This window comes from Bilophila sp., from assembly GCF_057864385.1.
In genome coordinates this window covers 1-46286 of the sequence record NZ_DBMAFI010000027.1, presented here as the reverse complement: position 1 = coordinate 46286, position 46286 = coordinate 1, and the positions used below count along the sequence as shown (strand labels likewise).

36 protein-coding genes and 1 tRNA gene are annotated in these 46286 nt (G+C 58.0%); 20 read left to right on the top strand and 17 right to left on the bottom strand.

The window, feature by feature from the left end; all coding sequences use genetic code 11:
* The first annotated feature begins 289 nt into the window (after positions 1 to 289).
* The 4 genes from ACZM8Y_RS10305 to argC are packed head-to-tail and all read left to right on the top strand — an operon-like array spanning position 290 to position 4128.
* Positions 290 to 1474, top strand: coding sequence for a class I SAM-dependent rRNA methyltransferase (locus tag ACZM8Y_RS10305; protein WP_337430455.1), 1185 nt, complete (start codon positions 290 to 292; stop codon positions 1472 to 1474).
* Positions 1475 to 1512: 38 nt separating this feature from the next.
* Complete coding sequence (locus tag ACZM8Y_RS10300; RefSeq protein ID WP_479858991.1) at positions 1513 to 2700, top strand: pyridoxal-phosphate-dependent aminotransferase family protein; 1188 nt, start codon at positions 1513 to 1515, stop codon at positions 2698 to 2700.
* A gap of 49 nt (positions 2701 to 2749) precedes the next feature.
* Complete coding sequence (locus tag ACZM8Y_RS10295; RefSeq protein WP_374044391.1) at positions 2750 to 3064, top strand: DUF1844 domain-containing protein; 315 nt, start codon at positions 2750 to 2752, stop codon at positions 3062 to 3064.
* Between the two features lie 5 nt (positions 3065 to 3069).
* Positions 3070 to 4128 carry an N-acetyl-gamma-glutamyl-phosphate reductase gene (gene argC, locus ACZM8Y_RS10290; RefSeq protein WP_482330263.1) on the top strand — a complete coding sequence of 353 codons (1059 nt, stop codon included), beginning with the start codon at positions 3070 to 3072 and terminating at the stop codon, positions 4126 to 4128.
* Positions 4129 to 5546: 1418 nt separating this feature from the next.
* Here the strand turns inward: argC and ACZM8Y_RS10285 are convergent.
* On the bottom strand, positions 5547 to 6068 hold the full coding sequence (locus tag ACZM8Y_RS10285; RefSeq protein ID WP_302554139.1) for a hypothetical protein: 522 nt from the start codon (positions 6066 to 6068) through the stop codon (positions 5547 to 5549).
* A gap of 394 nt (positions 6069 to 6462) precedes the next feature.
* On the opposite strand from ACZM8Y_RS10285, the gene ACZM8Y_RS10280 reads away from it, so the two are divergent.
* The 3 genes from ACZM8Y_RS10280 (at position 6463) to ACZM8Y_RS10270 (ending at position 10348) form a co-directional block, all read left to right on the top strand.
* Positions 6463 to 6972, top strand: coding sequence for a nitroreductase family protein (locus tag ACZM8Y_RS10280; protein ID WP_482330262.1), 510 nt, complete (start codon positions 6463 to 6465; stop codon positions 6970 to 6972).
* A gap of 1240 nt (positions 6973 to 8212) precedes the next feature.
* Positions 8213 to 9946 carry a YeiH family protein gene (locus tag ACZM8Y_RS10275; protein ID WP_482330261.1) on the top strand — a complete coding sequence of 578 codons (1734 nt, stop codon included), beginning with the start codon at positions 8213 to 8215 and terminating at the stop codon, positions 9944 to 9946.
* Positions 9947 to 10090: 144 nt separating this feature from the next.
* On the top strand, positions 10091 to 10348 hold the full coding sequence (locus ACZM8Y_RS10270; protein WP_479858988.1) for a hypothetical protein: 258 nt from the start codon (positions 10091 to 10093) through the stop codon (positions 10346 to 10348).
* A gap of 1547 nt (positions 10349 to 11895) precedes the next feature.
* Here ACZM8Y_RS10270 and eno read toward each other — a convergent pair.
* Complete coding sequence (gene eno / locus ACZM8Y_RS10265) at positions 11896 to 13191, bottom strand: phosphopyruvate hydratase (RefSeq protein ID WP_302552947.1); 1296 nt, start codon at positions 13189 to 13191, stop codon at positions 11896 to 11898.
* A 771-nt stretch (positions 13192 to 13962) separates the two neighbouring features.
* On the opposite strand from eno, the gene ACZM8Y_RS10260 reads away from it, so the two are divergent.
* Positions 13963 to 15039 (top strand): BMP family ABC transporter substrate-binding protein, encoded by a 1077-nt coding sequence (locus ACZM8Y_RS10260; RefSeq protein ID WP_482330260.1) that lies wholly within the window; start codon positions 13963 to 13965, stop codon positions 15037 to 15039.
* A gap of 1093 nt (positions 15040 to 16132) precedes the next feature.
* On the opposite strand, the gene ACZM8Y_RS10255 is transcribed toward ACZM8Y_RS10260, so the two are convergent.
* Positions 16133 to 16357, bottom strand: coding sequence for a hypothetical protein (locus ACZM8Y_RS10255; RefSeq protein WP_482330259.1), 225 nt, complete (start codon positions 16355 to 16357; stop codon positions 16133 to 16135).
* Positions 16358 to 17000: 643 nt separating this feature from the next.
* Here ACZM8Y_RS10255 and ACZM8Y_RS10250 point away from each other — a divergent pair.
* From ACZM8Y_RS10250 to ACZM8Y_RS10230, 5 genes are all read left to right on the top strand, one after another.
* On the top strand, positions 17001 to 18119 hold the full coding sequence (locus tag ACZM8Y_RS10250) for a metal-dependent phosphohydrolase (RefSeq protein ID WP_482330258.1): 1119 nt from the start codon (positions 17001 to 17003) through the stop codon (positions 18117 to 18119).
* A gap of 33 nt (positions 18120 to 18152) precedes the next feature.
* Entirely contained in the window at positions 18153 to 19892 is a 1740-nt protein-coding gene (locus ACZM8Y_RS10245) for an alkaline phosphatase (RefSeq protein ID WP_482330257.1), read from the top strand.
* A 236-nt stretch (positions 19893 to 20128) separates the two neighbouring features.
* Positions 20129 to 20560, top strand: a complete 432-nt coding sequence (locus ACZM8Y_RS10240) for a hypothetical protein (protein WP_479858646.1) — start codon at positions 20129 to 20131, stop codon at positions 20558 to 20560.
* Positions 20561 to 20584: 24 nt separating this feature from the next.
* On the top strand, positions 20585 to 21259 hold the full coding sequence (locus ACZM8Y_RS10235; RefSeq protein ID WP_482330256.1) for an ABC transporter ATP-binding protein: 675 nt from the start codon (positions 20585 to 20587) through the stop codon (positions 21257 to 21259).
* Positions 21256 to 22497 carry an ABC transporter permease gene (locus ACZM8Y_RS10230; RefSeq protein ID WP_482330255.1) on the top strand — a complete coding sequence of 414 codons (1242 nt, stop codon included), beginning with the start codon at positions 21256 to 21258 and terminating at the stop codon, positions 22495 to 22497. The genes ACZM8Y_RS10235 and ACZM8Y_RS10230 overlap by 4 nt, the downstream gene beginning before the upstream one ends.
* Before the next feature lie 1135 nt (positions 22498 to 23632).
* Here the strand turns inward: ACZM8Y_RS10230 and ACZM8Y_RS10225 are convergent.
* From ACZM8Y_RS10225 to ileS, 6 genes are all read right to left on the bottom strand, one after another.
* A tRNA-Ile gene (locus ACZM8Y_RS10225) sits at positions 23633 to 23708 on the bottom strand.
* A 9-nt stretch (positions 23709 to 23717) separates the two neighbouring features.
* Positions 23718 to 24167, bottom strand: coding sequence for an NIL domain-containing protein (locus ACZM8Y_RS10220; protein WP_302552939.1), 450 nt, complete (start codon positions 24165 to 24167; stop codon positions 23718 to 23720).
* A gap of 8 nt (positions 24168 to 24175) precedes the next feature.
* A complete protein-coding gene (gene ybgF / locus ACZM8Y_RS10215; RefSeq protein WP_302552938.1) occupies positions 24176 to 25027 on the bottom strand; it encodes a tol-pal system protein YbgF in 852 nt (283 codons plus the stop codon).
* 63 nt (positions 25028 to 25090) lie between these two features.
* Positions 25091 to 25291, bottom strand: coding sequence for a PLDc N-terminal domain-containing protein (locus ACZM8Y_RS10210; RefSeq protein WP_302552937.1), 201 nt, complete (start codon positions 25289 to 25291; stop codon positions 25091 to 25093).
* Positions 25288 to 25794, bottom strand: a complete 507-nt coding sequence (lspA, locus tag ACZM8Y_RS10205) for a signal peptidase II (protein ID WP_302552936.1) — start codon at positions 25792 to 25794, stop codon at positions 25288 to 25290. The genes ACZM8Y_RS10210 and lspA overlap by 4 nt, the downstream gene beginning before the upstream one ends.
* Positions 25794 to 28619, bottom strand: coding sequence for an isoleucine--tRNA ligase (ileS, locus tag ACZM8Y_RS10200; protein WP_482330254.1), 2826 nt, complete (start codon positions 28617 to 28619; stop codon positions 25794 to 25796). The genes lspA and ileS overlap by 1 nt, the downstream gene beginning before the upstream one ends.
* A 201-nt stretch (positions 28620 to 28820) precedes the next feature.
* Here ileS and ACZM8Y_RS10195 point away from each other — a divergent pair, with 201 nt between their 5' ends.
* Entirely contained in the window at positions 28821 to 29888 is a 1068-nt protein-coding gene (locus tag ACZM8Y_RS10195; protein ID WP_489501721.1) for a hypothetical protein, read from the top strand.
* A gap of 136 nt (positions 29889 to 30024) precedes the next feature.
* On the opposite strand, the gene clpB is transcribed toward ACZM8Y_RS10195, so the two are convergent.
* The 3 genes from clpB to ACZM8Y_RS10180 all read right to left on the bottom strand — a co-directional run bounded on the left by clpB (position 30025) and on the right by ACZM8Y_RS10180 (position 34055).
* Positions 30025 to 32646 (bottom strand): ATP-dependent chaperone ClpB, encoded by a 2622-nt coding sequence (clpB, locus tag ACZM8Y_RS10190; protein WP_479859603.1) that lies wholly within the window; start codon positions 32644 to 32646, stop codon positions 30025 to 30027.
* A gap of 116 nt (positions 32647 to 32762) precedes the next feature.
* Positions 32763 to 33071 (bottom strand): chaperone modulator CbpM, encoded by a 309-nt coding sequence (locus ACZM8Y_RS10185; protein ID WP_005025286.1) that lies wholly within the window; start codon positions 33069 to 33071, stop codon positions 32763 to 32765.
* Positions 33072 to 33116: 45 nt separating this feature from the next.
* Positions 33117 to 34055, bottom strand: coding sequence for a DnaJ C-terminal domain-containing protein (locus tag ACZM8Y_RS10180; RefSeq protein WP_308770745.1), 939 nt, complete (start codon positions 34053 to 34055; stop codon positions 33117 to 33119).
* A gap of 211 nt (positions 34056 to 34266) precedes the next feature.
* Here ACZM8Y_RS10180 and ACZM8Y_RS10175 point away from each other — a divergent pair, with 211 nt between their 5' ends.
* The 3 genes from ACZM8Y_RS10175 to ACZM8Y_RS10165 all read left to right on the top strand — a co-directional run bounded on the left by ACZM8Y_RS10175 (position 34267) and on the right by ACZM8Y_RS10165 (position 37983).
* Positions 34267 to 36882, top strand: coding sequence for a dynamin family protein (locus ACZM8Y_RS10175; RefSeq protein WP_302552930.1), 2616 nt, complete (start codon positions 34267 to 34269; stop codon positions 36880 to 36882).
* Between the two features lie 121 nt (positions 36883 to 37003).
* Positions 37004 to 37507: a GNAT family N-acetyltransferase gene (locus ACZM8Y_RS10170; protein ID WP_482330252.1), complete on the top strand. Its 504-nt coding sequence runs from the start codon at positions 37004 to 37006 to the stop codon at positions 37505 to 37507.
* A gap of 17 nt (positions 37508 to 37524) precedes the next feature.
* Positions 37525 to 37983: a CreA family protein gene (locus ACZM8Y_RS10165; protein WP_302552928.1), complete on the top strand. Its 459-nt coding sequence runs from the start codon at positions 37525 to 37527 to the stop codon at positions 37981 to 37983.
* Between the two features lie 1194 nt (positions 37984 to 39177).
* Here ACZM8Y_RS10165 and ACZM8Y_RS10160 read toward each other — a convergent pair.
* From ACZM8Y_RS10160 to modA, 3 genes are all read right to left on the bottom strand, one after another.
* Positions 39178 to 39444 carry a SlyX family protein gene (locus ACZM8Y_RS10160; RefSeq protein ID WP_479860132.1) on the bottom strand — a complete coding sequence of 89 codons (267 nt, stop codon included), beginning with the start codon at positions 39442 to 39444 and terminating at the stop codon, positions 39178 to 39180.
* Positions 39441 to 39941 (bottom strand): EVE domain-containing protein, encoded by a 501-nt coding sequence (locus tag ACZM8Y_RS10155; RefSeq protein WP_479860131.1) that lies wholly within the window; start codon positions 39939 to 39941, stop codon positions 39441 to 39443. The genes ACZM8Y_RS10160 and ACZM8Y_RS10155 overlap by 4 nt, the downstream gene beginning before the upstream one ends.
* A gap of 1362 nt (positions 39942 to 41303) precedes the next feature.
* Positions 41304 to 42086, bottom strand: coding sequence for a molybdate ABC transporter substrate-binding protein (gene modA, locus ACZM8Y_RS10150; RefSeq protein WP_308772388.1), 783 nt, complete (start codon positions 42084 to 42086; stop codon positions 41304 to 41306).
* A gap of 188 nt (positions 42087 to 42274) precedes the next feature.
* Here modA and ACZM8Y_RS10145 point away from each other — a divergent pair, with 188 nt between their 5' ends.
* The gene (locus tag ACZM8Y_RS10145) at positions 42275 to 43417 is read left to right on the top strand and encodes a TOBE domain-containing protein (RefSeq protein ID WP_337431712.1); all 1143 of its coding nucleotides are present in this window, start codon (positions 42275 to 42277) and stop codon (positions 43415 to 43417) included.
* A gap of 292 nt (positions 43418 to 43709) precedes the next feature.
* Positions 43710 to 43937, top strand: coding sequence for a hypothetical protein (locus ACZM8Y_RS10140; protein ID WP_479860045.1), 228 nt, complete (start codon positions 43710 to 43712; stop codon positions 43935 to 43937).
* 121 nt (positions 43938 to 44058) lie between these two features.
* On the opposite strand, the gene ACZM8Y_RS10135 is transcribed toward ACZM8Y_RS10140, so the two are convergent.
* Positions 44059 to 44814 carry a sulfate/molybdate ABC transporter ATP-binding protein gene (locus tag ACZM8Y_RS10135; protein WP_479860044.1) on the bottom strand — a complete coding sequence of 252 codons (756 nt, stop codon included), beginning with the start codon at positions 44812 to 44814 and terminating at the stop codon, positions 44059 to 44061.
* Positions 44814 to 45506, bottom strand: a complete 693-nt coding sequence (gene modB / locus ACZM8Y_RS10130) for a molybdate ABC transporter permease subunit (protein ID WP_308772265.1) — start codon at positions 45504 to 45506, stop codon at positions 44814 to 44816. Before modB ends, ACZM8Y_RS10135 begins: the two co-directional genes overlap by 1 nt.
* Positions 45507 to 45771: 265 nt before the next feature.
* Between modB and ACZM8Y_RS10125 the strand changes: the two genes are divergently transcribed.
* Positions 45772 to 46035: a hypothetical protein gene (locus ACZM8Y_RS10125; protein WP_482330250.1), complete on the top strand. Its 264-nt coding sequence runs from the start codon at positions 45772 to 45774 to the stop codon at positions 46033 to 46035.
* Positions 46036 to 46286: the final 251 nt, after the last annotated feature.

Below are 46286 nucleotides of genomic sequence, written 5' to 3'. Positions count from 1 at the left end.
TACACCATGTTATGGATATAAAGTAACCATATACTATGACAGAGCCAAGAAATAAAGCCTCAACCGCTTCCTATGACGCAGCCAAAGCTTTATAGTCAATAAAAACAAACTATAACAAACTCATAAAACAAAAAAACAGGGAAACATGCCCGCGTCTCCCCCACCCCATTACGAAAGTCTTGGGAGAGGGAGGGGAGAGGTCTGGAGAGGGGAGGGAGAAGCCCTTCTTCAGAAGGGTTCTCCCTCCCCTCTCCAGTTGCCTTTCACCCTTCTCCCCCAAAGGACACCCATGCAACAGCTTTTCCTCAAAAAAAACGAAGACCGCCGCCTGCGGGCGGGGCACCTGTGGATTTTCAGCAACGAAGTGGACGTGAAGCGATCCCCGCTGACGGCGTTCGCGCCGGGCGAGGCCGCGCAGGTCTGCGCCGCCGACGGGCGCCCCATCGGGACGGCCTACGTCAACCCGGCTTCGCTCATCGCCGCGCGCATCGTCAGCCGCAAGCCCGACGAGCCGCTCGACGCATCCCTCATCAAAAAACGCCTCGAACGCGCCCTGCTGCTGCGTGAAACGCTGTTCGACGTGCCTTTCTACCGCCTGTGCCACGGCGAAGGCGACTGGCTGCCCGGCCTCGTGCTCGACCGCTACGGCGACGTGTTCAGCGCGCAGATCACCACGGCGGGCATGGAAGCCCAAAAGGATGCCCTGCTCGAAGTGATCGGGGAACTGTTCAACCCCAAGGCCGTGCTGTTCCGCAACGACGTGAGCGTGCGGACGATGGAAAACCTGCCCCTGAGCGTGGAAACGGGCATGGGCACGGTGCCGGACGAAATCGAAGTGCGGGAAAGCGGCGCGGCCTTCACCGTCCCGCTGGCGGAAGGCCAGAAGACCGGCTGGTTCTACGACCAGCGCCCCAACCGGGTGGAGGCCGCCAAGTACGCCAAGGGCAAGACCGTGCTCGACGCATTCTGCTACGCGGGCGCGTTCGGGGTCATGGCGGCCCGGAACGGCGCGGCGGGCGTGACGTTCCTCGACGCTTCAAAGCAGGCCCTCGACATGGCAGGCCGCAACCTTGCCGCCAACGCCGGCTGCCCCGGCGAAACGCTGCCCGGCGACGCGCTGGACACGCTGGCGGCGCTGCGCGACGGGGGGCGGAAATTCGGCGTGGTCTGCGTCGATCCCCCGGCCTTCATCAAACGCAGGAAGGACGCCGAGCAGGGCCTCAACGCCTACCGCCGGGTCAACGATCTGGGCTTGCAACTCGTGGAAAACGGGGGCATTCTCACGAGCTGTTCCTGTTCGCACCACCTTGAGGCCGAAGCGCTGCGCCGCCTGATCGCCCAGTGTGCCGCCAAGAGGGGCCTGAACACGCAATTGCTGTATCAGGGCTTTCAGGGGCCGGATCATCCGGTGCATCCGTCCATGCCCGAAACGGCCTATCTTAAAGTCTTTATCCTGCGGGTCTGGAAAGACTGATCCGCGCCGCGAAATTTGTCCGCATGACAGGAGACATCATGTTCAACAAGCCCCGTTTGCTCACCCCCGGCCCCACGCCTCTGCCCGAACGCGTCCGCCTTGCCCTCGCGCAGGACATGATCCACCACCGGAAGCCCGGCTTCAAGAAAATCCTGCTGGAAACCGAAACCATGCTCCAGAAGCTGTTCGGCACCGAACAGCCGGTGCTCCCGCTTTCCTGCTCCGGCACCGGGGCCATGACCGCCGCCGTGCACGGCCTGTTCCTGCCCGGCGAAACCGTCATTGTGGTGAACGGCGGCAAATTCGGCGAGCGCTGGTCCAAAATCGCCGCCGTACGCGGGCTTAAGGTCGTGGAAATCGATGTGGCATGGGGGCAGGCCGTGACGCCCGCGCAGGTCGAACAGGCGCTCCGCGAACATCCCGAAGCCAAGGGCGTGCTCATGCAGGTCTGCGAAACCTCCACCGCCGCACAGCATCCGGTGGAAGCCATCGCCCGGCTTACCCGCACGCGCGAGGTGCTCCTTGTCGCGGACGGCATCTCGGCGGTCGGCATCTCCCCCTGCCCGATGGACGCATGGGGCATCGACTGCCTCCTTACCGGCTCCCAGAAGGGCCTCATGGTCCCGCCCGGCATGGCGCTGCTGGCCCTTTCCGCGCGCGCATGGAAACGCGCCGAATCCATCCCCGCCTCCTGCTTCTATTTCAACCTCGTGGGCGAGCGCGACAACGTGCTGAAGGGGCAGGGGCTGTTCACCTCTCCGGTCAGCCTCATCGTGGGGCTGCACGAGAGCCTGTCCATGCTGTTTGAGGAAGGCGGCCTCGACGCCCTGTACCGCAAGCAGTGGGCGCTCACCTGTATGGTCCGCACCGGGGCGCAGGCGCTGGATCTGCCCCTGTTCGCGCCCACCCATTACGCTTGGGGCGTCACCAGCATCCTGCTCCCCGCCGGGGTGGACGGTGACAAGCTCCTCAAGGTCGCTGCCGACGAATGCGGCATTGTCTTCGCGGGGGGGCAAGATCATTATAAGGGCCGCATGGTCCGCTTCGGGCACATGGGCTGGGTGGATTGGGCGGACGCGCTGGCGGGATTGCACGCGCTGGCCTACGGTTTGCGGGCTTCCGGCGGCTTCAGCGCGTCGCGCGATTATCTGGAAACGGCACTTTCCGCGTATCATCGCGCCCTTGACGTTGAGCCGGGACGAGTTATTCCTGATGTAAGAAGTTGAACAGGCCCCCTGCCGGGCCCCTCATAGACACTCGTTCCACGGAGACGCCATGAACACCGCTTCCCCTGAAGGCCATAAGGCCTGCAACTGCAATAAGCCCGGCTGCGACTGCTCCATGCCGCAGGTCACGTTTTCCACGTTCATCCTTTCCCTCGCCTCGTCCGCGCTGGTGCAGCTCGGCGAGGTTCCCAACCCGGAATCGGGCGCGACCGAACAGGATTTGGTCATGGCCAAGCATACCATCGACATCCTGACCATGCTCGAAGAAAAGACCAAGCAATGCCTCGACAGCGACGAAGCACGCCTTCTGGAAGGTATCCTGTACGAACTGCGTATGAAATACGTCATGAAAAAGGTGGATTAAAAGCCATGCCGCAAGAAATGATCCGGGTTGGCCTTGTCGGGGTCACCGGCTACACTGGGATGGAGCTGGCCCGTCTGCTGACCGGGCACCCGAACATGAAGCTCACCGCCGCCACCTCCCGCACCGAAGCGGGCAAACGGCTCGGCGGCCTGTACCCGTTCCTCAACGGCCTGCCGGGGGCCGACGTCATCCTTATCGAGCCTGAGCCGGAACTCATCGCCAGGGAATGCGATCTGGCCTTCCTTGCCGTCCCGCACACGGCGGCCACGGAAATGGCGGCGGCGCTCGTGGAACGCGGCCTCAAGGTGGTGGATCTTTCCGCCGACTTCCGCCTCAAGAGCGCGGAAACCTATGAGCAGTGGTACAAGGTCGAGCACAAGCGCCCCGACCTGCTCCCCGAAGCGGTATACGGCCTGCCGGAGCTCTACGCCTCGGACATCGCCAAGGCGCGCCTCGTGGCGAACCCCGGCTGTTACCCCACTTCGATCATCCTCGGCATGACCGCGGCCCTCGCCGACGGCCTTGTCGAAACCCACGGCATCGTCGCGGACTCCAAGTCCGGCGTATCCGGCGCGGGCCGTTCCGCCAAGCTCGGTTCTCTCTACTGCGAAGTGGCGGACTCCTTCAAGGCTTACGGCATCGGCACGCACCGCCACACCCCGGAAATCGAACAGGAGTTGTCCCGTCTGGCGCACGAGCCCATGACCATCTCTTTCAATCCGCACCTTGTGCCCATGAACCGCGGCATCCTGTCCACGATCTACGCACAGCTCAAGGCCCCCCTCTCGCAGGCGGACGCCCAGCGCGTGTATGAGGAAACATGGGCGGACAGCCCGTGGGTGCGCGTCCTGCCCTCCGGGCAGCTTCCCGAAACCCGCAATGTACGCGGGACGATGTTCTGTGATATGTCCGTCATCGTCGATCCCCGGACCAACCGGCTCATCGTGGTGTCCGCCATCGACAACGTCTGCCGCGGCGCGTCCGGGCAGGCCATCGCCAACGCCAACCTCATGTGCGGGCTTCCGGTCACGGCCGGGCTCATGCTCTGCGCCATGATGCCGTAAGGCCTCCGGCGGCAAGGGGCGCGGCCCCTTGAACCCCGGCAGGGCTCCGCCCTGCACCCGCCGGGGGGAATGATTCCCCCCGGACCCCCTCAGAGAAATCGAAAACGGACGGCTTCAAACCGGCTTGCGCCGATTTGAAGCCGTCCGTTTTCGATTTTCCCGTTATTGCTGTACCGTATTTTTACGGCAGCATATTTTGTTTGGCTGCGTCACAAAAATGGTTGATGCTTTTTCCTTGAAGTCCCAAAGAAATAACCGACAAAATGTCTTACTTATAGGTTAGCCAATGTAAAAAATGGATAAAAAGGCTGTATTTTTATCATGCTGTAGAGATAAAACAACTACATACTATGACAGAGCCGTTTATTTCGCTCTGTTCTAGAGCAAATTAACTTTAAATCTTTATAACATTAAAGTTTAAGGAACGCTCATTTCGATATTTAACAATGTAAGTACATTGTGCTTATATCTTCGCAGTGGCCGCCTGCTTCCCGCAGTCGGAAGAACCGACAAAATGCCTTACTCATGGATTCAACCAATGAAAAGATGGATAAAAAGGTTGTATTTTCACCATGTTATAGAGATAAATGAACCCAATACTCATGACAGAGCCGTTTGTTTCGCTCTGTCCTAAAGCACATTAACTTTAAATCTTTATAACATTAAAGTTTAAGGAACGTTTATTTCGGTATTTAACAATGTAAGTATATTGTGCTTATGCCTTCGCAGCGGCCGCCTGTTTCCCTCAGTCGGAAGAACATTTTCAACGTGAAAATGTTCTAAAGAAAGGGGTACTTATAATATATTTTAATAATTATAAATTTTATAAATAGTACATGCCGAAATATAAATTAAAATCCTCAAAACGTAAAATTTGAGTACATCATAACCACTTTTATAGGACAGAGCCTTTATTTTGGGCTCTTTTATGGTATGTGGTTGTTTCATCTCCACAGCACGGTGAAAATACGGCCTTTTTCTCCAGTTTTCCCCTTGGCGTGCTCCACGGATAAGGTATTTTGCTGGTTATTCCTTTGAAATTTCAAGGAAAAAAGCATCAGCCATTTTCTATAACACCGCCTTGTTTTTAAACAATAAAGCCTCTTATCTCAAAGGGTTGGCCCCGATAGCTGCAACATACAGGACAGGCATCCGATAAAGGAGAAGGCCGTATACGGCAAGCAGTAAGTATTCTCTTGCTTGGGCTTGCCAGTAGATAGCCGATAAACGCTTTGCCATGATGTCAGCCAAAGAAAAAGCCCGAAACGGGCTATCCTTTCACCATGCGGTGGAGACAAAGCTACGGCATCCTCTGACGGAGCCAAGGCGAAAATGCTAAAGGGAGGGAAGGATGGGAGCATAGGGCATTTCCCTTCTCCCAAAGCCTCCCCTCCCCATTTTCAAAATCTCTTCCCTTCCTAACACGCACAGCGCAGCATCTTGGCGCCGTCGCGGAAAAGGATCTGCATCTTGTCGGGGGGGAAAACTTCCTGCACAACGCCGCTGCCGAACTTGGGATGTTCGACGACATCGCCGACGGCGAAGGACTCGTTCATGGCGTAGGGGCGGGCGGAAGCAACGGTCATGTTCATGGTGCGCTGCCAGTTCTGTTCCATGTCCTCGGCGGCCTTCTGCGCTTTGGCGGCGGCACGGGACGCGGCGGCGGGGGATGCGGCGGCCGTGGAAGGCGTGGAGGTGGGCTTGAAGGAATTTACGGCTTCCTTGCGGGTCTCACCGGCCTTTACACGGCAAACGGCCGTCTTTCCCTTCACTTCCTTGGGTGTCGCAGGCGGGTAATACTTGTGCACGCTTCCGCAGGCGCGGCATTCCACCTTGACGATTTCCCCGCCGACAAGGGCGACGATGACATGCCCGGTAATGTCATTGCAGCGAGTGCAACGGGCTTCAATACGATCTCCGGGACCCGGCATACCAGCCATAAAAACTCCTTCAAAACACGCTGTCACGAAAAAAAGAATGAAGAAAAAACCAGCAAACGAAACGCGTCCAAGGCCCGCAAACAGCAGGAACGGACCCCTCGTTTCTTTGTCCAGACCGAAAAGAATACACGTATGATAACGCAGTGACAAGCCCTGACGTGCCGGAAAAGAATATCCAAACATCCGTGCGGGCTACAGACATCTTGAGTGAAAGGGCCCGGCAAAGGGACATTCACCTTTTTGATGATTTTCTAAAAATTCATTTTGAATTTCAGACAGTTGAAATACGGTTTTCAGTGCAAAAACGAATGCCTCCCGGCAAATCGGCTCTGGTGCAACCCAAACGGATCTGCTATGTTGCGGCGAACACAAACCCGATAAAAGGAGCGTTCTTATGGATGCCTTTGAAGCCCTCCATACTCGCCGCAGCATTCGCCAGTTCCTGAACCGGCCCGTCGGTGAAGACATTGTCAAAGAATTGCTGAGCGCCGCCATGTCCGCGCCCACGGCGGGGGGCATCCAGCCGTGGAGGTTCGTGGTCATCACGGATCGCGAAAAATTGGATAAAATCCAGGAATTCCATCCATACGCGGGCATGATCAGGCAGGCCCCGCTCGCCATCCTCGTTTGCGGGGACACCACCTCGGCCCATTACGGCAAGTACTGGGTGCAGGACTGCTCCGCCGCTATGGAAAACCTCTTGCTCGCGGCACGTGCCAAGGAACTGGCTTCGCTCTGGTGCGGCGTCCATCCCGTCCCTGAACGGGAACAGGCTTTCCGTGAGCTCTGCAACCTTCCGGATACCGTATCGCCGCTCGGCCTTGCTATTATCGGCTACTCCGAAACGCCCTTCTCACATAAGGAACGTTACGACGAACAGAAAGTGCATTTTAACGTCTGGTAGGGCCAACCTATCCGAACGCACGGCACTGTTTGAAGCAGCCCCCGCTTGAAACGGCACCCACGGACAAAGAAATCCGGCTACGGAAAAATACAGGCAACTGGCCATTTCCAAAGCCGCAGCGCTTCAGTGTGGGCAAGAAACAGGGATATTCACTTTGGCTGTGTTATAGAAAACAGTTGATGCTTTTTCCTTGAAGTTCCAAAGGGATAACCGGCAAAATGCCTTAGCCGTGAATCCCGCCAAGGGGAAAATAGGAGAAAAAGGCTGTATTTTCAACGCACTGTGGAAATAAAACGACCACAAACCATAACAGAGCCTTCGCTTTTACAATGGAAGTTACATTTTAACTACATGGAATTCAAAACGATTTTTTTTGAAAATCATCGAAAAGATGAATGTCTCGGAATAGTCTGGGGATGACGGCGTATCGTTTTATAAAGATACGATGGATTTTCATTCCCTGCACCAGAAGGCCCACTCGGAATTCTCCCTGCCGCATCATAAACGGCGATCCCATGAGTTCCGCCGCTGGATTCCGCACTAAACGCGTTATCCCTGTGTATTTTCTTGTTACCATACTGTCGCGCTGCGGCTAAGAAAGGGGCAGCCGTCCTATCATGTCGACAGTCGCCATATCTGCGTACTGGTATCCCGGCCTTTACTCCAGATTCTACTGCATCCCATCTTTTTTACTTCCCGCATCTCCATGCTTTTGTGGCGTGGGCCTCTCAACATTTTCCCCCAACCCTCCATCATGATGACTCCCCCCCAAAAAAAATATTTGGTGAACTCTAGAGCATGATACCCCTCACCATTTTGGAGGAGTAGAGGACAAAAGAAAATTTCTATTCAATAAAATATATCTATATCAATATATTAAACAGGCAAAAAGAGCGGTCGGCAGAACTATATGCCCGGCCGCGTTTCTTGGATGCAGCCCTGTATGCAGCATTTTGTTCAAGTTATATCAAAGTAGAACACCTTTGATTGATCACTCAATCTATTCCACTCACATACAAGGCATGTTCCTTTTCATTCTGTCCTCGATTCACAATAGCTCGCCATTACATCAAAAATTCTGTTGACAATAGACTGTGTCCTGTTATTAGTCGAATGAAAGGCGTCAGGTCTGTGGAGCCGTAAACTCCACAACCGCTCAAAGGCAGAGGAGTTGGTGATTTTTTTCACCCAAAAACAGGGTTGGCTTTCGGCACATGCCCCAAGCCAGGAGGAGACTGTTATGGCAAATGAAAACAACAATGTGGTCATCGACCGAGCCCAATCGCACTGGTCAGACCTGTGGAAGAAGGAAGACTACTGGGCCATTTGGCTTGGTTTCGTCCTGCTGATCGCGGCCATCTGCATTTTCATCAATGGCGCTCCGGCCAGCTACAAGGAGACCATCGACAATTCCAACGCGATCATGAAGGCGGAAGCAGAGAAGGCTCCGTTCAAGACCATTGCGTATATCCAAGCTCAGGATGCCAAGAAGGGCGTCGTCGGCACCAACCTGCCTATCGCCAAGGAAATCAAGGCATTCATAGCCAGCCCCGGCAAGTGGACGAACAACCCCCTGAAGTCCATGTTCACCAGCCAAGCCGAGGCCGACGCGAAGAACGCCGCCAATAAGGAAAAGGCTGAAGCAGCCAAGGCCAAGGCCGAAAGCTCTTTCGCCGCCGCCGAAGCCGCCGAAAAGCTCGCCGCCGATGCGGGCTACAAGGATGCCGGACTGAACGCCGCCGCCGAAGCCGCCATCAAGGACTGGACCAAGGCCAAGTCCGAAGCGTCCAAGGCCTCCGCCAAGGCCAAGCCCGTAAACCTTTTCACCACCCTGCCCCTGCTGATGGTCGCCTTTGGCCTGTTCTTCGGCATCGGCATCTTCATCATGGGCCAGAACCTGCCCAAGTTCCTCATCGGCTTTGTGGGCCTGTTCATCGTCGTGGTTGTCGCCATGATCCTCGGCCAGCAGTCCACTATGGCCTACTACGGCATCGGCGTAGAGCCGTGGGGCATCATGTTCGGCATGATCATCGCCAACACGATCGGCACCCCGCAGTGGATAAAGCCTGCGCTTCAGGTTGAATACTACATCAAGACGGGCCTCGTGCTCCTTGGCGCGGAAATCCTGTTCGATAAGATCATCGCCATCGGCACCGCCGGCATCTTCGTGGCGTGGGTGGTCACCCCCATCGTGCTCATCGTGACCTTTATTTTCGGGCAGAAGGTTCTCAAGATGGCCTCACCGACCCTGAACATCACCATCTCCGCCGACATGTCCGTGTGCGGCACCTCCGCCGCCATCGCCGCAGCCGCCGCGTGCCGCGCCAAGAAGGAAGAGCTCACCCTCGCCCTCGGCCTGTCCATGACCTTCACCGCCATCATGATGGTGGCCATGCCCGCCCTCATCAAGTTCCTCGGCCTGCCTGAGGTGCTTGGCGGCGCGTGGATCGGCGGCACCGTCGATTCCACGGGCGCCGTGGCCGCCGCCGGTGCGCTGCTCGGCTCCAAGGCCATGTATGTGGCCGCGACCATCAAGATGATCCAGAACGTGCTCATCGGCGTGACCGCCTTCGGCATCGCCGTCTACTGGTGCACCAGCGTTGAAAAGACCGCCGGACGCGAAACCAGCCTGATGGAAATCTGGCATCGTTTCCCCAAGTTCGTCATCGGCTTCCTCGCCGCTTCGATCATCTTCTCCATGTACAGCGCCGACCTCGGCCCTGACCTCGGCACCGCCCTCATCAACAAGGGCGTCATCGACGGCATTGAAAAGGGCGTCCGCACATGGTTCTTCGTGCTCGCCTTCACCGCCATCGGCCTGAGCACCAACTTCCGCGAACTCGCCCCCTACTTCAAGGGCGGCAAGCCCCTCATCCTGTACGTCTGCGGCCAGTCCTTCAACTTGGCCCTGACCCTTCTCATGGCGTATGTAATGTTCTACCTCGTCTTCCCCGAAGTCACGGCGAAGATCTGACGGGCTCGTCGGCGCATCCGGCTTACGGGTGCGCCGCTTCCTCACCCCCGGATTTGGAGGTGGAACCGCCCGGCGCTTCCACCTCCTTATGCAAAAGCTCACCGGGCCGGGCTCTTCCCCGTACCCCTCTAATAGGAAAGCATCATGTCCAGACGCCCTCTCCCCGGCTATGTGAAGCTGCTTCTCTGCATGTTTACGATATGGCTGCTGCTCTGGGTCATCACCCCGCTTTGGGTACCCTACAGCAAACTGCATCAGGACTTTGCCGCGGCGCAGGAAAAATATGATGTGCCCATCGGCGCGCTCTACTACAATGACATTCCCTTCATCAACGAAGCCGCTATGGAACTCCGCGACACGTGGCGTTTCCTCCCGCGCGGCCCGTTGCCTGAAAAGAACTAGCAGGGATAACCGGGGGAGGAAAACCCTTCTGAAGAAGGGTTGTTCCTCCCCCGGCCCCCTCCTTTCTCAAGACTTTCGACTGGTGGGGAGGCCACTCAAAAGGAGTCCCTGCCGAATGGATGCTGACGGGAAGAGAGAGAGAGAGAGAGAGAGAGAGAGAGAGGTTCTGTTATAGTTTGTGGTTGTTTCATCTCCACAGTGCGGTGAAAATACAGCCTTTTTCTCCGGTTTTCCTCTTGGCGGAATATAGGGCTAAGGCATTTTGTCGGTTATCCCTGTGGAACTTCAAGGAGAAAAGCATCAACCATTTTCTATAACACAGCCAAAAAAAAGAGAAATCTACCTGAATTATAAACAAGGTTCCGCCATAGCCTTTGATTGATACAGTGTTGCAGGAGTTGATTTCATCAAGTTTTTTTGAATGTATTTGCTGGTGAGCCCTGCGGCAAAAAATTTTCTTAGTCTCTATCTTGAGTTACATAAAATAGTCTATCAACCTTTTATTATGGCAGGGGTATAGATAAAGGCTCTGTCATAGTATGTGGTTGTTTTCTCTCCACAGCGCAGTGAAAATACAGACGTTTTCTCCAGTTTTTCCGCTGATGGACTCCATACTTGAGGCATTTTATTGGTTATTTCTTTGGGGCTTCAAGAAAAAAGCATCAACCATTTTCTATGGCACAGCCTAAACAAAAGCCTTTGTCAGGGAAAACGAATGACGTTTTATTTCTTGGATTGTGTCTTCAATTAAATATAATTTTTTGAAATTATTCAACTATTTTCCAAGCCTCAAAAAAATTTACTTTTAATATTTTTAAATAGTTACATATAAAAATGACGACACAGCCTAGGGGTTCTCAATAAAAAATCAATAAGATGCCTCAACCAAAGGGCCACCGCCAATACCCATAAAAAGCTCTCTATTCACTGTACTGTATAACACAACTCACGCTCTATAACAGTACCGCAAATAATAACCACCCATATAACGGGTGGTTTCTTGTTTCGGATACTTCGTATCCCCAACAGGCTGAAGCCCATAAAGAAAAGGCTGTGTCATAGAAAAAGGTTGATGCCTTTTTCTATGGCGTTCCGAGGGAATAACCAACAAAACGCCTCAGCCATGAAGCCCGCCAAAGGGAAAGCTGGAGAAAAGGCTGTATTTTCACCGTACTGTAGAGATGAAACAACCACGTACTATGACAGAGCCTAAAGAAAAGGCTGTGTCACGGGAAACGGCTGATGCTTTTTCCTTGAAGCTCCAAAGGAATACCCCCCCAATGCCTTAACCATAAACCATAGATTCCGCTAATGGGAAAACTGGAGAAAAAACTGTATTTTCACCGCGCTGTGGAGATGAAACAGCCACATGCTATGGCAGAGCCAAATAAAAAGGCTGTGAACTCCGTTCACAGCCTTTCTTTTTTCAACGGTACTCCCTCTGCGCGGCCTCCCCACCAGTCAAAGTTTTCGCGGGGAAGGGGAGGGGTTCGGGGAGGGGAAGGGGGGCCTTTTTTAAAAGGCTCCCCTTCCCCTCCCCGATTGCCTTATTCTTCGCCGTCAAAAGCGAGATTCGCACCCATGACGGGGCCGTAGTACATGGCGGCGTCGTCAAGGTCTTCCTCAATGCGGAGAAGCTGGTTGTACTTGGCGAGGCGGTCGCTGCGGCAGAGCGAACCGGTCTTGATCTGGCCAGCGTTCACACCCACGGCGAGGTCGGCGATGAAGCTGTCCTCGGTTTCGCCGGAACGGTGGGAAACGACCGTCGTGTAGGCCGATTCCTTGGCAAGCTGGATGGCGTCGAGGGTCTCGGTCAGAGTGCCGATCTGATTCACCTTGATGAGGATCGAGTTGGCGATGCCCTCTTCGATGCCTTCGGCAAGGATGTCGGGGTTGGTCACGAACAGATCGTCACCCACAAGCTGGATGTTGTCGCCGAGGGTATCGGTCAGCTCGCGCCAGCCGTCCCAATCATCTTCGGCAAGGCCGTCTTCAATGGAGACGAGCGGATACTTGGCGGTGAACTCCGCCAGCCATTCGATCATTTCCCGGTTGCTCAGAGCGCCCTTTTCGCCGATCATATACTTACCGTTCTTGTGGAACTCGGAAGCGGCGGCGTCAATGGCGAGCACGACTTCCGAACCGGGGTTGTAGCCGGATTCCTCAATAGCCTTCAGGATATAGCTGAACGCTTCGTCGTGGTTCCTGAGGTTGGGGGCAAAGCCGCCCTCATCGCCCACGCTGGTGATGTGGCCGTCGGCGGCAAGGATGGTCTTCAGCGTATGGAAGATTTCAGAGCCCATGCGCAGGCCGTCGGCAAACGTGTGCGCACCGACGGGCATAATCATGAATTCCTGAATATCCAAGTTGTTGGGGGCGTGAGCGCCGCCGTTGATGATGTTCATCATGGGGACGGGCAACACCTTGGCGTTGACGCCGCCGATGTACTGGTACAGCGGCAGGGCCAGGGATTCAGCGGCGGCGCGGGCCGTGGCGAGCGATACGCCGAGCATGGCGTTGGCGCCGAGGCGGGACTTGTTGTCCGTACCGTCCAAATCCAGCATGGTGTTGTCCACCTGCACCTGACGCAGCGCGTCGAGGCCCACGATCGCTTCCGCGATCTCGGTGTTCACATTTTCAACGGCCTTGCTGACGCCCTTGCCTTTATAACGGGCCTTGTCTCCGTCGCGCAGTTCCAGCGCTTCGCGGGTTCCCGTGGAAGCCCCGGACGGGACGGCGGCGCGGCCTACGTGACCGGAATCAAGGGAAACTTCTACCTCTATCGTAGGATTGCCGCGCGAATCAAGGATTTCGCGGGCCCAAACTGAAGCGATCGTACTCATATTGTCCAGCTCTCCGTTCTGCCCCTGAACAGTGTGTGACCTTGGGGACAGGGGCAAGCCTCCCGGTCACGGAACATCTTTTTTCACATACCATCAAACGCGGGGCACTGCAATGAGCCGCGGTCCCTGATCCCGCATCGTCTTGCCATCGCAACACATTTGCCACAAAACACTTTGACGGGCGGGCATGGTGAACGTGAGCCCCCTCATGGGCCATCATAACAAAAGGATGACGGCGGCGGAGGGGTTAAAAGCGGGGAAAAACGGATTCCATGCCTTTTAAGGCTCAGGAAAGCTTTTTCCATATATGGAATACGTACTTCCCTTTTAGGAGGACTCACCTTGAAACGTCTTCCTAAATCGTTTACCGTCCGTTCTTTGAAGAACGGCCCTGCCATGAGATGTGGCGGCTTCATCTCCGCAGTACGGTGAAAATACAGCCTTTTTCTCCAGCTTTCCGTTAGCGGGCTCCATGACTGAGGCATGTTGTCGGTTGTTTATTTGGAACTTCGAGAAAGCCGTGTTCTAGAAAATGATTGATACTTTTTTCTTTGAAGAGCCAAAGGTATAACCGGCAAAATGCCTTGGCCGTGGATCCCGCCAAGGGGAAAACCGAAGAAAAAGGCTGTATTTTCACCTCACTGTGGAGATGAAACAACCACAAACTATAAGAGCCTTCGAGAAAGAAAACATCAATCGTTTGCTGTGGCACAGCCTTAAAAAACCGGGAGGCCATCCCGGAAACCGTGTCCCATATCAGAGGATATACCCATGCGTACGCTTGCGCTCCTGATGGCCACCCTGCTCCTTGCGGCTGGGCTGGCCTCCGCGCCGGTTCAGTCCAGAGGGCTCCAAAGGGAGATGAAGGTCGGCTTTATCTATATTTCCCCGATCGGCGAAGAAGGCTGGTCATATGCCCATGATCAAGCCCGTAAGCTCTTGAGCACCATGCCCGGCGTGAGAACCTCGTATGTGGAAAGCGTCCCCGAAGGGCCGGAAGCCGAGCGCATCATCCGAAACATGGCCCGCAAGCATTACGACGTCATTTTTGCGACCAGTTTCGGCTACATGGATTTTATGCTCAAAGTTGCCGAGCAGTACCCCGACTCCACATTCATGCACTGCTCCGGCTACAAGAACGCCCCCAACATGAGCAACTATTTCGGCAGGATCTATCAGGCGCGCTATCTCACCGGCCTGGTGGCCGGTTCCATGACCCGGAGCGGCGCCATCGGCTACGTGGCGGCCTTCCCCATCCCCGAAGTCATCCGCGGCATCAATGCCTTTACCCTCGGCGTGCGTGCGGTGAACCCCAAGGCCGAAGTCCGTGTAGTCTGGACTAAATCATGGTATGATCCCGTCATGGAAAAAAACGCCGCCAAGCGCCTCATCAAAGAGGGCGCGGACGTCATCGCGCAGCATCAGGACTCCAGCGGGCCCCAAGAAGCGGCACAGGAAATGGGTGTTTATTCCATCGGTTACAATACCGATATGACCCGTTTTGCACCACGGGCTCACATGACGTCCGCCATATGGTCGTGGGGGCCCTTCTATAAGGAGGTTGTAGAGCAAGTCCGCGCGGGGACGTGGAAAAACGGTTCCTTCTGGTACGGCATGGAAACCGGCGTGGTGGACATAGCCCCCTATGGCCCCATGATCCCGCAAAATGTACGCGAACTGACCGATAAGGCCAAGGCCGACATCAAGAGCGGAAAGCTCGTTGTCTTCACGGGCCCCGTCAAAGATCAGCAAGGCGTTGAACGCATCCCCGCGGGTGCGGTTCCTCCCGACAAGGAATTGCTCAGCATGGATTGGTTCGTTGAAGGCGTCAACGGCACCCTCAACTAAAAAGCGCGTCTTGAAGAAGTACCCCGGAATGGCAAGTTTCCTTTTATAAGACAGCTAGAGACATTTCGGAGCTCCCAACTGCTTGCCCTGCTGCCTGTTTTTGTCCTGCCGCGCCTTTAAGCGGCGGCAAAACCCCGCCCCTTCATCCATCGTTCCCTCCTCCAGCCGGAGAATCATTCCCCGGCGGGCTGGAGCGGCAGCTTTGAACGGGGGCGGGCACATTGGAATCCCTGCGTATCCCCACCATGTTTCCATCCCTTCCGGGAATGCCTAGCCGAACAAACATTCCGGGATGGAGCCGGAGGCACAAATCGCGACGGGCCCCTACCCTACGCCGTAGCCTGCGGCATAGCGAAGTGGGGCACGGAACAGTGCCCTTGCCTATATCGTCCTAATCCAGCTCCTCAACAGAAAGCGCTCCTACCTGTGCGGATAAAGCCGAAACACCCCATGCGTGTGGGGAAAGCCAAGCTGAAAAGCGCATTCATCCATGCCCGGCCCCGCGTGCGTGGGGAAGACCCGTAGACTTCCTTACCCACCTTGTCGCTGTAGGAAACACCCCCACGTGCGTGGGGAAGACGTGACGGCGACCATAGCGATGATCTGCAATGGAGAAACACCCCCACGCACGTGGGGAAGACCCAGCCACACGGCGGGAATGCGGCATTGTCTGAGAAACACCCCCACGCACGTGGGGAAGACCCTGAATCGTTCTTACCTGTACGGATGACTCCGTTGGCAACATGGGCGATTTTCCGGCCATTGCCGACGAAGTACATGCCGGGCTGGTTGCGGGCGCGCTTCCAAGGAATGGGGGAGGGTGGGACGTGGCTGTCCGGCAAACGCTCCCTGCCAATCGAACGCTTCCCGCCTTCGCGGGGCCGATGCCTCCGCATTGGCCTCGCAGGGGGAACGGCAGCCCGGTGCCCGCGCCGTTTTTCCTCCGCTTTCCGGGCCGCCATGCCTGCCTTCTTCCATCCCCATTGGTGGAAGAAACCCCGGTGAACCGGAGGCGGCCCCATCAGCCTTTTTCACAACATACAATTATATATCAATAAAATACAGGCTACAGCATCTCAGAGCGCGGCCCCGTTCAAAAAATCCTCTCGATAAGCTCCCAAGGGTGCCATCCTACTTTGCCGTCCCAGCCGAAATACGGCCTTCGCGTGGCGATAAGGCGTTGTTCCGCAAGCAATTGAATGGCTACCGGCGGCGTGGCGAGCTTCGAGGCCTTGCGCTTCGCGCCGTCAAGCGTGCCTTCATACTCAAAATGCCTCCCATCCCCCAAACGGATGGTAAACAGGTGTTCCGTCTTCATATATAGGGCTCCTGTTAGTCTAATAAAGAAGCCATGCTATGATAGAATATACGGTCTTTCAAGAACGCTGAGATGGTTTATGATTCAAGGTGGTTTCATACTCATGATATGAAGCGGCCTTTCATCCGGCCCGTTTTGGGGCCGCCTCCCTGCCCCTCCGCTTTGGCCCCGATCTTCCTTGTTCAGCGCCCTTTCCCCCGCGTTCCGGCACCTCTCCGCTTTGGATGCGTCATATCACGATGACAGCGCGGGACCCCAATCCGGCGACCGGGCATTCCATCGCCGCGCCACGTTACGATGGCACTGTATGGGAAAAGCTGCGGCACTCGATACGCACGGAAGCCTTTAACACGGGAACCTTTAATATAGGGATGGGGATAGCGGAATGGAGAAAAGAGGGAAGCCGTTCCGACAGGCTTGGCGAAAGGGCAATTTTCTCCCTTTCATAATGTCTTCAGACGATTCCCCCTCCATGTGTATCCGTATGGCGACACCCTGCCGCCCTTCCTCTTCACGGCTGCCCATACATACGGGTTGTTCATACAAACAATACAAACGTCACACTAAGGCCACGTTTCCGCCACGAACGACGTCTAGGTTCTCCCTTGCCTCATCCTGAAACGGATCAACAAGGAGAAACCCCATGAATGCCGATTACAGTCGCCGCACCTTCCTGCTGGGCGGGCTGGCTACCGGAGCCGTGCTGCTCGCCGGAAAAACCTTCCTGCATCCTTCCGCAGCCCACGCCGCCACGGAAGCCGTCTCCCTTGACGCATGCATCAACATGACGCCCAAGGAAATGGCGGACAGATCCCAGTACGTCATGGCCGCGTGGAAATACCTTCAGGACGCCGCCGCGGAAATCGGCAACCCCGGCCTGCGCGCCGCCGTGCTGGACATCATGAAAAACCCGGCCCCGCTGCTGGCCGAAGGTGACGCCAAGGCCATTATGAAGGAATTGAAGGGGCAAGGGCTGCTCGCCCAGGACGCCAAGGCCGTTTTCCCGCCCTGCGCCGGCACGAAGAAAAGCCCGCAGCCTTTTTATACCGCGCCCGGCAGCGGCTGGAACAGCCACCACAGCTACCCCGGCGGGCTGGTGACGCACACGGCCCTCAACGTGGCCTCCTGCAAGGCCCTGTATGACAACTATGTCGACGTATTCGGCCTGAAGCTCGACCGCGACGTGGTGCTCGCCTCCCAGCTTCTCCACGACCTCCACAAGCCGTGGGTCTTCCAGTGGCAGGCGGATGGAACCTGCCGCAAGGAAGAAACCCTCGCCGCCACCGGAGAACACCATATCCTCAGCGTCGCCGAAAGCCTGCGGCGCGGGCTGTCCCCCGAACTGTGCGTAGCGCAGGCCTGTGCCCACGATCACCCCGGAGCCGCCGCATCCGAACAGTTGGTGGTGGGCTGGCTGAAGGCCGCCGCCGTCATCAACGGCAAGGATCCCGTCAAGGCCGGGCTTGTGGAAAAGGGCGGCAAAACCCTGCCCATGCCCCGCCGCATGGAAGGCTTCGTGACCCACCTCGCCGACCATGACTGGGTGCTCAGCGTGCCCGCCGCCCAATGGACCGTGGACGCCCTCAAGCAGGTCGCCGTCCGCTCCTACGGCATCAAGGAAGCCGATCTGTCCAAGAAGCCCTTCAACCAGTTCCGCAACTACGTGTTTTCGCAAAAGACCGCCATGCAGCTTTACGGCGCGTACAGCACCAGGGGGCTGGACGGGCTGACAGCCGAAGTAGCCGAACTCGTGCGCGCCTGATTTTCACAGTTTTTCTCAACAAAGGATCGTTACATGAACACACGCATCATTCCCGCCCTGTTGGGCGCCCTGCTCTTCTCCGGCGTCGCGGAAGCCGCGCCGAACATTTACCCTGTGGATACGGCCCGCTTCCTGGGCGGGAGCCGCTTCGACTTCAAGGTGGAGTTTGATGGCCAGCTCGCCGAAAAGGACGCCAAAGTCCTGATCAACGGGCAGGACGCCAAGGCCGTTCTGGGCGCGAAACCCGAATTCATCGCCAAGGAAAAGGGGGCCGACGGCTCCGCCCTGCTGCTGCGCGGCGCTTCGCTCAAGCCCGGACAGTACAAGGTGACGGTGGAAAGCCCCACCGGGAAAGCCTCCGCCAACTGGGACGTGTACGGCACGCCCGCCAAGCCCGCCGCCAAGAACGTCATCCTGCTCATCGCCGACGGCCTGAGCATGGGCCACCGCACGAGCGCCCGCCTCATGTCCAAAGGCGTGACCAACGGTATGTACAACGGCAAGCTGTCGATGGATACCCTGCCCTATACCGCCATGCTCGGCACGTGCAGCGTGGATTCCATCGCCGCCGACTCCGCCAACACCGCCTCCGCCTACATGACCGGGCACAAGTCCAGCGTGAACGCCCTCGGCGTCTACGCCGACCGCACCCCCGATTCGTTGGACGATCCCAGGCAGGAAACCATCGCCGAACTGCTCCGCCGCACGACCGGCAAATCCATCGGCGTGGTTTCGGATGCCGAAATCGAGGACGCGACCCCGGCTTCCGTGGTCGGGCATACCCGCCGCCGCGCCGACAAGGCCGAAATCGTGGATATGTTCTACAACGTGAAGCCCGACGTCATCATCGGCGGCGGCTCCGCCTACTTCCTGCCCCAAAGCGTCCCCGGCTCCAAGCGCAAGGACGACAAGAACTACATCGAAATGTTCCAGAAGGCAGGCTATGCCCTTGCCACGTCCAATACCGAGCTTTCCAAGGCCGTGAAGGGCAACCCCGACAAGCTGCTCGGCCTGTTCCATACCGGCAACATGGACGGCGTGCTGGATCGCAAGTTCCTCAAGAAGGGGACTGTCTCCAAGTTCCCGGATCAGCCGGATCTCACCGACTCCATGCGGGCCGCCCTTTCCGTGCTTTCCAAGAACCCCGAAGGCTTTTTCCTGATGCTTGAAGCGGGCCTCGTGGACAAGTACAGCCACCCGCTCGACTGGGAACGCGCCGTCTACGACACCATCATGTTCGACAAGGTCGTCGCCATTGCGCAGGAATTCTGCGACAAGAACCCCGACACCCTGCTCATCGTCACCGGCGACCATACCCACTCCATCAGCGTCATCGGCACCGTGGACGACAACCTGCCCGGCGAGCTCATGCGCGACAAGGTGGGCATCTACGCCGAGGCCGGCTATCCCGCCTATAAGGACGAAAACGGCGACGGCTACCCCGACGACGTGAACGTGTCCAAGCGCCTCGCGGTGTTCATCGGCAACTACCCCGACTATTACGAAACCTACCGCCCGAAGATGGACGGCCCGTTCGTCCCGTCCGTCAAGGATGAAAACGGGCATTACATCGCCAACGCCGCCTACAAGGATGTGCCCGGCGCGCAGCTCCGCATCGGCAACCTGCCCCGTACCGAATCCACCGGCGTCCACTCCATTGACGACCTTGTGGTCGGCGCGCGCGGCCCGCATGCCGACGCCTTCCGGGGCTTCATGAACAGCACGGAAGTCTTCCGCATCATATCCGAAGCCCTCGCGCTCGGAAATAAGTAGGAAAAACCGGGGGGAGGGCGCTTCCTGACGAAGCCCCTCCTTTTCCCTTTGGCTGTGTCATAGAAAATGGTTGATGCTTTTTTCCTTGAAATTTCAAAGGAATAACCAGAAAAACGCCTTAGCCGTAGGTTTCGCCAAGGGGAAAACTGGAGAAAAAGGCTGCATTTCCACCACACTGTGGGATGAAACAACCGCATACCATGACAGAGCCTTCCCTTTTTCCACAGGAACCACCCATGAAAAGACTGTTCCTCCTCTTTTTTGCCCTGCTCTGCCTGACGGGTACGGCGAAAGCGGCGACGCCGGAACTCTCGTTTGACGAACTCTACAGCGGGGGCGGCGTCCTTGGGCTCCAGTTTTCCGACAAGGTAAAGGGCCTCTCCGGGCAGCGCGTCATGATCAAAGGTTTCATGGCCCCGCCGCTCAAGGCCGAAGCCGCCTTCTTCGTGCTCACACGCGAACCCGTGGCCCTGTGCCCGTTCTGCCAGTCAGACGCGGACTGGCCCGACAACATCCTCGTCGTCTACCTTTCCTCCAACCAGAGCTTCGTCCAGAACAACGCCACCATTGAGGTGGAGGGCGTGCTGGAAATCGGATCGCACCGCGATGCGGATACCGGATTCATCAGCCAGCTCAGGCTGCGGGACGCCCGTTTCAGCAGGCTGTAACCTACGGCAAACCAAGGATCTTGTATGAACGGGCTCGAACTTCAGAACATCCTCCTCACCTTTCCCGAAGGGGTACAAAGGCGGACGGTTCTTGACATACCGTACCTTAAAGTAACATCCGGCGAACACGTCGGCATCCGGGGCGCATCGGGCTCAGGGAAAAGCTCCCTCCTCAACGTCGTGAGCGGGCTTGTGCTTCCAGACAGGGGAACCGTGCGCTGGGGCGCGACCGTGCCCGGCGCGCTGCCCGAACACCAGCGCGATCGCTGGCGCGGGCAGCATATCGGTTTCGTCTTTCAGGACTTCCAGCTTTTCCCTGAGCTGGAAGCGTTGGAAAACGTGCTCCTGCCCGCCACCTTCACCGGATGGCGCATCCCGGAAACCTTGATCCGGCGCGGGCGCGGCCTGCTCGAACAAATGCACGTCTGCCCCACCCGGAAAGTGCGGGCGCTGTCGCGTGGGGAAAAGCAGCGGGTCGCCATTGCGCGGGCCGTGCTGCTCAAGCCGGGCATCATCCTGGCGGACGAACCCACGGCAAGCCTTGACGAAGCCAACGCCGGGCAGGTGACCCTGCTGCTCTCCGGGTACGCCCGGACGCTGGGCAGCACGCTCCTTGTCGTGAGCCATGACGATGCCGTACTGGCAAACATGGACCGGGTGCTCGATCTCAACCGGGGTATTATACGGGAGGCGGCATGAATCCGTTGATGCTGATCAAAGGCGAACTGCGCCGCTCCTTCGGGGGCATCCTTGCCCTGTCGCTGGTCCTCGCGCTGTCCCTCAGCCTCGGCGTCGGGGTCAGCATGACCGAACGGGCGGTACGGCAGGGCACGGCGCGGGCGGGCGACGCTTTCGACCTGCTGGTGGGCGCACAGGGCAGCAGCGTGCAGCTCATGCTTGGGGCGGTCTATCTGCGCCCGCAGTCGCTGCCGCTGGTTCCGGGGAGCGCGGTTACGGAAATCCTGAAGCAGGAAGGCGTGGCATGGGCCGCGCCGCTGGCCTTCGGCGACCGCTGGAACGCGTCCCCGCTGGTGGGGACGAGCAGGGATATGGTCACGCTCGGCGGCAAGCGGGTGCTCGCGGAAGGCAGGGTCTTTGCCGCGCAGGACGAAGCCGTGCTCGGCGCGGGCGTCCCCCTGCGGCTCGGAGAGGCGTTTTCCCCCATGCACGGGCAGGTTTCCGCATCCCGCAACGAACACGGGCATGTCCGCTACAAGGCCGTGGGCCGCCTGCCGGAAACGGGCACGCCGTGGGACAACGCCATCCTCATCCCCATCGAATCGGTCTGGGCCGTCCACGATGCGTTTCCCGATGCGGGGCATGGGCTGCCCCTCGGACATCTTTTTGAAGGGAAGGGTTCCCCGCTGCCCGGCGTTTCCGCCGTGGTCGTCAAGCCCGAAAGCATCGCCGCCGCCTACCGCCTGCGGGCCTTTTGGCAGACGGCGACCCTCCCGAATGCGGACGGCAGGCCGGTGAACATGCAGGGCGTCTTTACCGGCGAGGTGCTGACCGAGCTGTTCGCCACCCTCGGCGACATGCGCGACATCATGACCGGCATGGCCTATGCCGCGCAGTTCGTAGCCCTGTGCGGGGTCATGCTGGTCGGCGGGATGGCGGTATCCATGCGCAAACGGATGCTCGGCACGCTGCGTGTGCTCGGCGCGCCCCGCGCCTATCTGGTGCTCAGCGTCTGGTGCGTGGTCAGCGTCAGCATCGCCATGGGCACGCTGGCGGGCCTGCTGTTCGGCTGGGGCCTTTCCGAAGGCGCGGCGCTGCTCATGTTCCGCCAGACCGGGATCATGCTCTCCCCACAACTGACCCTCGCCGAAGGCTCCTTTGCCGCCGCTTCCTTCGCGCTCGGCTCCCTGTGCGCGCTGTTCCCCGCCTGTATGGTCTACCGCAAAACGGGAGCCGTCGCATTGGGGGACGGCGAATAGCTTCCTAAAAGGAACCGATGCAACCATTCCATCGTTTCCACGCTTAAAGGCGGACAGGCTGAATTGGGACGCTCATGGGGCTGTTTCTGTTACCGGGGCATATCGGATGGCTGTGTTATAGAAAATGGTCGATGCTTTTTCCTTGAAGTTCCAAAGGGATAACCGGCAAAATGCCTTAGCCGTGGATCCCGCCAAGGGAAGAATTGGAAAAAAGGCTGTATTTTCCACCACACTGTGGAGATGAAACAACCACATACTATAACAGAACCTATCGGATTCTGCCTCTTTAAAAAGGGGCGTATCCGATGTGTCCTTACTTGCCGGGGAAAGGTGCGGCGGGTTACCCTATATGAAAGGAGGGCTTCCCATGATAAAGCTCACACGAACGGCTGCGGCCTATGCCCTAGGCATCTATTTGGCTACGGGTTGGCGAAGCGGATGGAACCCCGGCGAGTGGCCCCAAAGGGAATGGCACGGCGGCGGTGGCTCTTGCGGCTGTACAGGCCCAGCTCGAACGGCAAGCGAAACACAGAGGAAGCACGGCAGGGGTAAGAGCCCACGAAACGGCGGGGTGGTTCGGAAACGGGCCGCCTTTTTTGTGGCCTCCCCGCCCTGAAAAAAATTTTTCTGTATCGTCAATCTGGGGCCCGTTTTTGGAAAAGGCTGTGTTATAAAAATGGTTGATGCTTTTTTCCTTGAAAGTCCAAGATAACCGGAAAAATGTCTTAGCCGTGGATCCCGCCAAGGGGAAAACCGGAGAAAAAGGCTGTATTTTCATCGCACTGTGGAGATGAAGCAACCACAAGCTATAACAGAGCATTGAAAAAACAACCTCTAACCATGTAAAGAGCAAAATGCCTCTTAGGAGGCTTGTGGGGCCTTGGACGGGTACATGGCAGTATAGGCGCGGCGGTTCTGCCTACGGGGTATGAAGGCTGTTCGTATCCTTATGCCGTGGGGATGCCGATACTGTCGCATCCCTTCCGGCGGGCGGGGGCCGTGTAGGATTGTCCCATGCGGGAAACCTTCACCCCCCTTCACCTTCCATACAGAAAAACCTGGGACAGGACTGGGACAGAATGCCCACCCATAAAAAAATGGGTTACGATATACTTTCGTAACCCATTCATATATTTGGTGGACCCACTAGGACTTGAACCTAGGACGGACCGGTTATGAGCCGGTGGCTCTACCAACTGAGCTATAGGTCCTCAGGGGCGTCATTCGGTCAGAACACCCTCTTCAGGAGCGTCCATCTGCATGGCCCCGACAGGGCAAATACGGATGCAGCGCGCACATACTGTACACTTTTCCTTGTCGAATGCAAGAAGGCGCGTTTTGACGTCCACGGTCAGCGCGGAGGACGGGCACAAAGCCGTACACATGCCGCATTGCATACACTTGTCCTCATTATGCCGGATCCGCTGCGCCACGGGCGAAACCAACACACCCTTTTCCCGCAGGTAACTGATCCCCTTGTCGCAGGCATCGCGTGAACCCGACAGTTCGAGAGTCAAAAAACCTTCCTGCCGCGGCGTGATCTGGGCCGTGCTGATGTTGAAATCAAGGTCAAACAGCCGGGTCAGGTTGCAGACCAGCGGCGCCCCCGAAATGGCCGGGGGAAACGTCAGATGCACGTTGCTGCGGTAGGGCTTGGCTTCCTGGCTCATGGCGCTTCCTACATCTTGTGGTCTTTCATGAGCTGTGCGGCGCGGGTCGCTTCAGGCGACTTGGGGAACTTCTTGACGAGTTCCTGCAAACGGACTTTGGCGGCGTCCTTCTTCCCGGCCTTGATGAAGCACATCCCCTGCTTCAGGTACGCGGAAGCGGCCTTCCCGCTCGAACCATACTTGGAGATGACCTGTTCGTAATCCAGTGCGGCGGCCGGGAAATTCCCAAGCTGGTAGTTGCACTCGCCGCGCCAGAACCACGCGTTGGAAATAAGCCTGTGCTTGGCGTAGGTGTCCGTGAAGTCCGAGAAGGACTTGAGGGCCTGCTTATAATTGCGGGCGTTGAACGACTGCACGCCGTTGTCGTAGAGGGCTTTGGCGATGTCGCTCTGCGCCTGCGTCTGCGGGGCGGCCTGCTGGGGGGCGGGAGCGGCCTGCTGGGGCTGCATGGCAGGCGCGGCGGTGGCGTCGGCCATGCCGGGCGTGGCGGGAAGCGTTCCGGGATCGCCCGGAGCGGCGGCCACGGGCAGTTCCATGCCGAACTGCGTGGCGATGGCCTGCAGCGCGGCCTCATGGTTGTTTACGCGCTGGGCGAGGCCGGGAAGCCCGCCAGCAGCGGCCGTAGCGTTGTTGAAGTCGTCGATCTGCCCTTTCACGGCGCTCATCTCCTGACGCAGGGACTGAACCTGCGCCCACGTGTCCGCCTGTGCGGGCTGCACGCCGGAAAGCTGGCTGCTCAAAAGGCGGATCTGCTGCTCCTGCTGGTTCAGGCGCATCTGCATGGCGTCCATCTGGCTATTGACGCAGCCGGTCAGAACGAGCGATCCCAAAAGCAGTGGAAAGATATACGGCTTTTTCATTGTATTACCCTAAAAGAAAGGATTTGGACAATAAAGATACGCCCTTTACCAAGAGAACTCAAGTCAGCGGGCGCGCCGCCAGCCGAACAACACATAGGCCACGCCGCCGAAGACGGGAACAAACACGCAGGCGAGCATCCACAGCACCCGCTCAAGCGGCGTTTCAAAGGTATGGCTGAAGGCGTGCCAGATACCCCATAAATTCAGCAGCGCGGGCAGAAACAACAGCGCGATCTGCCACCATTCAAGCGAAAACAGGCTCACGACGCCCTCCCTGACGGGCCTTTCAGCCACATGCTGAGGCAAACGAGCAGCGCGCCGCAACAGATGGCGATGTCCGCCACGTTGAACGCGGGCCAATGCCATTGGCCGACATAAAAATCCAGAAAATCCACAACGGCGCGGAACCGGATGCGATCCACAAGGTTGCCCACGGCCCCGCCGAGCACCATGCCGAGCCCCCAGAACAGCAGCTTTTCGCCGCGATGGGCCGAACGCGCAAGCATGAATATCACGCCCGCCGAAACCAGTGTGGCCGCGAAGAACAGCCAAAACTGCCATTCGATGTCGGATCGGTTGAGGAAGCCGAACGCGGCCCCGCGGTTGCGGATGTTCACCAAATCAAAGAAGCCGGGGATGACCGTCACCGCCCCGTAATAGGGCAGTGACGCCATCACCCACAACTTGGTCAGCTGGTCGAGCACAAGCGCGCCGACGCCGACGCCCAAAACAACCCTGTAACGGGTATCCTTGCCCGGCTCTGCCACTACGCGAGTTCCTTCATAACGGCGGCGCAGCGCGGGCACAGCGTCGGGTGTTCGGGATCGGAGCCGAGCTCGTCACTGTAAATCCAGCAGCGCTCGCACTTCTCGCCAACGGCCTTTGCCACGCCCACGGCCAGCTTGCCGCATTCGGCAATGTCGGCCTGAGCGAGATCGGCGGGCGCGTCGGCAAGCGGAGCCAGATGGAGCTGGGACACGATGCACACGGCGCGCAGATCCGTGCCGATGCCGCCGAGCACTTCCAGCAGTTCCGGCGAGGCGTACAGGGTCACGGCGGTGTCCAGCGCGTGCCCCACGGTTCCGGCCTTGCGGAGCGGCTCGATGGCGCGGGTCACTTCGGTACGCGCGGCGAGCACGGCTTCCCAGCGCCTGCGGGCGGCATCGTCCAGCAGGAAGGCGTCCGCATCCATGAGCTGGAAGGCGAACACGCTCTTCGCGCCGGGATGCAGGGCTTCGGGGATGTGGCGGAACACTTCCTCGGCCGTGAAGCTCAAGACCGGGGCCATGTCCTGCACGAGCATCAGCAGGATGTGGTACAGCGCGGTCTGGGCGGAACGGCGGGCGCGGCTCGCGGGCGCGGAGGAATACAGGCGATCCTTGAGGATGTCTAGATAGAACGCGGACAAATCCGTGGAGCACAGGTTGTGCAGGGAATGGAAGACCTTATGGAATTCATAGTCCCGGTAGGCGTCCTGCACGCGCTGGTGCGTGCGCGCGGCGACGTCGAGGGCATAGCGATCCAGCGGATCCATGTCCTTCACGTCCACAAGGTCGGCCTTCGTCATGTCGTTCAGGTTGCCGAGCAGGTAGCGGCAGGTGTTGCGGATGCGGCGGTAGGCGTCCACAAGGCGGTTCACGATTTCCACCGAAATGCGCACGTCCTCGCGGTAATCCACGGAAGACACCCACATGCGGATGATTTCCGCGCCGTGCTTGCTGATGATCTCGTCAAGCTCAATGCCGTTGCCGAGGGACTTGGACATTTTGCGGCCTTCGCCGTCAACCACGTAGCCGTGCGTGAGCACCGCCTTGTAGGGCGGGACGCCGCGCGTGCCGATGGACGCGAGCAGCGAGGAGTGGAACCAGCCGCGGTGCTGATCCGATCCCTCAAGGTAGAGGTCGGCGGGGAAGCCCAATTCGGGGCGCTTTTCGAGCACCGCCGCGAAGCTCGTCCCGGAGTCGAACCACACGTCGAGGATGTCGGATTCGCGCTTCCAGTGTTGGCCGCCGCACTTGGGGCACTTCAACCCTTCGGGCACGATGTCCTTCATGTCGGCTTCATACCAGTAGTCGCAGCCGGTGGGATGTTTGGCGAACCGGGCGGCGATGTCGCGCATCCATTGGGGATCGTTCCAAGCCTCGCCGCAGTCCTCGCACAGCAGGGCCAGAATCGGCACGCCCCACAGACGCTGGCGGGAAACGCACCAGTCGGGGCGCTGTTCGATCATGTTGTAGATGCGTTCCTCGCCCCAGCCCGGAATCCATTCCACGTCGTTGCGGATGGCCTTCAACGCCTTCTGGCGCAGCCCGTTGGCGTCCATGCTCACGAACCACTGGGTCGTGGCGCGGAAGATGACGGGATTTTTGCAGCGCCAGCAATGCGGATAGGAGTGCGTGATGTCGGCCTGCCCCATCAGGTTGCCGACTTCCTTGAGCTTCTCAATGACGTTGGGGTTGGCCTTCTGCACCTGCAACCCGGCGAAAAACTCCACGCTGTCGAGGTATTCGCCGCGGTCGTTGAGCGGGGAATAGATGTCGATGCCGTACTGGAGGCAGACTTCATAGTCCTCGCGGCCGTGTCCGGGAGCGGTATGGACGCAGCCGGTGCCGGCGTCGAGCGTCACATGGCCGCCGAGGATCAGCAGAGACTCGCGGTCGTAGAACGGATGGCGGGCCTTGATGCGTTCAAGCTGCTTCCCGGCGGCGATCCCCACGGTCTTTACGCCGTCCATGTCCCAGCCGCACGCCTTGGCGACGCTTTCGACGAGTTCCGTGGCGAGCACGTACTGGCTGCCTTCGTATTCGACCAGCGAATATTCAAATTCAGGATGCAGCGCCACAGCCATATTGCTCGGCAAGGTCCACGGGGTCGTCGTCCAGATGATTACATAGGCGCGGGACGGATCGGCTTTCTCAAAAACCGTCTTGAGCTTGTCGTCGGCCAGCGGGAAGCGGACGTAAATGGACGGCGACTTGTGGTCGGCATACTCCACTTCGGCCTCGGCAAGCGCCGTCTGGCAGGAACAGCACCAGTAAATGGGCTTCTTGCTGCGGACAACATTGCCCTTTTCCACGAAATTCGCCAGCTCGGCAGCCGTGGCGGACTCGTATTCGGGGAGCATGGTCTTGTAGGGATGATCCCAGTCGCCGAGCACGCCAAGGCGCTTGAATTCCTTGCGCTGGATATCGACGAACTTGTCCGCGTACTGGCGGCAGCGGCGGCGCACCGCATAGGGAGGCATTTCCTTTTTCTTTTCGCCAAGCTCGTGCTCAACCTTCAATTCGATGGGCAGGCCGTGGCAGTCCCAGCCGGGCACATACACGGACTGCTGCCCCTGAATGTTGCGGGACTTGATGGTGATGTCCTTGAGGATCTTGTTCAGGGCATGGCCGAGATGCAGATGGCCGTTGGCGTAGGGCGGGCCGTCGTGCAGGCGAAAAGAGCCCCGGCTGCCCGAAGCTTCCAGCATGGCTCCGTAAATATTGTTCTCTTCCCACCAGCGCAGCATTTCGGGCTCACGCTGGGTGAGATTGGCTTTCATGGGGAAGGATGTATTGGGAAGATTCAGGCTCTTTTTGTAATCGCTCATGGACAGGCTCCTTATATATCCACACCAAAGTGTAATCGAAAAATTGTGCTTCAAGGCTGCGCGGTTGTCAAGAAAGAACGAAGGGAAAACGCCGCCCTCCCCGCCCGATTGCCATAGGCATGGGAGGATGATAGAGGGGACGGGACGTAAGGGGCGAAAGCCGTCCCAAGGACGGCTTCCCGTGGCCCCGCCCGGCCTCGCATGATGTTTCGGCTGCGTGATGCGGATACCCGCCTGCGTCCCCGCCGCGCCATGCGTGACGCTTCCGCATCAGGGAAAAGCTGCCCAAACCGGTATGCCCCCGCGCAGGCGGCGTCAAACGAGGAAAGACGTGGCGGAAGAGAGAGAGAGAGAGAGAGAGAAAGAAAGAAAGAAAGAAAGAAAGAAAGAAATGTCCCCCGCAGGCGGCGTCAAATGTTCGCCCAGATGATGCCCTGCGCGGCTTCGCGCCCCGCCCAGCACAGGCAGCCAAGGCATCCCCACAGCATACCCAGCCCTCCCGGAACAAAACCCCGCCCAAGACGAGATTACGGGGGCTGCCAAGGCTCGACAACGCGGCAACGCCGCATCCCCCGGAGGCCATCCATGACCTTTCCCCGGCCCTGCCTGTACGCCCTGCTTGCGGCGTGCCTTCTGCTCCCCGGCTGCGTCGCCAACCAGTACGCCATAAAAATCAATGCCGTCACCAACGGCGACATCCAAACCGGCATCGGGGACGTTTACTATATCATGGCGGTCAAGGGCCAAGAGGACGATCTCGTCTTTCTGGAGCTCAAGCGGAACCTTGAAAGCGCCCTGCCCGAAGCAGGCCTGAAAGTGACCAGAAGCCTCCCCCACGCCACGGCGGTGCTTTTCGCGGGATACAAGAGCCGAACGGTCGCCCGGCAGACGACCGTTTCCGAGCCCGTCTACGGCGTGACGCGGGTCGAAACCAGAGGTACGGGGGAATACATCAACACGTTGACGGGGAAAACCGGCAGGACATCCGTTTCAACCCCGACCTACGGCGTTACGGGCTACAAGAACACCCAGAAGGAAGTGGCCCAAAACAAGATCGTCCTGCTGCTTGCCGCCGATTCCCTGAAAACGAAGAAAAAAATGTGGGAAACGATCGTCACCTATACCGGGGACTCGTTTGACAACCGCAAAATGCTGGGCGTGATGGTCACGGGCGCCAAGGAGTACCTCGCCCAAACCACCCCCGGCGACACATGGCTGGAAGTCAGCGAATCCGACGACGGCATACTCAGCATCAAGGAAAAGCAGTAACGGTTCCCGCCCGCTGGACATCTTACCTATACGGGGACAATGGAAAAGGCTCTGGCGTGGAATGCGGTTGCTTCATTCCATGACAGAGCCTAAAAAAGGGCGGAAAGCGCCTCCGCCTTCCGCCCTTTTCCGAACCTTATTGCAATGGCTGTACGGTATCGCCCGACTTCACGCCGAAGGTCAAACCGTCTTCGGCGGCATCAATGACCACCCGCTGATCGTCGCGCACCTGCCCGCCGATGATGAACTTGGCGAGCGGCGTTTCAACGTGGGACTGCAAGTACCGCTTGAGCGGGCGGGCCCCATAGTGCGGATCATAGGCGGCATCCCCGATGAACTCGTGGGCGGCCTCGGTCAGTTCCAGCGTAATCTTGCGCTCCTCAAGCCGCTTCTGGAGCCGACGCAGCTGGAGGTCGATGATCTGGCCGATCTGTTCGGGGAGCAGCGGCTTAAACAGCACCGTCTCGTCCACGCGGTTCAGGAACTCAGGCTTGAAGTGCTGGCGCAGTTCGCCCATGACTTCCGTATACACATCCGAGGCGAACGAGCCGTCCGGATTGATGCCGTCGAGCATCTTGTACGAGCCGATGTTCGAGGTCATGATCACGATGGTGTTGCGGAAGTCCACCGTACGGCCCTGGCTGTCGGTCAGCCTGCCGTCGTCGAGGAGCTGCAGCAGGGTGTTGAACACGTCCGGATGTGCCTTTTCGATTTCGTCGAACAGGATGACGCTGTAGGGCTTGCGGCGCACGGCTTCGGTCAGCTGGCCGCCTTCGTCGTAGCCCACATAGCCGGGAGGCGCGCCGATGAGCCGCGCCACGGAATGCTTTTCCATGTATTCGCTCATGTCGAGGCGCACGATGTTCTCTTCGCTGTCAAAGAGCGCTTCGGCCAGCGCCTTGCACAGCTCCGTCTTGCCCACACCCGTGGGGCCGAGGAAAATGAACGAACCCTGCGGGCGCGAAGGGTCGGACAGCCCGGCCCGCGTACGCAGCACGGCGTCGGCCACGGCCTGCACGGCCTCATCCTGCCCGATCACGCGCTCATGGAGCTTGTCAGGCAGATGGATGAGCTTGTCGCGTTCGGACTGAAGCAGCCGCGTGACCGGAATGCCGGTCCAGCGGGCCACGATGTCCGCCACATCGTCGGGGCGCACTTCCTGCTTGAGCAGGCGCGGCGCTTCCTGACCGTTTTCGGCTTCGTGGAGACGCTTTTCCAGCTCAGGCAGCTTCGCATACTTGAGTTCGGACGCCGTCTGCAAATCGCCGCGGCGGGTCGCGTCCTCAATGGCGAGGCGCGTCTGTTCGATCTCGCCCTTGAGATCGCGCACGACGTTGATGACGCCCTTCTCATTTTCCCACTGGCCCTTGAGCTCGGCCTGCGTCATCTGAAGGTTGCGGAGTTCGTTTTCCAGCTTCTCCAGACGCTCGCGGGACGCGTCGTCGGTTTCCTTGCGCAGGGCCTCGCGCTCGATTTCGAGCTGCATGACCTTACGGTTGGCTTCGTCCAGTTCCGTGGGCAGCGAATCGATTTCGGTACGGATCATGGCGGCGGCTTCGTCGATCAGGTCGATGGCCTTGTCGGGAAGCTGGCGGTCGGTGATGTACCGGTTGGACAGCACCACCGCCTCCACAATGGAGGAGTCGCTGATGCGCACGCCGTGGTGCACCTCAAACCGTTCCTTCAAGCCGCGCAGGATGGAAATGGTGTCCTCCACGGAGGGCTCCTCCACCAGCACGGTCTGGAAACGCCGCTCCAGCGCCGGGTCCTTTTCGATGTACTTGCGGTACTCGTCAAGGGTCGTCGCGCCGATGCAGTGCAACTCGCCGCGAGCCAGAAGCGGCTTCAGCAGGTTGCCCGCGTCCATCGCGCCGTCGGTCTTGCCCGCGCCCACGATGGTGTGCAGCTCGTCGATGAACAGGATGATCTGCCCTTCGGATTTCTGCACTTCGGACAGCACGGCCTTGAGCCGTTCCTCAAATTCGCCGCGGTACTTGGCGCCCGCGATGAGCGCGCCCATGTCCAGCGCGAAAATGGTCTTGTTCTTGAGCCCTTCCGGGACGTCGCCCTTGACGATGCGGTAGGCGAGGCCCTCCGCGATGGCGGTCTTGCCCACGCCCGCCTCACCGATGAGCACGGGATTGTTCTTCGTGCGGCGCGACAGGATGCGGATGACGCGGCGGATTTCCGCGTCACGGCCGATCACCGGGTCGAGCTTGCCCTTGCTGGCGGCTTCGACGAGGTTGCGCCCGTACTTGCTGAGCGCCTCATAGCTCTCTTCAGGGTTGGCGGAAGTCACGCGGTGCGGGCCGCGGACAGCCATCATCGTCTCGGTGAACTTCTCGGCGGACAAGCCGGCATCCGCCGCGACCTGACCAAGCCCTGTGGAGGCGGGTTCGCGCAGCAGTTCGGCAAAAATATGCTCCACGCTGACGTACTCGTCACGCAGACGCTTGGCGAGGGCCTCGGCGTTGGCGATAGCCTTGGCGACCCGCTGCGAAATCGTGATCGTGCCCATTTCCGCGCCCGGCCCGCGCACGGAGGGGCGTTTTTTCAGCACCGCCTCCAGCGCCGTGACCAGCGCCTTGGGGGCGACGCCGACGCGCTCCAGAACGCGGGGGACAAAGCCGTCTTCCTGATTCACCAGAGCGAGCGCCAAATGCTCGGCGTCCACTTCCTGATGACCGTACTGGGCGGCAAGCCCCTGCGCCGTGGTCAGCGCTTCACGGGATTTTTCGGTAAATCTGTTGATATCCATAATGGTTCACCTCTATTGCGTTGTAGCGCAGCAGCGGCGCCCGAGACAAAATGACCGAACGCAACACAACTGCAAAAGTGATATCACTATCGCTTTCTCTCTAACAATAAGGCGTACTAACGATCTGTCAACTCACGAATACGCAACTCTAACGTTGCGATACGGTCCAGCAGGTCCATTACTATGGAGCCGCCGAGCGTGTGTAGTTCGAAATCGCTGCACAGCCGCTCAAGCTTGCGGATACGGTATACGTCATCCTGCCGGAACAACAATGCGGCTTCCGCCGTGCGCGTGGGTTTGAGCCACCCGATGTCCATCAATTCGGAAAGGCGATCCGGGGTCGTCCCGGTCAGTTCCAGAAATTCGCCCCAGACGATAAGGGTCGAACGGCTCGGCACGTCCTTTGTATTCTGCAAAAGTTCCATATGCTCATCTCCCCTGACATTGTCCTTCAAAAACGGAACGCGGCGTTATTTTTCCGCCGCAAGGGCTTCCCACAGTTCACGCTGCTTCGGCGTGAGATCCTTCGGCGCGTCGATGCCGACCCGCACATACAGATCGCCGCGCGACTTCGCCGGGCCAAGGCCCTTGCCGCGCAGACGCATCTTCTTCCCGCTTCCGGTCCCGGCGGGAATGGAAAGCTCGACGTTCCCGTCAAGGGTGGGGACTTTGACCTTCGCCCCAAGCACGGCTTCCCACGGTGCAATCCGCACCTCGTAGATGAGATCCGTGCCGTCAACATGGAACAACGAATGCGGCGCGAAACGTATCCGCAGATACAGATCGCCCTTCGGCCCGCCGTTGGGCGAATCATAGCCCTGCCCGGCAAGGCGGAGCTTGGCGCCGTCCTTCACCCCGGCGGGGATATTCACTTTCAGGGTCTTGGTGCCGTCCCCGCCCTCAAGCGTAAGGCTGCGCTCGCCGCCCTTCACGGCGTCCTCAAGCGTGATGGAAATATCGGCCTCAATGTCGCGGCCCCGCTGCGGACGCGAGGCATAGCCGCCGAACGGGCCGCCGGCGCTCCCCCCCTGACGGCTGCCGAACAGGGTTTCAAAAAAGTCGCTGAACCCGGAGCCGTCAAAGCCTTGGCCGCCGAATTCCTGCCCGTTGAACGTAAAGCGCGTACCGCCGCCGTAGGGGTTGCCCCCGCCGAACGGATTGCCGCCGAACTGCTGGCCCTGCTGCCAGTTGGGGCCGAGCTGGTCATACATCTTCCGCTTCTGCTCGTCTTTGAGAACTTCGTACGCCTCGTTTATTTCCTTGAACTTTTCCTCGGACTCCTTGTTTCCGGGGTTGAGATCCGGGTGGTACTTGCGGGCGAGCTTCTTGAAGGCTTTTGCGATTTCATCCTTGGAAGCTTCGCGCCCCACACCCAATATTTTGTAATAATCCTTATATTCAACACTCATAGTTTAGCCTCCTCATGGACACGCCTGTCTGTGCGCGCAAGGCCGCCTTCACTCTTCACGCGGCCTTAACTGATCATATGTAAAGCTGATCCCATTCCAGTCAAGACGATGAGAACCCCGCGGGGCCCCCTCCCAACCATTGAAAAAAAAAGGCGTTGCGGCTAGGTACAAAAGGTACGGGCCGTTTACCGACCAGCAAAGGAGCCTCCCCATGCCCTCCCGTCCCACCTCAGCCTCCATGCTGTCCATGCTCCCCCAACCCATCCAGCCGATCCCCGGCGACTCCTTCAACGACCGCATCCTGTTGCTGCTCGCGGCGGTCGCCACGACGGACGACATGCTCACCTACCGGGAATACCAGCTTGTGCAGGAGGCGGCGCAGGCCATTTTCGGGGAACGCGCCCTCCATGCCGAGCTGCAAGCCAAACTCCACTACGCGCTCCTGAACCCGCCGTCCGATCCCGCCGACATCGCCCGCGACATGGCGAACCAGGCCGACGCGCAAAAGGTCTCCTCCACATTCGTGGACACCATGCTGAAGGCGCTCTCCCGCATCGGGGGGCAGGAGGAGCGGATCGACGAAAAAGCGCGGTCGCTCGTCAACGACATCGAATGGGCCTTCCGCAAGTCCCGCCTCGAACGCAGCGCGGGCCGGGGCATCGGCTTCGGGCTCAACGTCGGGGAAAGCCTCGGCGGGCTCTGCCGCAAGGCGGCCAACGTCCTGCCTTCCCGGAAGGAAATCGCGGGCTGGTTCGCGCCCGAAACAAGCCAGTTCAACGCCGACATGGAGCGTTCCGCCAATTCGCTCGACCGCATCGCGTGGACGCTCGACGACATGGATCTGCGCGAAGAGCTGTATATTTTCCGCAAGATGCTGCGCCGCCAGCCGTTCAAGATCGTCATCGTGGGCGAACGCAAACGCGGCAAAAGCTCGCTCATCAACGCGATCATCGGACAGGAGCTGTCCCCGGTGCGCGAGTCCACGCCGGAAACCGCCACCGTGGTGGAATTCAAATACGCCCACGCCCCGGACTACAGCGTGCGGTTCCTCGACTCCAGCCAGTTCGCCCGGCTTGAGGACTATCTCGAAAACGAACAGGACAACCTGCTGCTCACCCGCAAAATCGAACACATCCGCAAGGGGGTGTCCGACGGCACGTTCATCCCCGGCAAGCTGCTTTCGGGCATCACCTGCTGGGACGACCTGTCCGACTACATCAGCCTTGAGGGGCGGTTCTCAGGGTTCGTGGCCCGCGTCAGCGTGGGCCTGCCGCTGGACACGCTCCGGGCGGGCGTCGTGCTCGTGGACACGCCCGGCCTCAATGATACCGATCAGTTTCATGACTATCTTTCCTACGAGGAAAGCCTTGAGGCGGACTGCGTCATCTTCGTCATGGACGCCCGCGATCCGGGCTCCCATTCCGAACTGTCCCTGCTCCGCAAGCTGGCCCGCAGCGGGCGCACGGTCAGCATCATCGGCGTGCTGACCAACATCGACCGCCTGAACAGCGCCGCCAGCCTCGAAGCGGCCCGCGAACAGGCGCGCACCGTGCTGCGCGAAGCCTGCCGGAGTTCCGGCCATGTGGAACTCGCCGGGATCGTGGCCCTCAATACCCGGCAAGCCGTCGAGGAGCGCTGCCGGGAAGGTTCCGCCCTCTCGGAAACGCTGTCCAAGGTGTCGCGCTCCGTGTCCGGCTGCGGGGAGCTTGAGCAGCTCCTTGCCCTCCTGCGGGAAATCATGGACAGGGACGCGGGCAAGGAGGCATACCGCCGAAAAATCGCGGAAGCCTACTCCCGGATCGCCGACTCCGCCCGCGAACGGCTCCGCCAGCATGTGCAGGAATACCGCGAATCCCTGCCGAACCCGGAACTGCTCGGTATGCTGGACGCGCACGCCAAACAGCTTTCCGCCTCCGCCCTCTCCTCGCTGGAGCAGGCCCGGCAGGTCGTGAACGCCGCCGCCAAGGACTTGGACGCATGGGACGAATCCACGGAGAAGGCGCTGAACAAGTTCCATGAAACGCTGGTGCTGCGGCTCATGGACGCCGTGAACCGCAAAGTGGCGGATCTCGGACACCAGTTCGCCAGGGATTCCGTCTGGAGGGAATTCGACGCCACCGAAGCACGGGCCATTGCCCGGCGCGCCGTGGACGAGTTCCTCGACGAGCAGCGCGGCATCCTCCACACGTGGGAAGACAAGCTCCGCCTCTTTTCCGCACGCATGGACGAATTTTCGCAGGAATGCCTTGCCCGCCTGAGCTCCAACATCGACGGCCTGCAAGACGATCCGGGCGAAGTGGACGGCGGCTCCTCGACGGCCACGCACTTCCTCGTACAGACGCACCGGCACATGAAGAACCTCGCGGTATTCACGACCGGGCTCACCGTGGGCCGCCTCACCGCGCTCGGGCCGATCTCGATACTTGTTACCGCAGGCAACATTATCGCGCTGGCGGCGGCGAGCCCCCTCGCGGCGGCCGTCTTCGCGGCCGTGGCCGGGACCGCGGGACTGCTCTACCACCTCGGCCGCGAGGACAAGCGCAAGGCCGCCTTCCTCGACAAACGCCGCCGCGAAGCCGAAGAATACGCCGAGCGGGTATGCGACGCACTCCGGCAGGAACTCGCCGTGGTCAGGGAAGATCTGGGCAAGGCGTACGAATTCGAGGTCAAGCGCGGCTTCGCCCCCGCTTTGGAAAGCCTGTTCCACCAGTCCGTGCATCTGCGCCTGTTCCTTGACGTGATGCAGAAAATCCGCAGCGACGTTTCCCGCTACGACGCGCATGTACAGAAGCAACTGGAACAGCTCGGCGGCGTGCTGGAACGCTGAACCAAGCCCCCAGCCGAGCTGGTTTCATTTCAACCTATTGGAATAATATACTTACAAAACAGCTAGGTTCCGTCCGGCCTACCTCCCCACCCCCGAACATCCAGCCCTCCAGAGGCTTGCCATGACCATCAGACAAGCAGCGCCCCAAGACTTCGACGCCATCTATTCCCTTGTCAAAACGGCATTCCAGACCGCGAAAGTCTCCGACGGCGGCGAACAGGATTTCGTCCTCAAACTCCGTAAGGGGCGCTACATCCCCGAACTGGAGCTTGTCGCTGAAGAGAATGGCGTACTCATCGGTCACATCATGCTGACCGGGGCGTCCATCCGCGAAAACGGCGGCTGCTTCGATACGCTGATCCTCGCCCCGCTATCCGTGGCGCTCGAATGGCGCGCCAAGGGCATCGGAGCGGCCCTCGTCCGTGAGGCCCTCGCCAAGGCCGCCGCACTGGGGCACTCGTCCGCCGTGCTCATCGGCGATCCTGCCTACTACAACCGGTTCGGATTCCATTCAGCCGCATCCATCTCCTATCCCGGCGTTCCCAAAGAATATACGCTTGCCTGTGAGCTCATGCCCGGCGCGTTGCGCAACATTTCGGGTTCCATCACCCTTCCCGATTGTTAACCCCCAAAGGAGAAACCATGCTCAAGCCATACGCCAGCCTTGCCCTGCTCTGCTCCCTGCTCCTCCCGTCCTTCGCCTATGCCGACGATTCCGATGTGGGCTGCGTCACCACGGAATGGAAACTGCTCGGAGCCAATCACAAAGTCTGCGTTTCGGCCTTCAACGATCCCGACATTCCGGGAGTGGCCTGCTACATCAGCCAAGCCAAAACCGGCGGTGTTTCCGGCTCGCTTGGGCTTGCCGAAGATCCGTCCAACTTCGCCATTTCGTGCAGTCAGGTCGGCCCTATCGAAATCCCCGCCAAGCTCCCCAAGCAGGCCAACGTGTTCCGTGAATCGACATCGGTCTTTTTCAAGGCCACCCGCGTCACCCGCATCTGGGATGCCAAGCGCAACACGCTCGTCTATCTCGCGGTCAGCCGCCGCCTCGTAGACGGCTCTCCCTTCAACGCGATCTCCACGGTTCCTGTGAAGTAATAGGGGAAGAGAGAGAAAAAATGTGGGGGAGGGGAACCTTTCTGGAGAAAGGTTCCCCTCCCCCACACCCCCTCCCTTCCCAAGACTTTCGACCTTATCGAATCCCTCATATCGGCTTTCCCGGACGGCAAAAAAGCCTTCCCAAGAACAGGGAAGGCTTTTCTTTTGGCTCTGTTATAGTTTGTGGTTGTTTCATCTCCACAATAAGGTGAAAATACAGCCTTTTTCTCCGGTTTTCCCCTTGGCGGGATCCACACGGCTAAGGCATTTTGCCGATTATCCCTTTGGAACTTCAAGGAAAAAGTATCAACCATTTTCTATAACACAGCCTTTCTTTTTGAGGGCATCCACTTTTGGCTAGGGCACTGTCATGGAGTATGGTTGCTTCATTTCCATAGTATGATGAAAAATACAGCCTTTTTCTCCAGTTCTTCCGCTGGCGGACTTCATGGCTGAACCACTTTATTGATTATTCCTTTAGGCCGTGTCGCCAATTAGATATACTATGTTGAAATTATTTAACAATTTTTCAAGTCGCAAAAATATTATTTTAATGATTTTAATAGTTATATGTAAAAAACAACGACACAACCTAGTGCTTCAATAAATAAAGCATCAATCCGTTCCTATGGCACGGCCTTGAATAGTTTCAAAAATCATATGAAGTTGCATAGGATATAAAGCTCTGGCATAGAATATGGTTGCTTCACATCCACAGTGTGGTGAAAAAAGAGGCTTTTTCTCTCATTTCCCCGTTGACGGACTCTATGATTGGGGGATTTTATTGGTTATTCCCTTGGCATTGAGAAAAATAAAGCATCAACCACTTGCTATGACGCAGACATAAAATTTAAAGCTGTGTTATAGAAAATGGTTGATGCTTTTTTCCTTAAAGTTCCAAAGGATTAACCGATAAAATACCTTAGCCGTGGATCCCGCCAAGGAAAAAACAGGAGAAAAAGGCTGTATTTTGACCGCGCTGTGGAGATGAAACAACCACATACTTATAACAGAGCCCAATTTAACCATCCAACGTGCAATGCCCTTTCCTCGTATTAAACGATTCCCTGCAACAGGGATTCGATAAAGTCAAAAGTCTTTGGGGAGGAAGGGGGAGGTTTGGAGGGGGAAGGAGGGGCTTTCTTCAGAAAGGCCCTCCTTCCCCCTCCAATCTTTTTCCTAGCCGAACAAAAGCTATGCTAGCCTCATGTAATGCGGCGGCACGGTCGCTTCTCCGCCTTCGTTGCCGACAAGCTCCCAAAGCTCACGGAACTTCTCCTCAACGGCTTCCACGCGCCCCTGAAGATCGTCCAACTGCCTCTGCTGAAGCGTTATCGCCTCGTTGAGGGCGGAAAGCGTCCGCTCCTGAAAATAGACCTGCTCCTCCAGCCGCTCCAAGCGGGCGATACGGGCCTCCAGCGCGGCAAGTTCGGCATCGGGAGAACGCAAAAGCTCGCTCATGCCTTCACCTCTTGCCCCGCCGTCCTGTCCGCGGCGAGCTGATCCGCCAGCCTGACGATGGCGGCATAGGCTTCGGCCTCCACAGGCTGCACGGAGAGGCGGCTTCCGGTCTTCATGAGCTCCATCCCCGCCAGCTCAGGAACAAACCGCAGCAGGCTGCGGGGAACCGGCGGATCGAATCGCCGCACCAGCTTCACATCCACCATGTACCAGCGGGGATCGTCCGGCGTGGCCTTCGGATCAAAATGCCCGGCATCGGGATCCTGCGCCGTGAGATCGGGATGCCCTTCGCGCACGATTTCCACAATCCCGGCGATTTCAGGATTCTTGCCGCTGTGGTAGAAGAATCCCAAATCACCTTTCTTCATGTCGTCGCGCATGAAATTGCGGGCCTGATAATTCCGCACGCCGTCCCAACTCGTGGTCTGGGCGGGCGCGTTTTCCAAATCGGTAAACGAATAACAACCGGGTTCGCTTTTAAAAAGCCAATGCCGCATGATTCCGTGCTCCTGAAAAAATGAGGATTCGGGAATATTGTTCCCTGAATCCCCATTCCTTGCAAGCTTTTTGCTTTCCCAAAGGCTGCTTCACAAATCGCCTGTCGAATAATTTAAAGGCTGCATCATAGGAAATGGCTGATGCTTTTTTCCTTGAAATTCCAAAGGAATAACTCATAAAATGCCCCAATTATGGAGTCCATCAGCGGAAAAACGGATAAAAAGGCTGTATTTTCACCGCACTGTGGAGATAAAACAACCATAAACGATAACAGAGCCTTTCTCTTTATCAACCGTAAACTTGAACAGAACCTTTAGAAAAACATCAATATTGATTGTTGGTTGACAGAGTTAGAAAAATGCAGGGTTCTGAAGATGTTGTAAATGGCTTCCGGCGGCAGGCATGGGCCTGACCCGGCGGTAAGTTTGCAGGAATTGATTGGGAAATTCTATTGTTCGGTGAGTAGCTTTTTTAAATGGTTTGGTTTTGTCATATACATGGTTGTTTTATTTTCACAGTATGCTGAAAATAGAGACTTTTTATCCGGTTTTCCCCTTGACGGGATTCACTGATAAGGCATTTTTCCGGTTATCCCTTTGGATCTTCAAGGAAAAAGCATCAACCATTTTCTATAACACAGCCTTTCTAAAAGCCGCTGTCATAGCATATGGTTGTTTTATCCCTGTAATATACTGAAAATATGTGTTGCTATTTAATTTTTCACTGATAAACTTCAAGGTTGAGGGCTTGTTATTGGCTATCCCTTTAGAGCTTCAAGAAATAAAGCATCAACCGTTTCCTATGACACGGCCTTCTAAAAAACGCCAATATACTTTTTACACGCCCTCTTCCCCTCCATTACGCAGCCCTTCGCACTAAAAAGGATAGGAAACCTGCTCCAACGGACTTGAAGAGCAAGATACTCCAAGGCCGGGAATAATAAACCCAGCCAAACAAACTTCCACACCGTTCCCCCCACACTTGGGGGAATCCATAAAAAAGCCTCCTGCCGAAGCGATGCCGCAGACGAAACAATCATCCAACATCGTTCGAGAGGAGGCGACAGAAAGGCCCTGTCATGGCATGTGGTTGCTTCATCTCCACAGGGCAGTGAAAATACAGCCTTTTTCCCCGGCCTTCCCCTTGGCTGAGTCCGAGCCTAAGGCATTTTACCGGTTATTCCTTTGGAACTTCAAAGAAAAAACATCAACCGTTTTCTATGACACAGCCGACAGCAAAAGAACAGCCGCGAACAGGGATTCGATAACGTCGAAAGTCTTGGGAGGGGAGGGATGGGGTGTGGGGAAGGGAGGGGAACCTTTCTCCAGAAAGGTTCCCCTCCCTTCCCCACATATATGCAGCTACTTCTGCGGCTTGCTGAAGCCGTACTTGGCAAGCACGGCCTGTCCTTCGGGAGAGAGCACGAAATTGACGAACTTCGCGCCGCCGTCACGGTTGCTGCCCGTGGTCGCCACGGCGATGGGGTACAGGACAGGCTTGTGGCCATCCATCACGGCAGCCACCTTCATCTTGTCGCCGCCCTGCTTGGCGTCGGTGCGGTAAACGAAACCGGCGTCAACCTCGCCACGGCCCACATAGTCCAGAGCCTGACGGACGCTCGCGCCGAAAACATACTTCGGCTGCAACGTTTCCCAGAGGCCGGCGGTCGTCAGGGCCGCCTTGGTGTAGCGGCCGGCGGGTACGGAGTCGGGATTCCCCACGGCGATGCGCTTGACTTCGGGCTTGGTCAGATCCTTGGCTCCGGTCAGGTTGAGCTTGCTGTCGGAAGGAACGACCATAACGAGATCATTGAGCGCGAAATCTTTGCGCGTGGCGGTATCGACCAGCTTCTTGGCCGCCGCTTTGTCCATCGTTTCCTGATCCGCGGAAGCGAACACATCGACGGGAGCCCCCTCTTCCATCTGCTTGAGCAGGGGGTTGGAGGCCGCAAAGTTGGTATGCACCTTGATGTCGGGGTATTTCTTCTCAAAAAGCCCCTTTATCTCCGTGAACGCATTCGTCAGGCTGGCTGCGCCGGAAACCGTGATTTCCTGCGCCGCAAACGCCGGAGCCGCCAAAAGGAGGCACCCCAAAAGGCCGAACGCCGCATTTCGGGCACACCGACGGAAAAAACGCTTATCCATGTCCATACTCCTTTGTTGTTCGACTGTTGCGGTTCACGAACGGTAACCTTTTCACCAATACCCCCCTTGCGTTTTCCCGGCAATCTTGTCACTCTTTTGGGAAACTGCGTGACTGGCTTTCGCCTACATCAGCCCGTGGGATAGCCTGCATATCCCGAAAAGTCGCTTATCGGTACAGAGGAGATTCCATGCAGGAAGAAATAACCCGCCTTGTTCAGGGGCTTGACGACTCCGCCCTGCGGTTCATCGAAGCCTGTGTCCGCCATGAACGCGAAACCCGCAGCGCGCCCCAGGCCCCGCCCCCGTCCACGCCGCACCCCGGCGGCCAATTCACCGTCCCGGAAAATGTCAGGCATCTGACCTCGGAACAGCTCGACGCCGTTTCCAAGGCGTTTCTTGATTGGTACAAGGCGTCCGCCTCCACGACGCAGAGCCGCTCAAGGGGACGGCTGTGGCTGGTTTTTCTGCTCATCCGCTACGGTGCGCTGCGGCTTGGCGAAGCCCTGTCCATCGACGACCGCACGGATCTCGACTTTGCCCGCTCCATCGTCAGCGTCCGGGGGCAGAACCCCAGGGAGCTTCAATTCCCCGAAGCCATCATGGCGGAAATCCGGCAAGTGCTGGAGTCCCCTCTCATGTTCGGCCTGCGCGGTGAGGTGCTGCACCTTGATCAAGGCTATGTGCGCCGTATCTTCTATGAGCGGGCGAAAGACGTCGATCTGCCGAAGGAGCTCCTCAGCCCCCGTGTCATTCGGCACTCGCGGGGCATTGAACTTCTGCGCGGCGACGTGCCGCTCAAGATCGTCCAGCAGTTCCTCGGGCAGCAGAGCCCGACCCTGACGGCAAGTTACCTTCACTTTTCCCGTGAAGACGCCCGAAAAATCGTCCATTCCCATATTAGGAGGGAAGCTATGAAAAAAACCAGCGCCCGCAACGCGTTTACCGGAACCATTAACCGCATCAAGCGCGGCGATCTGCTCGTTGAAGTGGAAATCCTGACTTCAACCGGCCTTCAGGTCGTCTCCGTCATCACCGCCGAAAGCGCCGACAACCTCGAACTCCGCGAAGGCATCAACACCACCGCGACGATCAAGGCCCCGTGGGTCATCATCAGCACCGGCGACGCGCCCACCAGCGCCCGCAACCACTTCTCCGGCAAGGTGCAGAGCGTCCAGCTCGGAGAAATCGAAGCCGAAGTCATCGTCACCCTCGACGAAGGCTCCACCGTCTGCGCCGTCATTACCTCCCAGAGCGCCCGCATGCTCAAGCTTGAGCCCGGCAAGCCCGTGTCCGTCCTGTTCAAGGCGTTTGCCGTCGTTTTGGGGATATAGCTGAAATCTTGGGGAGGGGAGGAAGGGCCTTTCTGAAGAAAGCCCCTTCCTCCCCTCCCCAAACCCCACCCCTCCATCCCCAAAGACTTTCGACTTTATCGAATCCCTGTTGCAGGGCTTGCCCGCCTCTGACCTCGGCAGCCTCCACACGGAGTTCATTGAATCCCTGTTGTAGGGATTGCCCCAAAAGGCGTCACGGGATCTGACTGGCATAGTTAGGCAATACAGTGAATATACAGTATTTTCCATAAGTTCTCTGTTGACGAAATCCCAAAGTGAAGGATTTCAGTGATTGCTTGTTTGGAGCTTCAAAAAATATCAGCCGGTTATTACAATGGAGCTAAACAAAAAGCCTTCCCCGGACTGGGAAAGGCTTTTTGTTATGGCTATGTCATGGGAAATGGCTGATGCTTTTTTCCTTGAAGCCCAAAGGAATAATCAGCCCTATACCTTAGCTATGGATTCCGCCAAGGGGAAAGCCGGAGAAAAAGGCTGTATTTTCATCGTGTTGCGGAGATAAAAAAACAACCACATACTGTAACAGAACCTTTGTTCTCAGTGAAGAGGTTGGAAAGAACGAGGGCGGTGGAAAAAGGAAACGGCGGCGCTTCGTGCTTGTTCCTTCCACCAGGCTGTTCCGGCTATACTTCAACCAATGAGGCAAGAAGCGAAAGCGCGTCCGGCTCGTTCGCCCGGCGGGAAGGATAGTCGTCGAGGATATGCTTGATCGTGCCATTGCTGTAGACGGCCAGCGAGTCCGCAAAGGCGTCCACATCGGCGGGATCATGGGTGATCAGCACGACGGGGATGTTCCATTCGTCGAGCAGGGCGCGGATCTCGCGGCGCATCCTGACCCGGAGGAGCGGATCCAGTGCGGCAAAGGGTTCGTCCAGCAACAACATCCGGGGCGCGGTGATAAGGGCGCGGGCCAGTGCGACGCGCTGCCTCTGGCCCCCGGAAATTTCACGGGGATACCGCTCGGCCAGATGCCCGACCTCAAAGCGTTCCAGAAGCGCCTCCACGGATTTACGGGCCGCGGGGGAAGGGCGGCCGAAGAAGGTCCGCTTCGTCTTGTCGAGCGCGAATTCCACGTTCTTGCGGACTGTCAGGTGCGGGAACAGCGCATAATCCTGAAAGACATACCCAAGATGGCGCTCACGGGCCGGGAGATCAATGCCCTGTTCCGAAGCGTACAGCACGTCGTCCCCAATCTTGATGTATCCGCCGTCAGGCCGGACCAGCCCCGCCAGCGACTGGAGGGTAAGCGTCTTGCCGGAACCGGAGTGCCCGAACAGGACAAGCCGCCGTGTGGCACAGCGCAGGGACACCTCAAGGGAAAAACCGTCGCCGCGTTTCCGCCCCGTGGCGAGGCGCTTGCGGATCTGCACATCAAGCATCAGCGGCCTCCCGCCTTTCCGCCGAACAACCTGTCGGCAACGACAAGAATGGTAAGGCACAGGCACGACGTCAATACGACCAGGATCGTCGCCTGCTCGTCGTTGCCCGCCTGAAACGCGTCATAGATGGCAAGCGCGAGGGTCTGCGTCTTTCCGGGAATATTGCCCGCGATCATCAGCGTCGCGCCGAATTCGCCCATGCCCCGCGCAAAGGCCAGCATTCCCCCGGCGACGATGCCGCGCCACGCCAGAGGCAGCGACACCTGCCAGAAAACTTTCCACTCCGACGCCCCAAGCGTGCGGGCCGCGTTCTCAAGGCGCGGGTCCACCAGTTCCAGCGCGGCACGGGCGGACTTGTAGATCAACGGAAACACGACCACCGTGGCCGCAACCACGGCCCCCTGCCACGAAAAGATTAGGTTGATGCCACACTCAGCCAGCCACGGCCCGATGACGCCGCGCCGCCCGACCAGCAGGATAAGATAATAGCCCAAAACCGTGGGCGGCAGTATCATCGGAAGCGTACACATGGCGTCCAAGACTGCGGAAAAAGGCGAACGGCGGCGGGCCAGAAGCCATGCGGCGGCGACCCCGGCGCAAAACGAGGCGGCGGTCGCAAGGCCCGCAACCTTCAGCGACAGCAAAATCGGCGACCACGGGATCACCCCGTCCGCGAAAAACTCGGAAATCATGCTCATGCCCCCGGACATGCCTGAATCACGTTCCCACCGCAATCCAGTCACGAAAACGGAAAAAAGAGAGACCACAACGGATCTGAAAGCGCCGAGCGGAACCCCCCTTAAAGAAAGGTTGTGTCATAGGATAGGAAATGGTTGATGCTTTCTTTAAAACTCCAATAACCAATAAAAGCTCTCAACCATAGAGCCCGCCGGCGGAAAATGTGGAGAGAGAGAGAGAGAGAGAGAGAGAAGAAAAAGAAAGGCTCTGTTAGAGTATGTGGTTGTTTCATCTCCACAGTGCTTTGAAAATATAGCCTTTTTCTCCAGTTTTCCCCTTGGCGGGATCCACGGCTCAGGCATGTTGTCGGTTATTCCTTTGAAACTTCAAGGAAAAAAGCACCAACCATTTTCTATGACACAGCCAACGAAAATAACCCATAACAAGCCCAAACGACAGCTAGCCCCCCAAAAAAAACATCATAAAAAAGCCGTGCCAGAAAAAATGATTGATGCTTTATTTCCTAAAGTTCCAAAGAAATAACCAATAAAAGTCCCAAGCATGGAGTCCATCGACGGAAAAATGAACAAAACATCTGTATTTTCAGCATACTGTAGGGCTAAAACAGCCACATGCTATGACAGATCCAAAAAGAAATGCTTCCTTGCCTTTCCTTGACGCAGTTCCGGGAGACGGATGCCAAGGCCCAACTCTTCCAATCCCCCCGTCCCGCCGCCGACCCTTACGAAAGTTTTAGGGGGATAGGGGTGGGGTTTGGGGAGGGGGAAGGGAGC

Excerpts from the sequence above, each read along its gene's own strand:
- ACZM8Y_RS10305 (WP_337430455.1), top strand. The coding sequence starts at position 290 with ATGCAACAGCTTTTCCTCAAAAAAAACGAAGACCGCCGCCTGCGGGCG.
- ACZM8Y_RS10300 (WP_479858991.1), top strand. The coding sequence starts at position 1,513 with ATGTTCAACAAGCCCCGTTTGCTCACCCCCGGCCCCACGCCTCTGCCC.
- ACZM8Y_RS10295 (WP_374044391.1), top strand. The coding sequence starts at position 2,750 with ATGAACACCGCTTCCCCTGAAGGCCATAAGGCCTGCAACTGCAATAAG.
- argC (WP_482330263.1), top strand. The coding sequence starts at position 3,070 with ATGCCGCAAGAAATGATCCGGGTTGGCCTTGTCGGGGTCACCGGCTAC.
- ACZM8Y_RS10285 (WP_302554139.1), bottom strand. The coding sequence starts at position 6,068 with ATGGCTGGTATGCCGGGTCCCGGAGATCGTATTGAAGCCCGTTGCACT.
- ACZM8Y_RS10280 (WP_482330262.1), top strand. The coding sequence starts at position 6,463 with ATGGATGCCTTTGAAGCCCTCCATACTCGCCGCAGCATTCGCCAGTTC.
- ACZM8Y_RS10275 (WP_482330261.1), top strand. The coding sequence starts at position 8,213 with ATGGCAAATGAAAACAACAATGTGGTCATCGACCGAGCCCAATCGCAC.
- ACZM8Y_RS10270 (WP_479858988.1), top strand. The coding sequence starts at position 10,091 with ATGTCCAGACGCCCTCTCCCCGGCTATGTGAAGCTGCTTCTCTGCATG.
- eno (WP_302552947.1), bottom strand. The coding sequence starts at position 13,191 with ATGAGTACGATCGCTTCAGTTTGGGCCCGCGAAATCCTTGATTCGCGC.
- ACZM8Y_RS10260 (WP_482330260.1), top strand. The coding sequence starts at position 13,963 with ATGCGTACGCTTGCGCTCCTGATGGCCACCCTGCTCCTTGCGGCTGGG.
- ACZM8Y_RS10255 (WP_482330259.1), bottom strand. The coding sequence starts at position 16,357 with ATGAAGACGGAACACCTGTTTACCATCCGTTTGGGGGATGGGAGGCAT.
- ACZM8Y_RS10250 (WP_482330258.1), top strand. The coding sequence starts at position 17,001 with ATGAATGCCGATTACAGTCGCCGCACCTTCCTGCTGGGCGGGCTGGCT.
- ACZM8Y_RS10245 (WP_482330257.1), top strand. The coding sequence starts at position 18,153 with ATGAACACACGCATCATTCCCGCCCTGTTGGGCGCCCTGCTCTTCTCC.
- ACZM8Y_RS10240 (WP_479858646.1), top strand. The coding sequence starts at position 20,129 with ATGAAAAGACTGTTCCTCCTCTTTTTTGCCCTGCTCTGCCTGACGGGT.
- ACZM8Y_RS10235 (WP_482330256.1), top strand. The coding sequence starts at position 20,585 with ATGAACGGGCTCGAACTTCAGAACATCCTCCTCACCTTTCCCGAAGGG.
- ACZM8Y_RS10230 (WP_482330255.1), top strand. The coding sequence starts at position 21,256 with ATGAATCCGTTGATGCTGATCAAAGGCGAACTGCGCCGCTCCTTCGGG.
- ACZM8Y_RS10220 (WP_302552939.1), bottom strand. The coding sequence starts at position 24,167 with ATGAGCCAGGAAGCCAAGCCCTACCGCAGCAACGTGCATCTGACGTTT.
- ybgF (WP_302552938.1), bottom strand. The coding sequence starts at position 25,027 with ATGAAAAAGCCGTATATCTTTCCACTGCTTTTGGGATCGCTCGTTCTG.
- ileS (WP_482330254.1), bottom strand. The coding sequence starts at position 28,619 with ATGAGCGATTACAAAAAGAGCCTGAATCTTCCCAATACATCCTTCCCC.
- ACZM8Y_RS10195 (WP_489501721.1), top strand. The coding sequence starts at position 28,821 with ATGATGTTTCGGCTGCGTGATGCGGATACCCGCCTGCGTCCCCGCCGC.
- clpB (WP_479859603.1), bottom strand. The coding sequence starts at position 32,646 with ATGGATATCAACAGATTTACCGAAAAATCCCGTGAAGCGCTGACCACG.
- ACZM8Y_RS10185 (WP_005025286.1), bottom strand. The coding sequence starts at position 33,071 with ATGGAACTTTTGCAGAATACAAAGGACGTGCCGAGCCGTTCGACCCTT.
- ACZM8Y_RS10180 (WP_308770745.1), bottom strand. The coding sequence starts at position 34,055 with ATGAGTGTTGAATATAAGGATTATTACAAAATATTGGGTGTGGGGCGC.
- ACZM8Y_RS10175 (WP_302552930.1), top strand. The coding sequence starts at position 34,267 with ATGCCCTCCCGTCCCACCTCAGCCTCCATGCTGTCCATGCTCCCCCAA.
- ACZM8Y_RS10170 (WP_482330252.1), top strand. The coding sequence starts at position 37,004 with ATGACCATCAGACAAGCAGCGCCCCAAGACTTCGACGCCATCTATTCC.
- ACZM8Y_RS10165 (WP_302552928.1), top strand. The coding sequence starts at position 37,525 with ATGCTCAAGCCATACGCCAGCCTTGCCCTGCTCTGCTCCCTGCTCCTC.
- ACZM8Y_RS10160 (WP_479860132.1), bottom strand. The coding sequence starts at position 39,444 with ATGAGCGAGCTTTTGCGTTCTCCCGATGCCGAACTTGCCGCGCTGGAG.
- ACZM8Y_RS10155 (WP_479860131.1), bottom strand. The coding sequence starts at position 39,941 with ATGCGGCATTGGCTTTTTAAAAGCGAACCCGGTTGTTATTCGTTTACC.
- modA (WP_308772388.1), bottom strand. The coding sequence starts at position 42,086 with ATGGATAAGCGTTTTTTCCGTCGGTGTGCCCGAAATGCGGCGTTCGGC.
- ACZM8Y_RS10145 (WP_337431712.1), top strand. The coding sequence starts at position 42,275 with ATGCAGGAAGAAATAACCCGCCTTGTTCAGGGGCTTGACGACTCCGCC.
- ACZM8Y_RS10135 (WP_479860044.1), bottom strand. The coding sequence starts at position 44,814 with ATGCTTGATGTGCAGATCCGCAAGCGCCTCGCCACGGGGCGGAAACGC.
- modB (WP_308772265.1), bottom strand. The coding sequence starts at position 45,506 with ATGATTTCCGAGTTTTTCGCGGACGGGGTGATCCCGTGGTCGCCGATT.